56 protein-coding genes and 1 pseudogene (1 of these 57 only partly in view) are annotated in these 55,770 nt (G+C 71.2%); 43 read left to right on the top strand and 14 right to left on the bottom strand.

From position 1 onward, the window contains the following. Positions 1-31, top strand: partial view of a tRNA (adenosine(37)-N6)-dimethylallyltransferase MiaA gene (gene miaA / locus ACSGDB_RS02790; protein ID WP_434992674.1) — the end only. It extends 890 nt beyond the left edge of the window; 31 of the gene's 921 nt are visible here — the last part of the coding sequence; its start codon lies off the left edge, out of view; the stop codon is at positions 29-31. Then, the gene (gene dapF / locus ACSGDB_RS02785) at positions 28-972 is read left to right on the top strand and encodes a diaminopimelate epimerase (protein WP_434992672.1); all 945 of its coding nucleotides are present in this window, start codon (positions 28-30) and stop codon (positions 970-972) included. Before miaA ends, dapF begins: the two co-directional genes overlap by 4 nt. 29 nt (positions 973-1,001) lie before the next feature. Here the strand turns inward: dapF and ACSGDB_RS02780 are convergent, their stop codons facing one another. After that, positions 1,002-1,610, bottom strand: coding sequence for a class I SAM-dependent methyltransferase (locus ACSGDB_RS02780; protein ID WP_434992671.1), 609 nt, complete (start codon positions 1,608-1,610; stop codon positions 1,002-1,004). A 122-nt stretch (positions 1,611-1,732) separates the two neighbouring features. On the opposite strand from ACSGDB_RS02780, the gene hflX reads away from it, so the two are divergent. Together hflX and ACSGDB_RS02770 are read left to right on the top strand one after the other, a co-directional pair. Then, entirely contained in the window at positions 1,733-3,316 is a 1,584-nt protein-coding gene (hflX, locus tag ACSGDB_RS02775) for a GTPase HflX (RefSeq protein WP_434992669.1), read from the top strand. Next, entirely contained in the window at positions 3,309-5,381 is a 2,073-nt protein-coding gene (locus ACSGDB_RS02770; protein ID WP_434992668.1) for an ATP-dependent DNA helicase, read from the top strand. The genes hflX and ACSGDB_RS02770 overlap by 8 nt, the downstream gene beginning before the upstream one ends. Positions 5,382-5,408: 27 nt before the next feature. Here ACSGDB_RS02770 and lexA read toward each other — a convergent pair whose 3' ends face one another. Then, positions 5,409-6,119: a transcriptional repressor LexA gene (lexA, locus tag ACSGDB_RS02765; RefSeq protein WP_434992937.1), complete on the bottom strand. Its 711-nt coding sequence runs from the start codon at positions 6,117-6,119 to the stop codon at positions 5,409-5,411. A 385-nt stretch (positions 6,120-6,504) separates the two neighbouring features. Between lexA and ACSGDB_RS02760 the strand changes: the two genes are divergently transcribed. The 9 genes from ACSGDB_RS02760 (at position 6,505) to ACSGDB_RS02720 (ending at position 13,473) form a co-directional block, all read left to right on the top strand. Next, a complete protein-coding gene (locus ACSGDB_RS02760) occupies positions 6,505-6,972 on the top strand; it encodes a LysM peptidoglycan-binding domain-containing protein (protein ID WP_434992666.1) in 468 nt (155 codons plus the stop codon). A 71-nt stretch (positions 6,973-7,043) separates the two neighbouring features. Next, positions 7,044-8,138, top strand: coding sequence for a histidinol-phosphate transaminase (locus ACSGDB_RS02755; RefSeq protein ID WP_434992665.1), 1,095 nt, complete (start codon positions 7,044-7,046; stop codon positions 8,136-8,138). An 84-nt stretch (positions 8,139-8,222) separates the two neighbouring features. After that, on the top strand, positions 8,223-8,912 hold the full coding sequence (locus ACSGDB_RS02750; RefSeq protein WP_434992662.1) for a DUF2461 family protein: 690 nt from the start codon (positions 8,223-8,225) through the stop codon (positions 8,910-8,912). Between the two features lie 121 nt (positions 8,913-9,033). Then, entirely contained in the window at positions 9,034-9,651 is a 618-nt protein-coding gene (gene hisB / locus ACSGDB_RS02745; RefSeq protein ID WP_434992661.1) for an imidazoleglycerol-phosphate dehydratase HisB, read from the top strand. Beyond that, positions 9,648-10,286, top strand: coding sequence for an imidazole glycerol phosphate synthase subunit HisH (gene hisH, locus ACSGDB_RS02740; protein WP_434992659.1), 639 nt, complete (start codon positions 9,648-9,650; stop codon positions 10,284-10,286). The genes hisB and hisH overlap by 4 nt, the downstream gene beginning before the upstream one ends. A 16-nt stretch (positions 10,287-10,302) precedes the next feature. Further along, a complete protein-coding gene (locus ACSGDB_RS02735) occupies positions 10,303-10,461 on the top strand; it encodes a hypothetical protein (RefSeq protein ID WP_434992657.1) in 159 nt (52 codons plus the stop codon). A gap of 64 nt (positions 10,462-10,525) precedes the next feature. Next, positions 10,526-11,284 carry a bifunctional 1-(5-phosphoribosyl)-5-((5-phosphoribosylamino)methylideneamino)imidazole-4-carboxamide isomerase/phosphoribosylanthranilate isomerase PriA gene (gene priA / locus ACSGDB_RS02730; protein ID WP_434992656.1) on the top strand — a complete coding sequence of 253 codons (759 nt, stop codon included), beginning with the start codon at positions 10,526-10,528 and terminating at the stop codon, positions 11,282-11,284. After that, complete coding sequence (locus tag ACSGDB_RS02725) at positions 11,281-12,135, top strand: SseB family protein (protein ID WP_434992655.1); 855 nt, start codon at positions 11,281-11,283, stop codon at positions 12,133-12,135. The genes priA and ACSGDB_RS02725 overlap by 4 nt, the downstream gene beginning before the upstream one ends. Before the next feature lie 27 nt (positions 12,136-12,162). After that, the gene (locus ACSGDB_RS02720) at positions 12,163-13,473 is read left to right on the top strand and encodes an MFS transporter (protein ID WP_434992653.1); all 1,311 of its coding nucleotides are present in this window, start codon (positions 12,163-12,165) and stop codon (positions 13,471-13,473) included. A gap of 41 nt (positions 13,474-13,514) precedes the next feature. On the opposite strand, the gene ACSGDB_RS02715 is transcribed toward ACSGDB_RS02720, so the two are convergent. Beyond that, positions 13,515-13,832 (bottom strand): DUF1844 domain-containing protein, encoded by a 318-nt coding sequence (locus ACSGDB_RS02715; protein ID WP_434992936.1) that lies wholly within the window; start codon positions 13,830-13,832, stop codon positions 13,515-13,517. Between the two features lie 470 nt (positions 13,833-14,302). On the opposite strand from ACSGDB_RS02715, the gene infC reads away from it, so the two are divergent. The 4 genes from infC to ACSGDB_RS02695 all read left to right on the top strand — a co-directional run bounded on the left by infC (position 14,303) and on the right by ACSGDB_RS02695 (position 17,153). Then, entirely contained in the window at positions 14,303-15,373 is a 1,071-nt protein-coding gene (infC, locus tag ACSGDB_RS02710) for a translation initiation factor IF-3 (RefSeq protein WP_434992652.1), read from the top strand. A 102-nt stretch (positions 15,374-15,475) separates the two neighbouring features. After that, entirely contained in the window at positions 15,476-15,670 is a 195-nt protein-coding gene (rpmI, locus tag ACSGDB_RS02705) for a 50S ribosomal protein L35 (RefSeq protein ID WP_434992650.1), read from the top strand. Positions 15,671-15,764: 94 nt separating this feature from the next. Next, positions 15,765-16,154, top strand: coding sequence for a 50S ribosomal protein L20 (gene rplT, locus ACSGDB_RS02700; RefSeq protein WP_043447574.1), 390 nt, complete (start codon positions 15,765-15,767; stop codon positions 16,152-16,154). Positions 16,155-16,196: 42 nt separating this feature from the next. Beyond that, positions 16,197-17,153: a TrmH family RNA methyltransferase gene (locus ACSGDB_RS02695; RefSeq protein WP_434992647.1), complete on the top strand. Its 957-nt coding sequence runs from the start codon at positions 16,197-16,199 to the stop codon at positions 17,151-17,153. Here the strand turns inward: ACSGDB_RS02695 and ACSGDB_RS02690 are convergent. Further along, a complete protein-coding gene (locus tag ACSGDB_RS02690; protein ID WP_434992645.1) occupies positions 17,127-18,392 on the bottom strand; it encodes an MFS transporter in 1,266 nt (421 codons plus the stop codon). The genes ACSGDB_RS02695 and ACSGDB_RS02690 overlap by 27 nt on opposite strands. Positions 18,393-18,637: 245 nt before the next feature. Here ACSGDB_RS02690 and ACSGDB_RS02685 point away from each other — a divergent pair, with 245 nt between their 5' ends. Both ACSGDB_RS02685 and ACSGDB_RS02680 read left to right on the top strand, forming a co-directional pair. Continuing rightward, the gene (locus ACSGDB_RS02685) at positions 18,638-18,883 is read left to right on the top strand and encodes a hypothetical protein (RefSeq protein ID WP_434992644.1); all 246 of its coding nucleotides are present in this window, start codon (positions 18,638-18,640) and stop codon (positions 18,881-18,883) included. Positions 18,884-18,944: 61 nt separating this feature from the next. Further along, complete coding sequence (locus ACSGDB_RS02680; RefSeq protein ID WP_434992643.1) at positions 18,945-19,400, top strand: NUDIX domain-containing protein; 456 nt, start codon at positions 18,945-18,947, stop codon at positions 19,398-19,400. 12 nt (positions 19,401-19,412) lie between these two features. Here the strand turns inward: ACSGDB_RS02680 and ACSGDB_RS02675 are convergent, their stop codons facing one another. Next, positions 19,413-20,459, bottom strand: a complete 1,047-nt coding sequence (locus tag ACSGDB_RS02675) for an Rv2578c family radical SAM protein (protein ID WP_434992641.1) — start codon at positions 20,457-20,459, stop codon at positions 19,413-19,415. A gap of 65 nt (positions 20,460-20,524) precedes the next feature. Between ACSGDB_RS02675 and pcp the strand changes: the two genes are divergently transcribed. Then, the gene (pcp, locus tag ACSGDB_RS02670; RefSeq protein ID WP_434992639.1) at positions 20,525-21,163 is read left to right on the top strand and encodes a pyroglutamyl-peptidase I; all 639 of its coding nucleotides are present in this window, start codon (positions 20,525-20,527) and stop codon (positions 21,161-21,163) included. A gap of 6 nt (positions 21,164-21,169) precedes the next feature. On the opposite strand, the gene ACSGDB_RS02665 is transcribed toward pcp, so the two are convergent. Further along, on the bottom strand, positions 21,170-21,688 hold the full coding sequence (locus tag ACSGDB_RS02665; RefSeq protein ID WP_434992638.1) for a hypothetical protein: 519 nt from the start codon (positions 21,686-21,688) through the stop codon (positions 21,170-21,172). Positions 21,689-21,847: 159 nt separating this feature from the next. Between ACSGDB_RS02665 and pheS the strand changes: the two genes are divergently transcribed. From pheS to ACSGDB_RS02645, 4 genes are all read left to right on the top strand, one after another. Then, positions 21,848-22,930 (top strand): phenylalanine--tRNA ligase subunit alpha, encoded by a 1,083-nt coding sequence (gene pheS, locus ACSGDB_RS02660; RefSeq protein WP_434992636.1) that lies wholly within the window; start codon positions 21,848-21,850, stop codon positions 22,928-22,930. After that, entirely contained in the window at positions 22,931-25,474 is a 2,544-nt protein-coding gene (gene pheT, locus ACSGDB_RS02655; RefSeq protein ID WP_434992634.1) for a phenylalanine--tRNA ligase subunit beta, read from the top strand. It abuts the gene before it with no gap. 472 nt (positions 25,475-25,946) lie between these two features. Then, a complete protein-coding gene (locus ACSGDB_RS02650; RefSeq protein ID WP_434992632.1) occupies positions 25,947-26,498 on the top strand; it encodes a hypothetical protein in 552 nt (183 codons plus the stop codon). Between the two features lie 139 nt (positions 26,499-26,637). Then, the gene (locus tag ACSGDB_RS02645; RefSeq protein WP_434992629.1) at positions 26,638-27,102 is read left to right on the top strand and encodes a nuclear transport factor 2 family protein; all 465 of its coding nucleotides are present in this window, start codon (positions 26,638-26,640) and stop codon (positions 27,100-27,102) included. An 83-nt stretch (positions 27,103-27,185) separates the two neighbouring features. On the opposite strand, the gene ACSGDB_RS02640 is transcribed toward ACSGDB_RS02645, so the two are convergent. Then, positions 27,186-28,178: a DMT family transporter gene (locus ACSGDB_RS02640; protein WP_434992627.1), complete on the bottom strand. Its 993-nt coding sequence runs from the start codon at positions 28,176-28,178 to the stop codon at positions 27,186-27,188. A gap of 72 nt (positions 28,179-28,250) precedes the next feature. Here ACSGDB_RS02640 and ACSGDB_RS02635 point away from each other — a divergent pair. The 3 genes and pseudogenes from ACSGDB_RS02635 to ACSGDB_RS02625 form a co-directional block, all read left to right on the top strand. Then, a pseudogene (locus tag ACSGDB_RS02635) lies at positions 28,251-28,424 on the top strand (LysR family transcriptional regulator); the annotation flags it as partial. A 48-nt stretch (positions 28,425-28,472) separates the two neighbouring features. Then, on the top strand, positions 28,473-29,153 hold the full coding sequence (locus ACSGDB_RS02630; RefSeq protein ID WP_434992935.1) for a LysR family transcriptional regulator substrate-binding protein: 681 nt from the start codon (positions 28,473-28,475) through the stop codon (positions 29,151-29,153). 144 nt (positions 29,154-29,297) lie between these two features. Beyond that, on the top strand, positions 29,298-30,758 hold the full coding sequence (locus ACSGDB_RS02625; protein WP_434992625.1) for an HNH endonuclease: 1,461 nt from the start codon (positions 29,298-29,300) through the stop codon (positions 30,756-30,758). A gap of 138 nt (positions 30,759-30,896) precedes the next feature. On the opposite strand, the gene ACSGDB_RS02620 is transcribed toward ACSGDB_RS02625, so the two are convergent. Beyond that, positions 30,897-31,862: a quinone oxidoreductase family protein gene (locus ACSGDB_RS02620; protein WP_434992623.1), complete on the bottom strand. Its 966-nt coding sequence runs from the start codon at positions 31,860-31,862 to the stop codon at positions 30,897-30,899. A 124-nt stretch (positions 31,863-31,986) separates the two neighbouring features. On the opposite strand from ACSGDB_RS02620, the gene argC reads away from it, so the two are divergent. The 8 genes from argC (at position 31,987) to argH (ending at position 40,681) form a co-directional block, all read left to right on the top strand. Next, positions 31,987-33,018, top strand: coding sequence for an N-acetyl-gamma-glutamyl-phosphate reductase (gene argC, locus ACSGDB_RS02615; RefSeq protein WP_434992621.1), 1,032 nt, complete (start codon positions 31,987-31,989; stop codon positions 33,016-33,018). After that, entirely contained in the window at positions 33,015-34,184 is a 1,170-nt protein-coding gene (argJ, locus tag ACSGDB_RS02610) for a bifunctional glutamate N-acetyltransferase/amino-acid acetyltransferase ArgJ (RefSeq protein ID WP_434992620.1), read from the top strand. The genes argC and argJ overlap by 4 nt, the downstream gene beginning before the upstream one ends. A gap of 11 nt (positions 34,185-34,195) precedes the next feature. Continuing rightward, a complete protein-coding gene (gene argB / locus ACSGDB_RS02605) occupies positions 34,196-35,170 on the top strand; it encodes an acetylglutamate kinase (RefSeq protein ID WP_434992619.1) in 975 nt (324 codons plus the stop codon). Next, a complete protein-coding gene (locus tag ACSGDB_RS02600) occupies positions 35,167-36,435 on the top strand; it encodes an acetylornithine transaminase (protein ID WP_434992617.1) in 1,269 nt (422 codons plus the stop codon). The genes argB and ACSGDB_RS02600 overlap by 4 nt, the downstream gene beginning before the upstream one ends. Further along, positions 36,432-37,397 carry an ornithine carbamoyltransferase gene (gene argF / locus ACSGDB_RS02595; protein WP_434992616.1) on the top strand — a complete coding sequence of 322 codons (966 nt, stop codon included), beginning with the start codon at positions 36,432-36,434 and terminating at the stop codon, positions 37,395-37,397. Before ACSGDB_RS02600 ends, argF begins: the two co-directional genes overlap by 4 nt. Then, positions 37,394-37,933, top strand: coding sequence for an arginine repressor (locus tag ACSGDB_RS02590; RefSeq protein ID WP_434992614.1), 540 nt, complete (start codon positions 37,394-37,396; stop codon positions 37,931-37,933). The genes argF and ACSGDB_RS02590 overlap by 4 nt, the downstream gene beginning before the upstream one ends. Positions 37,934-38,036: 103 nt before the next feature. After that, positions 38,037-39,239 carry an argininosuccinate synthase gene (locus ACSGDB_RS02585; protein ID WP_434992613.1) on the top strand — a complete coding sequence of 401 codons (1,203 nt, stop codon included), beginning with the start codon at positions 38,037-38,039 and terminating at the stop codon, positions 39,237-39,239. After that, positions 39,239-40,681, top strand: a complete 1,443-nt coding sequence (gene argH, locus ACSGDB_RS02580) for an argininosuccinate lyase (RefSeq protein ID WP_434992612.1) — start codon at positions 39,239-39,241, stop codon at positions 40,679-40,681. Before ACSGDB_RS02585 ends, argH begins: the two co-directional genes overlap by 1 nt. Positions 40,682-40,727: 46 nt before the next feature. Here the strand turns inward: argH and ACSGDB_RS02575 are convergent, their stop codons facing one another. Beyond that, complete coding sequence (locus ACSGDB_RS02575; RefSeq protein WP_434992610.1) at positions 40,728-41,726, bottom strand: zinc-binding dehydrogenase; 999 nt, start codon at positions 41,724-41,726, stop codon at positions 40,728-40,730. A 207-nt stretch (positions 41,727-41,933) separates the two neighbouring features. Between ACSGDB_RS02575 and ACSGDB_RS02570 the strand changes: the two genes are divergently transcribed. Further along, entirely contained in the window at positions 41,934-42,605 is a 672-nt protein-coding gene (locus ACSGDB_RS02570) for an NADPH-dependent F420 reductase (RefSeq protein WP_434992609.1), read from the top strand. A gap of 101 nt (positions 42,606-42,706) precedes the next feature. Here the strand turns inward: ACSGDB_RS02570 and ACSGDB_RS02565 are convergent, their stop codons facing one another. Both ACSGDB_RS02565 and ACSGDB_RS02560 read right to left on the bottom strand, forming a co-directional pair. After that, positions 42,707-43,681 (bottom strand): excalibur calcium-binding domain-containing protein, encoded by a 975-nt coding sequence (locus ACSGDB_RS02565; RefSeq protein ID WP_434992934.1) that lies wholly within the window; start codon positions 43,679-43,681, stop codon positions 42,707-42,709. Positions 43,682-44,020: 339 nt separating this feature from the next. Then, complete coding sequence (locus tag ACSGDB_RS02560) at positions 44,021-44,569, bottom strand: TetR/AcrR family transcriptional regulator (RefSeq protein WP_434992608.1); 549 nt, start codon at positions 44,567-44,569, stop codon at positions 44,021-44,023. Between the two features lie 53 nt (positions 44,570-44,622). On the opposite strand from ACSGDB_RS02560, the gene ACSGDB_RS02555 reads away from it, so the two are divergent. The 3 genes from ACSGDB_RS02555 to ACSGDB_RS02545 all read left to right on the top strand — a co-directional run bounded on the left by ACSGDB_RS02555 (position 44,623) and on the right by ACSGDB_RS02545 (position 48,193). Continuing rightward, positions 44,623-45,657 carry an FAD-dependent monooxygenase gene (locus tag ACSGDB_RS02555; protein ID WP_434992606.1) on the top strand — a complete coding sequence of 345 codons (1,035 nt, stop codon included), beginning with the start codon at positions 44,623-44,625 and terminating at the stop codon, positions 45,655-45,657. Between the two features lie 62 nt (positions 45,658-45,719). Next, complete coding sequence (locus tag ACSGDB_RS02550; RefSeq protein ID WP_434992604.1) at positions 45,720-46,223, top strand: hypothetical protein; 504 nt, start codon at positions 45,720-45,722, stop codon at positions 46,221-46,223. A 65-nt stretch (positions 46,224-46,288) separates the two neighbouring features. Then, the gene (locus ACSGDB_RS02545; RefSeq protein ID WP_434992603.1) at positions 46,289-48,193 is read left to right on the top strand and encodes an ABC transporter ATP-binding protein; all 1,905 of its coding nucleotides are present in this window, start codon (positions 46,289-46,291) and stop codon (positions 48,191-48,193) included. Positions 48,194-48,203: 10 nt separating this feature from the next. Here the strand turns inward: ACSGDB_RS02545 and ACSGDB_RS02540 are convergent, their stop codons facing one another. Together ACSGDB_RS02540 and ACSGDB_RS02535 are read right to left on the bottom strand one after the other, a co-directional pair. After that, a complete protein-coding gene (locus tag ACSGDB_RS02540) occupies positions 48,204-48,755 on the bottom strand; it encodes a methylated-DNA--[protein]-cysteine S-methyltransferase (protein WP_434992601.1) in 552 nt (183 codons plus the stop codon). A gap of 49 nt (positions 48,756-48,804) precedes the next feature. Then, positions 48,805-50,328, bottom strand: a complete 1,524-nt coding sequence (locus ACSGDB_RS02535; protein ID WP_434992598.1) for a DNA-3-methyladenine glycosylase 2 family protein — start codon at positions 50,326-50,328, stop codon at positions 48,805-48,807. 95 nt (positions 50,329-50,423) lie between these two features. On the opposite strand from ACSGDB_RS02535, the gene ACSGDB_RS02530 reads away from it, so the two are divergent. Genes ACSGDB_RS02530 through tyrS form a run of 4 tightly spaced genes read left to right on the top strand, consistent with a single transcriptional unit; the run spans position 50,424 to position 55,281 of the window. After that, positions 50,424-51,065, top strand: coding sequence for a DNA-3-methyladenine glycosylase (locus ACSGDB_RS02530; RefSeq protein ID WP_434992933.1), 642 nt, complete (start codon positions 50,424-50,426; stop codon positions 51,063-51,065). Then, positions 51,065-51,643, top strand: coding sequence for an adenine phosphoribosyltransferase (locus ACSGDB_RS02525; RefSeq protein WP_434992931.1), 579 nt, complete (start codon positions 51,065-51,067; stop codon positions 51,641-51,643). The genes ACSGDB_RS02530 and ACSGDB_RS02525 overlap by 1 nt, the downstream gene beginning before the upstream one ends. A 50-nt stretch (positions 51,644-51,693) precedes the next feature. Beyond that, entirely contained in the window at positions 51,694-53,946 is a 2,253-nt protein-coding gene (locus tag ACSGDB_RS02520) for a HelD family protein (protein ID WP_434992597.1), read from the top strand. Positions 53,947-53,958: 12 nt separating this feature from the next. After that, a complete protein-coding gene (gene tyrS / locus ACSGDB_RS02515) occupies positions 53,959-55,281 on the top strand; it encodes a tyrosine--tRNA ligase (RefSeq protein ID WP_434992595.1) in 1,323 nt (440 codons plus the stop codon). Between the two features lie 147 nt (positions 55,282-55,428). Here the strand turns inward: tyrS and ACSGDB_RS02510 are convergent. Beyond that, a partial coding sequence (locus ACSGDB_RS02510; RefSeq protein ID WP_434992594.1) for a hypothetical protein occupies positions 55,429-55,770 on the bottom strand: 342 nt, incomplete at its 5' end.

Below are 55,770 nucleotides of genomic sequence, written 5' to 3'. Positions count from 1 at the left end.
GCGGGCCGGGGACCTATCCTTGGAACTGTGACCGACACCCCCGCCCCCGCCCCCGGGCAGACCGCCGGCCTCTCCTTCACGAAGGGCCACGGCACCGGCAACGACTTCGTCCTGACCCTCGACCCCGACGGGACGGCCCCCGACGACGCCGCCTTCGTCGCCGCGCTCTGCGACCGCCATCGGGGCGTCGGTGCCGACGGCTACATCCGTGCGGTGCGATCGTCAGCGCTGCCCGAGGGGCGGGCGCTCCTGCAGACGGAGCCCGACGCCGGATGGTTCATGGACTACCGCAACGCCGACGGTTCGGTGTCCGAGATGTGCGGGAACGGCGTGCGCGTCTTCGCCCACTTCCTGCTCGCCTCGTCCGTCGCCGACCTGCCCGAGGGCGGCGAGCTCGCCATCGCCACCCGGGCGGGCGTCAAACGCGTGACCCGCTCGCACGACGGGTACGCCGTGGACATGGGTCCCTGGGAGTTCATCCACCCCGAAGCGGCCGTCGCCCGCGGCATGGACTCGCTCGTGCGGATCGGCGGGCTGGACGTCGACCGCCCGGCCCTGTCGATCAGCATGGGCAACCCGCACACCGTGGTGGCGCTGGCCGAGGCGGCCGAACTGCAGAGCACGGAACTGCACCGCGCGCCGGGCGTCCAGCCGGTACCGCCGGAGGGGACCAACGTGGAGCTCGTGGTGCCCTCGGATCCGCTGGTGGGCGACGACGGCGTGGGCCGGCTCAGCATGCGCGTCCACGAGCGGGGTGTCGGCGAGACGCAGTCGTGCGGCACGGGGGCCTGCGCCGCGGCGGCGGCCACGCGCTACTGGGCCGGCCAGGGCGCGCCGGCGCGGTGGCAGGTGACCGTCCCGGGCGGCGTCGTCGGGGTGACCTTCTTCGACGGCCCGGACGGCCGTGAGCACGTGCTGCTCAGCGGCCCGGCCGCCCTGGTGGCGGACGGCGTGCTCCGGCCCACCGCCTGAGCCCACCGGTCCGGCCGCCGGTGGGACGGTCAGTCCGCCCGGTGCACCTCGAGGATGCGGAAGGACTTCGACGTCTCCGCGCGCCGCACCAGGAAGCCTTCGGGTAGCTCCTCGGCCAGCCAGCGCTGCAGCGAGTCCGCGCCGAGGTTCTTCTGCACCACCAGCCACGCGCGGCCGCCCGGAGCGAGGCGCGGGAGCCAGCGCAGGAGCAGCGCGTGCAGCTCCTGCTTCCCGATCCGGATGGGCGGATTGGACCAGATGGTGTCGAAGGTGAGGGCGTCGTCCACCGCGTCGGGGGCGCAGGCCACCACGTTCCCCAGCCCGAGGCGGGCGGCGTTCTCCGCCGTCAGGGCGATGCACCGCTCGTTGACGTCCACGGCGTAGACGTCCGCGTCGGGCGCCTTCAGGGCGAGGGTGAGGGCGATCGGCCCCCAGCCGCTGCCGATGTCCAGCATGCGGCGCCCCTGCGGCTCGGGGACGGCGTCGAGCAGGATCGCGGTGCCCTTGTCGACGCCGTCGGGGCTGAACAGGCCGGACGAGGTCACGAGGTCCCTGCGTGCGCCACCGAGGACGACGGAGAGCGGTCGGCGCGTGTCCGGTCCCGCCGGTTGTGCGCTGAAATAGTGCTGAGACTCCATGCACAAGAGCCTAGCGGCACCCCGGAGGCGCGTCCGCGCGGGCCGGTTTCGCGCTGGGAGAATACGCTGGAGCGCGTCGGGCCGGCCGCCGTAGGATGGTCGGACATCCACCTAGGGAGACCATGACCGAGAACAACGGACATTCCACCGGCGCCGACATGGGCCCGGAGGAGATCCAGGCCGTCATCGACCGGATCCTCGCCAGCGACGAAGCTGCCGTGGCTAAGGCGACGAAGGGAACATCAGGGGCGGAGGAGACCCCCGCGCCGACCGGGAAGACCTGGCGGTCGCGGGCACAGGCCCTCTCGCAGGACGGGACGCCGTCGGACGCCGACGGGGACCAGGAGGACCTGGCCGAACGCCGGGCGCTCCGGCGCGTCGCGGGACTGTCCACCGAACTCGAGGACGTCACCGAGGTCGAGTACCGGCAGCTCAGGCTGGAGCGGGTCGTCCTCGCCGGCCTGTGGAGTGAGGGCACCGCCCAGGATGCCGAGAACTCGCTCCAGGAGCTCGCCGCACTCGCCGAGACCGCCGGCTCCGAGGTGCTCGACGGCATCGTGCAGCGACGCCTCAAGCCGGACCCGGGCACATTCCTCGGCTCGGGCAAGGCCCAGGAGCTGAAGGCGATCGTCCAGGCGACCGGTGCGGACACCGTGATCGTCGACAGCGAGCTGTCGCCGTCACAGCGCCGCGGGCTGGAGGACATCGTGAAGGTCAAGGTGATCGACCGGACCGCACTGATCCTCGACATCTTCGCCCAGCACGCGAAGAGCCGCGAGGGCAAGGCCCAGGTGGAACTCGCGCAGCTCGAGTACCTGCTGCCGCGCCTGCGCGGCTGGGGTGAGTCGATGTCCCGCCAGGCCGGTGGCCAGGTCGGCAGCGCGGGCGCCGGCATGGGCTCCCGCGGCCCCGGCGAGACGAAGATCGAACTCGACCGGCGCAAGATTCGCACGCGCATGGCGAAGCTCCGCCGCGAGATCGCCGGGATGAAGCCGGCGCGGGAGACCAAGCGCGCCAACCGCCGTCGGAACCAGGTGCCGTCCGTGGCCATCGCCGGCTACACCAACGCGGGGAAGTCCTCCCTCCTGAACCGGCTCACCGATGCCGGCGTCCTCGTCGAAAACGCCCTGTTCGCCACACTGGATCCCACGGTCCGCAAGGCCGAGACGCCCGACGGGATCGGCTACACGCTCGCCGACACCGTCGGGTTCGTCCGCTCGCTGCCCACCCAGCTGGTCGAGGCGTTCCGTTCGACCCTCGAGGAGGTCGCCGACTCGGACCTGATCCTGCACGTCGTCGACGCCTCCCACCCCGACCCCGAGGGGCAGATCGCGGCCGTCCGCGCCGTGCTCACGGAGGTGGACGCCCGCAGGGTGCCCGAGATCATCGTGCTGAACAAGGCCGACGCCGCCGATCCGTTCGTCATCGAGCGGCTGCGGCAGCGCGAACCGCGGTCCGTCGTCGTCTCCGCGCGGACGGGCGCGGGGCTCACCGAGCTGCGCCAGCTGATCAGCGCCGGCATCCCGCGGCCGGGTGTGAAGCTGGACCTCCTGGTGCCGTACGAGCACGGGGAGATCCTCAGCCGCCTCCACGACGAGGACGTCGAGATCCTCGGCCTGGAGCACGTCGGTGAGGGGACCCGCCTCGAAGTGATGGTCCGGGAGGGCCTGGCCTCCGAACTGGAGGCGTACGTCCGGCATGAGTGAGAGCACGCGGTCCGGCGCCGTGGCGGCGCCGGACGCGTCCCGCCACTCGGACGAAGCCCGGCAGGCCCTCGAACTGCTCGACGCCGCCGTGGGGGCCATGGGCGGCGAGATGCGCTCCGGCCAGCACGAGATGGTCCGCCAGGTCAGCGAGTCGATCCGCTCGGGGGAGCACCTGCTCGTCCAGGCCGGCACCGGCACCGGGAAGTCCCTCGCGTACCTGGTCCCGCTGATCGCCCACGCGATGGACAGCGACCGGCCCTCGGTCGTCTCGACGGCCACGCTCGCCCTTCAGGCGCAGATCGTCGGCAGGGACCTCCCGCGCCTGCTGGACGCGGTGGGCCCCGCGCTCACGCGCCCCGTCGACGTCGCCCTGCTCAAGGGCCGCTCCAACTACGTCTGCCGCCACAAGACCGGCGGCGGGTTCCCCGAGGAGGACGCGCCCGGCACGCTCTTCAGCCTGGGCGAGGACGCCGCCCCGCACCCGGCGCCGGCCACCGACGGCCCGTCCTCGGCGCTCGGCAGGGACGTCGTCCGGCTGCGCGAGTGGGCCGAGGAGACGACGACCGGCGATCGCGACGACCTCGTCCCCGGCGTGAGCGACCGCGCGTGGCGCCAGGTGTCCGTCTCCAGCATGGAGTGCCTCGGCTCAGCACGCTGTCCGGTGGCCTCCGAGTGCTTCAGCGAGAAGGCGCGCGCCGCGGCGGCGGATGCCGACATCATCATCACCAACCACGCGATGCTCGCGATCAGCGCCTTCGAGGGCCTCGCCGTCCTGCCGGAGTACGACGTCGTCGTCATCGACGAGGCGCACGAGCTCCACGACCGGGTCACCGGGGCCGTGTCCGGCCAGCTCTCAGCCTCGATGGTCAGCGCGGCGGCCGCGGCGCTCCGCCGCCACGCCTCCATCGCCACCGGCGCCCTCGACACGGCCGCCGACGCGTTCGAGGCGGCCGCCGAGCTCGTGCCCTCGGGCCTGCTGCCCGGAGGGCTCCCGGAGGATCTCGGCCAGGCCCTCGCCCAGGTGCGGGACGCGTCCCGGGCCGCGCTGTCGGACACGAAGACGGACGGCAAGTCCGAGTCCGACGCCGACGGCGGCCGGCAGGTCGCGCGGTCCCGCACCACGCTGGTCTTCGAGCTCGCCGAACGGATCCTCGCGGCGTCGGACCTGGGCGAGGTCGTGTGGGCGTCGCGTCCCAGCACCTTCACGCCGGGCGCGGGGTACGCCCAGCCCGACGAGAGCGCACCCGCCACGCTGAACGTCGCGCCGCTGTCCGTCGCCGGACGCCTCCGGGAGGGCCTGTTCGAGGACCACACCGTGATCCTGACCTCCGCGACCCTCGCGATCGGCTCCGAGTTCGGTCCCGTCGCCGGGTCGCTGGGACTCAGCGGTCCCGGAGCACCCGCCTGGACGGGGGTCGATGTCGGCAGTCCCTTCGACTACCCGCGGCAGGGCGTCCTCTACGTGGCGAAGGACCTCCCGAAGCCCGAGCGCGGCACCTCCGAGGCGCAGCTCGAGGAGCTGCTGGGACTGCTCACGGCGTCCCGGGGAGGAGCGCTGGGACTGTTCTCGTCGAAGCGTGCCGCCGAGGAGGCAGCGGAGGCGCTGCGACCGGAGGTGGACTTCGAGATCCTGTGCCAGGGGGAGTCCTCGCTCAACGCCCTGGTCACGCAGTTCGCGGACGAACCGGACACCTGCCTGTTCGGCACCATGTCCCTGTGGCAGGGCGTGGACGTGCCCGGGGCCTCGTGCCGGCTGGTCGTGATCGACCGCATCCCGTTCCCGCGCCCGGACGACCCGCTGATGACCGCCCGCACCCGGGCGGTGGCCAGGAACGGGGGCAACGGCTTCATGAGCGTCTCCGCCACGCACGCCGCCGTCCGGCTCGCGCAGGGCGCGGGACGCCTGATCAGGGCGGCGGGGGACAGGGGCGTGGTGGCCGTCCTGGACAGCCGCCTCGCCACGGCGCGGTACGGCGGCTTCCTGCGGGCAGCCCTCCCACCCTTCTGGGCGACGACGGACCGCGCGACCGTCACGGGCATCCTGGAGCGTCTCTCCGCCCGCTGACGCTCCGGCCCGCCCGCCGCACGACGGCTACAGGGCGCGCAGCACCGAGACGACCTTGCCCATGATGCTGGCGTGGTCGCCGAGGATGGGCTCGTAGCGCGTGTTCTGCGGGAGGAGCCAGGTATGGCCGTCCCGCTGGCGGAACGTCTTGACCGTGGCCTCCTCGTCGAGCAGCGCTGCCACGATGTCCCCGTTCTGCGCACTCTGCTGCCGCCGGACCACCACCCAGTCGCCGTCGCAGATGGCGGCATCCACCATCGAGTCCCCCGAGACCCTGAGCATGAACAGGTCCCCGTGGCCGACCAGCTGGCGGGGCAGCGGCATGACGTCCTCGACCATCTGGTCCGCGAGGATCGGCCCGCCGGCGGCGATACGCCCCACGAGCGGCACGAGGGCGGTGTCGACGGCGATCCCGTGCTCGACGGCGGGCCTGCCGTCCGCGGACGGGCCGGTCCGGGTGCCCGAGGTGTCCGGGGCCAGGGTCAGCGGGAGCAGGACCTCCATGGCGCGGGGACGCTTGGGGTCCCGGCGCACGTAGCCGAGCCGCTCGAGCTGCGACAGCTGGTGGGTCACGCTGGACAGGCTGGCGAGGCCCACCGTGTCACCGATCTCCCGCATGGACGGCGGATACCCCTTGTCGGCGATCGACCGCTGGATCGTCTCGAGGATCGTCAGCTGCCGGGCGGTCAGCCCCTTGGACACCGAGCGACCCCGCGGCCGGCCCCGGCCCGCGGAGATGGGTACCGCATCCGCCGGGACGTCGGCAGTGTTCGATTCCTGCCGGGCCGCGGCTGGTGATTCCGCCACTGGTGCGCCTTTCGCCTTGGATCACTGATCCGGTTGTCGCCGCCGGTCCGCTTCCGTGGTCGGGAAGCCGTTCTGTCAGAGGCGGCTGATTGTGTGGGACACATCGACCACGGAACCGCCCGTGGAGAGCGGCATCCGCCGACGATGTCCTGATCTCTCCACGCTAGGACAGTCGGGAGCAGTTTTCAAACATATGTTCGACCGAGTCTCGACATGGATCGTCCGTAGGTGCTAGAAATAGGCAGATACTCATTAGAACGTTTGTTCGAATCGGACGGTCGTCCGGCGCGGACATTCGAAGGAAAGAGGAACGGCAATGGTTACACCCGCACTGCATGGCAGCTCGCTGTGGACGCCCGCTCGGGCCGAGAACCATCTCAGGCTCCTCCCCACGCCCCTCCCCACCGTCCCCGTGCCCTCCGCGGCAGCCTCCGGTCCCGGCCCGGTTCGTACCTCCACGCAGCGGAGTGCGGACCGCCCCCTGACGCTGACCCGGCGGGGCCGCCTGCTGCTGGTCGGCCTGCCGATCGCCCTCGGCGTCGCGGCGCTGATTCTCCTCGCGGCGTTCCTGACCTCCGAGGCCAGGGCGGGGGAGTTGGCACCCACGTCCACGGCCACGGTCGATGTGAACGTCTCCACCGGGGAGACCCTGTGGGACCTCGCCGTGACCTACGCGCCGGACCGCGACCCCCGGGAGGTCGTCGCGGAGATCGTGGAGCTCAACGATCTGCACAGCTCCGTGGTGCAGGCCGGGCAGAGCATCGCGGTACCCGCTGCCGGGTGAACCGCACCCTACCGGGCCGCGGGCACGTGGATCATTCGTCCGTCGAAGACGGCATCCCTTAACCTGAAGTGGTGTCCTCCTCCGTCGAAGCCCTGGCCAACCTTCCCCTGCGTGACGACCTCGTCGGGCTGCACCCGTACGGCGCCCCGCAACTGGACGTCCCCATCCTGCTCAACGTCAACGAGAACACCTACGGCGTCCCGGCCGACGTCCACGCGGCGATCGTGGAGGCCGTCTCGGCGGCGACCCGGGGACTCAACCGGTACCCCGACCGCGAGTTCACGGAACTGCGGAAGAACCTCGCGGACTACCTCGGGCACGGACTGACGCCCGAGCAGCTGTGGGCGGCCAACGGCTCCAACGAGGTGCTCCAGCAGGTCCTCCAGGCCTTCGGAGGCCCCGGACGTACCGCGCTCGGCTTCCCTCCCACCTACTCGATGTACCCGCTGCTCGCGAGCGGGACGGGCACGCGCTACGTCACGGCCGCGCGCGGTGCCGCCTACACCATGACGCCGGAGGACACCGCGGCCGCGGTCCGCGCCTCGGGAGCGAACATCGTGTTCCTGTGCTCGCCGAACAACCCGACCGGCACGGCGCTGGGCCTCGACGTGGTCGAGGCCGCCTACGAGGCCGGCGAGGATGCGCGCGCCATCATCATCGTGGACGAGGCCTACGGCGAATTCGCGCAGGCCGGCACGGCGAGCGCCCTCACCCTTCTTCCCGGACGCCCGCGCCTGCTCGTGTCCCGGACCATGAGCAAGGCCTTCGCCCTCGCCGGGGCGAGGATCGGCTACCTCGCGGCCGCGCCGGAGGTCACCGACGCCCTGCGGCTCGTCCGGTTGCCGTACCACCTCTCCGCCATCACCCAGGCGGCCGCGAACGCCGCCCTCACCCACGCGGACACGCTCCTGGCGAACGTCGAGGCGATCAAGGTGCAGCGGGACCGCATCGTGCGGGAACTCGAGGCGCTCGGGCTCTCGCCGGCGCGGTCGGATTCGAACTTCGTCTTCTTCTCGGGCCTCGAGGATCCGCACCGCATCTGGCAGGGACTCCTGGAGGCGGGCGTCCTCATCCGGGATGTCGGTATCCCGGGCTCCCTGCGCGTCACGGCCGGCACGGAGGAGGAGACGACGGCTTTCCTGACGGCGCTGGCAGCGCTGCTCTGACGCGGATCCCGGGCCGGGCCCGGGGCACCTGCGTGGCCCGGGCGGCCCTTGCACCGGCCGGGCGCATCGCCCATCATGGCTCGCATGGATCGTCCGATCTTCGATGAGGCGCAGGCGTTCTTCGCGCGGCTGGAGGCGGACAACACCCCCGAGTTCTGGGCTCGACAGCGCAGGTTGTACGACGTGGGCGTCCGGCCGGTCTTCACCGCCGTGTGCGCGGCCCTGACGGTCTTCTCGGACTGGCGGATCCACCGCCCGTACAACGACGTCCGGTTCCGGGCGGACAGCCCGCCGTACAAGACCTTCATCGGCGCCGTCGCCGAACGGCCGGACGGGGTGGGTGCGTTCCTCCGCGTGAGCAGCCTCGGCCTACTGGTGGCCACCGGCCTGCCGTTCCCCGCAGCGGACCAGCTCGCCCACTTCCGCGCCGCGGTCGCCGACGACGTCTCGGGTCCGGCCCTGATCGCAGCGATCGGCGCTGTCGCGGGGCGGGGGATGATGATCCGTCCCGGTCGGGCGGAACCGCTGAAGCGCGTCCCACGGGGCTACGCGGCGGGCCATCCCCGCGCCGATCTGCTCCGGTGGAAGGGCCTCGAGGTCAACCACCGCGTGCGCAGGCCCGCCTGGGTGGACGTCGCCTCCGCCGCGGCAGCCATCGACGAGCTCCTGCGGGAACCGGCCGCGCTGCACGAGTGGCTGGCCCGCTTCGTGGGACCATCGACCCTTCCCGCGGAGCAGCGGTTCGGACCGCGCCGGAGCAGCGGGGTGCGCTGACGCGAACCCGGCGTGCGCGTACACCCTAGAATTGAAGGGCAGGACCGCCGGGTGGCTCGCGCCGCCCGTCCTGGCCCCACGTCGATCCGCGCCTGAATCACGCGCACAGAAGGAAGATGTTATGACTGTTGATGCCGCCCGCGGCCGTACGGCCCGTATCGAGCGCGTCACGAGCGAGTCCTCGGTCCTCGTGGAACTCGACCTCGACGGCACCGGGACCTCGTCGATCGACACCACGGTGCCGTTCTACGACCACATGCTCACCGCACTGTCGAAGCACTCGCTCATCGACCTGACCATCAGGTCTTCCGGCGACACCCACATCGACGTCCACCACACGGTGGAGGACACGGCCATCGCGATCGGCGAGGCCCTGCGCATCGCCCTCGGCACGAAGGCCGGGATCCGGCGCTTCGGCGAGGCGACCGTGCCTCTCGACGAGGCCCTCGCCAACGCCGTCGTCGACATCTCGGGGCGTCCCTTCCTCGTGCACGGCGGGGAACCGGCCGGCCAGGAGTACCACCTCATCGGCGGGCACTTCACCGGATCGCTGACGCGTCACGTGTTCGAGGCGCTCGCACTGCACGCCCAGATCTGCCTGCACGTCACCGTCATCGCCGGCCGCGATCCGCACCACATCGTGGAGGCGCAGTTCAAGGCCCTCGCCCGGGCACTCCGCGCGGCGGTCGAGCCGGATCCGCGGGTCGAGGGGATCCCCTCCACGAAGGGCGCGCTGTGAGCGCCCGCACCGTCACGGTCCTCGACTACGGGTCGGGCAACGTCCGCTCCGTGGTGCGCGCCCTCGAACACGTGGGTGCCGACGTCGTCCTCAGTTCCAAGCCCGACGACGTCCTGAACGCCGACGGGCTGCTCGTCCCCGGCGTCGGCGCCTTCGCCGCCGTCATGAAAGGTCTGAAGGACGTCGACGCCCTGCGGATGATCGGGCGCCGTGTCGCCGGCGGCCGTCCCGTGCTCGGGATCTGCGTGGGCCTCCAGGTGCTCTTCGACGAGGGCGTGGAGCACGGCGTGCGCACGCCCGGCATGGGCGAGTGGCCCGGCACCGTCGAACGCCTCAAGGCGGACGTGGTGCCGCACATGGGCTGGAACACCGTGGACCCGCCGGAGGACACCGTCCTGTTCGACGGCCTCGCGGACGAACGGTTCTACTTCGTGCACTCCTACGGCGTGCAGGACTGGTCCTTCGACGTCACCCAGCCCGCCATGAAGCCGCCCCAGGTCACCTGGTCGGACCACGGCGGACGGTTCATCGCCGCCGTCGAGAACGGCCCGCTCAGCGCCACCCAGTTCCACCCCGAGAAGTCCGGTGAGGCCGGGGCCCAGCTCCTGCGCAACTGGATCGACGGACTGCGCTGATCCCGGTGGGAACCCGATGCTGAGCCTCCTGCTCATGGGCGTCGCCGGCCTCCTCATCGGCGGCGCCTTCTCCCTGCGCGGCCAGGAGTTCCCGCGCGGGGTCTGGATCGCCTTCCTCGCCCTCGCCGGCATGGCGCTCCTGGCCGCCTACCTGTTCACGCCGCCCGGCGACTGACCCGCCCGGCACCGCCCCGACCCGCTCCTCCACCGCGGCCCCGCCGCCCGTACGAAAGCAGACCATGAGCCCCTTCACCGAATCGCCCCTCCTCGAGCTCCTTCCCGCCGTCGACGTCGCCGACGGCCAGGCCGTCCGCCTGGTCCAGGGCGAGGCGGGAAGCGAGACCGGCTACGGCGATCCGGTGGACGCCGCCCGCGCCTGGCAGGACGCCGGCGCCGAGTGGGTGCACCTCGTGGACCTCGACGCCGCCTTCGGCCGCGGCTCCAACAAGGAACTGCTCGAGCGCGTCGTCCGGCACCTCGACATCAAGGTGGAGCTCTCGGGGGGTATCCGCGACGACGCGTCGCTGGAGGCCGCCCTCGAACTGGGGGCCACGCGCGTCAATCTCGGCACGGCGGCGCTGGAGGACCCCCAGTGGACGGAGCGGGCGATCGCCCGGTACGGGGACGCCATCGCCGTCGGGCTCGACGTCCGGGGGACCACCCTCGCGGCGCGCGGCTGGACCCAGGAGGGTGGCGACCTGTGGGAGGTCCTCCAGCGCCTCGAGGATGCCGGCTGCGCACGCTACGTGGTGACGGACGTGACGAAGGACGGCACGCTCAAGGGCCCGAACCTCGCCCTCCTGAGGGACGTGCTCGCGAAGACCACGCGTCCGGTCGTCGCCTCGGGCGGTATCTCCAGCCTCGATGACATCGCCGCCCTCCGCGAGCTCGTGCCCCTCGGGCTCGAGGGCGCGATCGTCGGCAAGGCCCTCTACGCCGGGGCCTTCACCCTGCCGCAGGCCCTGGACGTGGCAGGGCTGCCCGCCTCGGACGCGTGAGCGGCCGGCAGCTTCCCGCCCATATCGCCGCGGCCCTCGCGGGCAACACGACCGATTCCGCCGGACAGCCGTGGGCGGGTCGGGACCTGTCCGGTCCGGAGAACCCGCTGCACGCCTTCGACGACGACGACGGCACGGCCGATCCCGGGCTCACTGCGGCGCTGACCGGGCTCCTGAGCTCCGAGGGCCGACCGGGGGACGCCGAGCGGGCCGTGTTCGGGGCCCTCACCACGGCCAGGGTGTTCATCCCCATCGTCGCCCGGCTCAGCGAGCAGGCCGAGGCCGCCACCGGGCTGCACGCCGACAAGGAGGCCGAGATGGCGCTCGTCACCCTCGCGGCGCCGGACGGCCGGAAGGCCCTCCCGGTCTTCTCCTCGACCGCCGCGCTGGCCCGCTGGCACCGCGAGGCCCGGCCCGTCGCCGCCTACGCGTCCCGGGCCGCCCTCGCGGCCGCCGCCGAGGACGCGCAGCTGATGGTGCTCGACCCGGGCGCCGACCTCACCTTCGTGCTGCGGCGACCGGCCGTGTGGTCCCTCGCCCAGCAGGTCCCGTGGACGCCGTCGTACGAGGATCCTGCGCTGGCGTCGCTCGTCGAGGAGGCGGCCCGCCACGAGGAGGACATCCTCACGGTCGGCCTGCGCCCGGCGGGCGGGGTGCTGACGCGGACGGCCGGAGGTAGCATTGCCTCCGGTGGGGGGCCGGGCCCGGAACTCCGGATGGATCTCCAGCTCCGCCCGGGGCTGTCGCCCGAGGGGGTGCGCGACGCCGTCGCCTCCTTCCGCGGGAGGCTCCTGGGGCTCACCGGTTTCGTGGACCGCGTCGACTCGCTCGACATCAAACTCACCCGCTGACGGGGTCGTCGGCCAGAAAGACGCAACGTGAACTTCGCCGTATACCGGGACCTGCTGCGCATCCGCTCCGTCCGGAGGCTGCTCCTCGTCGGGATGATCGCGCGCTTCCCGCACTCGGCCGCCGGGGTGCTGCTCACGCTGCACGTCGTCCAGACCCTCGACCGGGGGTACGCGGAAGCGGGGGCCGTCGCCGCCGTCGTCACCATCGGCATCGCCGTCGGCGCGCCGTGGCGCGGCCGGCGGATCGACAGCGCGGGACTGCGCCGCGCGCTCGTCCCGTCCGTCGTCGCGGAAGCCGTGATCTGGTCCGTGGCTCCGCACCTGTCCTACCAGTGGCTGCTCGTCGCGGCGCTGGTCGGCGGTCTCTTCACCCTGCCCGCCTTCTCGGTGATCCGCCAGGCGCTCGGCGTCCTCGTGGACGGGAACCGGCGGCGCACCGCCTTCACGCTCGACGCGATCACCACCGAGGTCGTCTTCATGGCCGGCCCCGCGGTGGGCGTGGTCCTGGCGACCCAGGTGTCCACCGTGCTCGGCCTGACACTGGTGGGGATCGCCACCGCCTCGGCGGGCCTGTTCCTCATGTGGTTCAATCCCCCTACGCGGTCGGAGCAGCTGCCCGACGCCGTCACGGTCGCGGCCGTCACGGTCGCCGCCTCCGCGCCGGCAGGGCTCAACGAGGCCGCGGCCGACCTCATCGGTGCCGGGGACGCCGGCCCGCAGGAGCGCCGCTCCGGCTCGCCGCTGCGCAGGGGAGTGCTGAGGGTGCTGCCCTGGCTCACCGTGCCGCTCGTCATGGTCATGGTCACCGCCGCCGGTGCAGGGCTCCTCCTCTCGGGATCCGAGGTGGGCATCGTGGCCGCGCTCGAGCAGACCGGGAACGAGAGCCAGCTCGGTCTCGTCTTCGTCGCCTGGTGCGCCGCGTCGGTGGTCGGCGGACTCGTCTACGGTGCCCTGCACCGGCCGGTCCCTCCGTCGCTCCTCCTGCTCGGCATGGCCGTGCTGACCCTTCCCATGGGGTTCGCCGAGACCACCCTGTCGCTGGCCCTGCTGTCCATCCCGGCGGGTCTGCTCTGCGCGCCCGTCCTCTCCGCCGCCTCCGAGAAGGTCGCCGACCTCGTGGCCGAGGACCGGCGCGGAGAGGCGATGGGCTGGTACGGCTCCGCGCTGACCTCGGGCGTCGCCCTCGGGGCGCCGATCGCCGGTCTCGTCATCGACGCCGTCGGCCCGTGGGGGGGCTTCACCGTGGTGGGCGTCGTGGGGGCGCTGATCGGCGTCGCCGGTTTCCTGGCGCGCGACCTGGGCCGCCGGGCGCCGGACACCGCCGGCGCCTCCCGCTAACCCTCCCTGGGCCCGGCGGCGCGGTCGGGTCCAGGGACGGGTCAGTTGACGGGGCCCGTGTACTTCTCGCCGGGACCCTGCCCGGGCGCGTCCGGGATGATCGACGCCTCGCGGAAGGCGAGCTGCAGCGAGCGGAGCCCGTCACGCAACGGCCCCGCGTGCTGGGAGCCGATCTCGGGTGCTGCCGCCGTGACGAAGCCGGCCAGCGCCGTGATCAGCTTCCTGGCCTCGTCGAGGTCCTTGAGCTGCTCGGCGTTCTCCTCGTGCCCCAGGCCGCACTTCACGGCGGCGGCACTCATGAGATGGACCGCCGAGGTCACGATGACTTCCACGGCCGCCACCTCCGAGATGTCCCGCATCTGCTGCCGGACGCCCTGCTCGGCCTCGGCCGCCGTACCGGAGCTGTGGTCCTGCTCCTCGGAGAAGCTGCGGCGGGAGGTGGTGGCGGGTCCTTCGGAGGGCGGGCGCTGCGGGTTGTCGTGTGGCGTGTTCATACTGGTAAGCTTGGCATAGACCAACCGGTCGCTGTTAGCCGCTGTGCTCTTCGCACGGGCCCATGCACCGGTATGCAAGCGGAGTCCTCTCCCACCCGCGTTTGCCTGGTGCGACCTCGAGTCGCATTGCAGGTAGCCGGGTTCCTGGTCGGTCCTGCCGGTGATCGTGCAGGAAGCTCACGCTTCCACCGATCGCCGATGACCGGTCGTCGAGGCCTCCGATTGCGCATGCAATGGGAGGCCTTCTTTCGTCTGCAGGCGGTTTTCAGCTCGAGAATCCACAGGAGTCACACATTAGCGAGCCAAGAATCAATGATCGTATCCGCGTTCCCGAGGTGCGGTTGGTCGGACCTGCCGGCGAACAGGTAGGAATCGTCCGTATCGAGGACGCGCTCCGACTTGCCGCCGAGTCCGACCTGGATCTTGTCGAGGTGGCACCGCAGGCGAAGCCTCCGGTGGCCAAGCTCATGGATTTTGGTAAGTACAAGTACGAAGCGGCCGTCAAGGCGCGCGAGGCGCGGAAGAACCAGACCAACACGGTGCTGAAGGAAATCCGTTTCCGCCTCAAGATCGATACGCACGACTACGAGACCAAGCGTGGGCACGCCATGCGCTTCCTCGGTGCCGGCGACAAGGTCAAGGCCATGATCCAGTTCCGCGGACGTGAGCAGCAGCGGCCCGAGATGGGCATCCGCCTGCTGCAGAAGTTCGCGGACGACGTGGCCGAGGTCGGCATCGTCGAGTCGTCGCCGCGCATCGACGGACGCAACATGGTCATGGTGATCGGCCCGACGAAGAACAAGGCCGAGGCCAAGGCGGAAGCGCGCCGGGAGACCCAGCGTGCCGAGGCGAAGGCCGCCAACGAGGTCGCGAAGGCCGGGGGCGAGTCCAAGCGGGTCGACACCTCCGGCTCCAGCGGAGCGCCGCTCACGCAGTCCCTCGCGGACCTGCTGCCCGAGGGCTACGAGATCAGGAGCGCGCCGGAGCCCGCGAAGGCTCCCGTGCAGGAAGCCCCCGAGGCTCCCGTCCAGGAGGCTGCTCCGGCACCCACGGAGGCTCCGGTGGCACCGGCCCAGGCGGCACCTGCGCGCCATGCCCCGGCGCGCCAGGCACCGCGCTCGACGTCGTCGGCCCCTCGCTCGACGGCACCGCGCTCGACGTCGTCGAGGCCTGCGGCGGAGCGTCCTGCGCCGAGCCGTTCCTCCGCCCCGGCCGCCAGGAGCGGGGACGCCGCGCCCACCACGTCACCGGAGGCGGCGCCCGCGCCGAAGCCGGCCGTGGCAGCAAAGCCCATGGCCATGCCGAAGCCCGGAGCGCCCAGGCCACCGGCAACCCCCAAGCCCGCCGGACGAACGGCTCCTTCCAAGAGCCCGACCAGCCGGCCCAAGCCCGGAAGCACGGACTAGGGCCCCGGCCCTGGCCCCTCCGGGCACGAACAACCAGCAGGCACCCTCGGGTGCCGAACTCCGGGTGCACCCGCCCCGGCTATCCAAAGGAGATCGGTCCCCATGCCGAAGATGAAGACCCACAGTGGCGCCAAGAAGCGCTTCAAGCTCACCGGTAGCGGCAAGCTCAAGCGCCAGCAGGCCAACCGCCGCCACTACCTCGAGCACAAGTCCTCGACCGTGACGCGCCGCCTCGCGGGCGACAAGATCGTCGCGAAGGCCGACAGCAAGGTCATCAAGAAGATGCTGGGCGTCTAACCACCAATCCACCCCCTCCCGGGAAAGCGGCTGCGCTACGGTGCGGCGCTCACGGCTGAAGCCGTGACCGGAGAAGAACTGAAGGAGTACGCACGTGGCACGTGTGAAGCGGGCAGTCAATGCCCACAAGAAGCGTCGGGTCATCCTCGAGCGCGCCAAGGGTTACCGCGGCCAGCGCTCGCGCCTGTACCGCAAGGCGAAGGAGCAGCTGCTCCACTCGTTCGTCTACAGCTACGGCGACCGCCGCAAGCGCAAGGGTGACTTCCGTCGCCTCTGGATCCAGCGCATCAACGCTGCCTCCCGCGCGAACGGTCTGACCTACAACCGCCTGATCCAGGGCCTCAAGGCCGCCGAGATCCAGGTCGACCGCCGGATGCTCGCCGACCTCGCCGTCACCGACGGCGCAGCCTTCGCAGCCCTCGTGCAGATCGCCAAGGACGCCCTCCCGGCGGACACCTCGGCACCGCTCAAGGCCTCGGCCTAGGCTCATCGGCTGCCGCGGGCCGCGCCCGCGCACCGGATGACGATGACTGTGAACGGACGCCCCCAGGCGCCACTGATGACCAACACCCAGGCAGACCGGGTGAAGGAGGTGGCACGTCTGGCCGGGCGTCCGTCGCGTTTAAGGCGGCGGGAGTTCCTGGCCGAAGGCCCCCAGGCGGTCCGTGAGGCGCTCCGCCTGCACCTCGGCCGTCACGCGGCAGGGCAGGACGGCGTCGTCGTCGACGTGTACGCGACGGCCGACGCGCTCGAGCGCCACGGCGACATCGCGGACCTCACCGGGCAGGACGGCGCGCCCGCGGTGCGCCTCGTGACCGCCGACGTCCTCGCCGCCATATCGTCGACCGTCACGCCCCAGGGGTTCGTCGCGGTGTGCCGGTTCGTCGACGTCCCGCTCGCCGAGGTGCTCTCCGCCGCGCCTCGCCTCGTGGCCGTCCTCGTGGAGGTACGGGACCCGGGGAACGCCGGGACCATCATCCGGGCAGCGGACTCCGCGGGCGCCGACGCGGTCATCCTGACCGGCGCCAGCGTGGACCCCTACAACCCGAAGACCGTGAGATCCACCGTGGGCTCCCTCTTCCACCTCCCGCTGGTGCTCGGCGTCGACCTCGAGGAGCTCCTGGGCGGACTGCGCGACGCCGGCATGACCGTCCTCGCCGCCGACGGCTACGGCAGCACCAGCCTCGACGACCTGCAGGACGCCAGCGCCCGGCGCAGGTTCGCCACGGTGGGGACCGCGCAGGGTCCGGCCCGGGACGAGGCACCGTCCCGCACCGACGCGGCCGACGACTCCCGGGTGCGCCTGGAGGACGCCGGTGCCTGGCTGTTCGGCAACGAGGCGCAGGGCCTGCCGCCCGCGGCCACAGCAGCCGCCGACGCGCGGGTCGCCGTGCCCATCTACGGCAGTGCGGAGTCCCTCAACGTCGGGACCGCCGCCACCGTCTGCCTGTACGCCTCAGCCCGCGCTCAGCGCCTCCGCTGAGTCGGCCGGCCCTGCCGCTCCGGGCGTCGGGCGTCCCGGGCGGTCGTCCGTCCGGCGCCTGTCCATCCTCCCGCTGGCCAGCGCGACGCCGAGCCCCAGGACCGCGAGCACCGCACCCACGAGGGCGGGTGCCGTGAAGCCCCATCCGGCCGCGATGACGGCGCCGCCCAGCGCCGCACCGAGCGCGTTGGCGGTGTTCAACGACGAATGGTTCATCGAGGAGGCCAGCGACGGCGCCCCCGGAGAGACATCGAGCAGGCGGGCCGTGAGCGGCGGGATCAGCGCCGATCCGCTCGTGCCGACCAGGAAGACGAACAGGCAGGCCGTCCACGGGATGGTCGCCGCCAGGGGGAACACCAGGAGGACCACCGCGATGGCCACCATCACGCCGTAGATGCTGCCCATGATGGACCGGTCCGCGAGGCGTCCGCCCACGATGTTGCCGGCCACCATCCCCATGCCGTACAGCGCGACGACGAGGGGCAGCACCGAGGCGTCGAGGCCTGCCACCTCGGTCATGGTCGGGGAGATGTAGGAGTAGACGGCGAAGAACCCGCCGAACCCGACGATGCCGATGAGGAGGGTCAGCCAGAGTTGCGGACGGCGGAGGGCCCCCAGTTCCTGGCGGATGCTCGCCCCCGGCCGGACGGGGACGTCCGGGACGAAGACACGGATGAGCACCAGCGTCGCCGCCCCGATCAGTGCGACCAGCAGGAACATGGAACGCCAGCCGAACTGCTGTCCGAGCCAGGTGGCGAACGGCACGCCCACCACGTTGGCGATGCTGAGTCCCAGCATCACCATCGCGATGGCACGTCCCCGCCGCGCAGGATCGGCGAGCGATGCGGCGATGACGGCGGCGACGCCGAAGTACGCCCCGTGCGGCAGGCCCGACAGGAACCGTGACGCCAGCATCCAGCCGAAGCCGGACGCGAAGAAGGACGAGAGGTTGGCCAGGGTGATGAGGACCATGAGCCACAGGGCGACGGCGCGCTGGGGCCTCTTCGCCCCGAGGGTGGCGAGGACCGGAGCGCCCACCACGACGCCGAGCGCGTAGGCCGAGATGACGTGCCCGCCCTGCGCGTAGTCCACCCCGAGGTCCGCACGCATCTCCTCCAGCAGTCCCATGATGGTGAACTCGGTGGTGCCGATCGCGAAGCCGCCCACCGCGAGTGCGCCGATGGCGAGGAGGAGCGGCCGGCCGGTGAGGCGGCTCGTAGGGGGAGCGGAAGCGGTCATGGGTGTCCTTGCGGCTGGATCTCGGGAACGGAGGATCGGCCGCCGGGGCTGCCCGGGGTGGGGAGCGGGACGGCGGCGCGGACGCCGTCGTCCGTCCCAGCCTAGGTGACGACGCGGCGCCGCCCCGAAACGCAACCGGGCCGAGCTGCGCGAGGGGATTTGTGCTGCGGTCGTCGTCGGGTTCATGGTGATGAGGAGATCGTCCACGTGAACGACGCGTGAAGACCGACTGATGGGAGCACACCATGGGCTGGACGCCGTCCCCCGACCACCTGCCGCAGAGCGAGCATCTGCGCGAGGACATCAACCTGCCGGAGGAGCCGGGAGCCGAGAGCGCGGCGGAGTTCTCCGAGGAGGCCTACACGTCCACCGAGCTCAACGCCGGACAGCAGGTGCCCGGCGTGAGTCCGCACGGCGAGTACCGCCGCGGCGACAATCCCGAGCACCGCACGGAACCGGGAGGAGGGCTCGCGTCCCCGGAGGAGAGCTGAGCCCGCCGCCCGGGCGGCTGCGACGGCCCGGGGTGCCGGGCGTCGTCGATAGACTCGGCGGGTGACCCAGCAACCTCCGCACCAGCTCCTCCAGATCGTGGGAGCGGCCGTCGTCGACTCCCTCGGCCACCCGACGCGTCTGCTCGTCGCCCGGCGGTCGGCGCCGCCGCAGTTCGCCGGGATGTGGGAATTCCCCGGAGGGAAGGTGGAGGCGGGGGAGCGCTGCGAGGCCGCGCTGCTGCGGGAGCTCGAGGAGGAGCTCGGCGTCACCGCGCGGCTCGGCACGGAGATCACCGGGCCCGGCCCCCAGGGCTGGCCGCTCAACGAGCGGGCCGCCATGCGTGTCTGGCTCGCCGAGGTCACGAGCGGCGAGGCGCAGCCGCTGCAGGACCACGACGCCCTGCGCTGGCTGCCGCTCCACCCGGGCGAGGAGCTCGACGAGCTGCCGTGGATCCCCGCCGACCGACCCATCCTCGCGGCGCTGCGTGCGGCCACCGCTCCCCGCGCGGTCTCCTGACGGGCACGCCCTTCAGAACAGCGACGCCTGCACGGGGTCCGGCGTGCGGGCGGCCGGAACGACGGCGCCCGCCGGTCCCTCCGCCGACAGGTTGCGGAAGAACCCGGCGCCCGCCGCGAGGCCGTGCCTGCGGCGGAAGAAGCGGATCCTCCCGGAGAGCCACTCCCGGTACTCCTTCGACGCGTAGCTGCCGCCGCGGTAGAGCTCCTCGTACCGCGGGACGAGCCGCGGGTGGTGTGCGGCGAGCCACTGCAGGAACCACTCCCGGGAGCCGGGCCGGAGGTGCAGCGGTCCGGCGGTCACGCCCGTGGCCCCGGCGCCGGCCAGGGCCCCGAACAGCTGGTCGAGCGAGTCGTCGCCGTCGGTGAGCCAGGGGAGGATCGGCATGGCCATGACCCCGCACGGCAGCCCGGCGTCGCGAAGCCGGGAGATGAGCGCCAGCCGTGCCTTCGGGGCGGGCGTTCCGGGTTCGATAGCCTCGGCGAGCACCGGGTCCACCAGCGCGAGGGAGATCCCCATGCCGACGCCGACCGACCTCGATGCCGCCGTCAGGAGCGGGATGTCGCGGGCGAGCAGGGTGCCCTTGGTCAGGATGGAGAAGGGCGTTCCCGAGTCCGCGAGCGCGGAGATGATGCCCGGCATGAGCCGGTAGCGTCCCTCGGCCCGCTGGTACGGATCGGTGTTGGTGCCGAGGGCCACGTGCTCGCGCGTCCACGAGGGCCGGCCCAGCTCGCGGGCGAGCACCTCGGCGGCGTTGATCTTGACCACGAGCTGCGCATCGAAATCGAGTCCCGTGTCCAGGTTCAGATAGCTGTGCGTCTTGCGGGCGAAGCAGTACACGCAGGCGTGGGAGCAGCCGCGGAACGGGTTGATGGTCCAGGAGAAGGGCATCGACGACGTCGGCGGGACCCTGTTGAGGACGGACTTCGCGGCTACCTCGTGGAAGGTGATACCGGCGAAATCGGGCGTCCGCACCGTCCGGACGAGCCCGGCGAGCGGCAGCAGCGACGGGGCCTGGGGCGCCTCGTCGTCCGTGATCTTCTGACCTTCCCATCGCATGGATCAATTAGAACACGCGTACTAATATCCGTCACGGGGGCCGGGGCGGCGTCTAGGCTGGGGGCATGATCCTGCTGACAGGCTTCGAACCCTTCGGGGGAGAATCGACCAACCCCTCCTGGGCGGCCGCCCAGCGCGCGGCGGAACTGCTGGCGGCGCAGGGGAGGGAGGCGGTCGCCGTCGAGGTGCCGTGCGTGTTCGGGCGGAGCATCGAGGTGCTGGACGCCGCCCTCGCGCAGTTCGAGCCCTCGATCGTCGTGTGCGTCGGGCAGGCCGGCGGGCGGGGAAGCGTCTCGCTGGAACGCGTGGCCATCAACGTCGACGACGCCCGCATCCCCGACAACGCCGGCAACCGGCCCATCGACGACCCCGTGGTCGTCTCCGGCCCCGCCGCGTACTTCAGCACCCTGCCCGTCAAGGCGTGCCGGGAGGCCGTCGCCGCACTGGGCATCCCGGTCGAGGTCTCGCAGACCGCGGGCACCTACGTGTGCAACCACCTCTTCTACGGGCTCATGCACCTGCTGGCGGACCGGCCGGGCATCCGCGGCGGGTTCGTCCACGTGCCCTTCTCCTCCGACCAGGGTGCCGCCCACGGGCAGCCGGGCCTCGCCGTCGAGGCGATGGGGGAGGCCCTCGCGGTGGTCGCGACGACGACGGCGGAGACCGCAGTGGACGCCCGCGTCACCGCGGGCGCGGAGCACTGACGGGCGTCACCGCGAGTCGGGGCGGGTGTCGACGACCCGGCCCGCCCTGGCGGCCGCGGCCCCGACCGATGTCCTGACCGACGTCCTGACCGCCGTTCCGACCGATGCGGCGAGCGGTCGGGTCGGCCGCTCCCGGTAGCCGCCGTCGGAGAGCCCTGCCCCGCGCTCGAAGAAATTGCGTGAGGCGGGATCCCCCGTGCGCAGGAGCGAGTAGCCCGCCGCGACGAGATACGCCGGGAGGAAGGGCAGGCCGAGGCACGCCGCGTACTGGCGGGCGTGGCGCCCCTCGTGCTCCAGGAGCCGGAGGAACGCCGGCGACGGGGTGTGGGGCGCGGTACCCCGCAGCAGCACCACGCTGCCCACCGTGAAGGCCCGGGCCTTCGGCAGGCGACGGCGGTAGCCCTCTGCGAGCAGGATGCCGTACGGCCCGGGCGAGACGCGGCAGCCGGACAGTGCCGCGACGGCGAGGCCGCACGGCGTCGACAGGTTGATCCAGTTGAGGAGCGGCACGAGCCTGCGGTTCATGCCGCCATCGTAGAGGCTGTTGCCGCGCCGCCGAACGGGTCGCCTAGACTTGAGACGCCGGTGCGCTTCGTTGCGTCCCGGCGTTTTCCTGTCCACGGCGCGGCCCGCACCAGCGAACGGCCCGCCGCACGCTTCGAGAGTGCAAGGTACGAGAACCCCATGGCCGAAACCCCAGAGCACGCCGGGCCCTCCGGCCGCGATGCCCAGGTCCCCGATCCGCTGGACGCCGCGTCGGTGGCCTCCGCCGTCGACGCCGCGCTCGCCGACATCGCGGCCGCCGCCGACCTCGACGGCCTGAAAGCGGTCCGGATCGCCCACACCGGCGAGAAGTCGCCCCTCAGCCTCGCCAACCGGGGCATCGGCGCCCTGCCCAAGGAGCAGAAGTCGGCGGCCGGCAAGAACATCGGCCCCGCCCGCGGACGGATCAACCAGGCGCTCGCCGCCCGCACGGTCGAGCTCGAGGCCGAGCGTGACGCGCGGATCCTCGTCGAGGAGGCCGTGGACGTCACCGCCGCCCCGCGCCGCCGTCGGACCGGTGCCCGGCACCCGCTATCCACGCTGCAGGAGCGGGTCATCGACGTCTTCGTGGGCATGGGGTGGGAGATCGCGGAAGGACCGGAACTCGAATCCGAGTGGTTCAACTTCGACGCCCTGAACTTCAAGCCCGACCACCCGGCGCGCGAGATGCAGGACACGTTCTTCGTCGAGCCGCCCGAGGCGCACCTCGTGCTGCGCACCCATACCTCGCCGGTCCAGGTCCGCTCGATGCTCGAGCGCGACCTGCCGATCTACGTCCTGTGCCCGGGCAAGGTGTTCCGCACCGACGAGCTCGACGCCACCCACACGCCGGTCTTCCACCAGTTCGAGGGCCTCGCCATCGACAAGGGGCTCACCATGGCGGACCTCGTGGGCACGCTCGAGCACTTCACCCGGCAGCTCTTCGGCGACGACGCCAAGGTGCGCCTGCGCCCCAACTTCTTCCCCTTCACGGAGCCGAGCGCGGAGCTCGACATCTGGCACCCGGGCGCCAAGGGCGGCCCGCGGTGGATCGAGTGGGGCGGCTGCGGCATGGTCAACCCCAACGTGCTGCGCGCCACCGGCATAGACCCGGAGGTCTACTCCGGGTTCGCCTTCGGCATGGGGATCGAGCGGGCACTCATGTTCCGCAACGAGGTCATCGACATGCGGGACATGATCGAGGGCGACGTACGTTTCAGCGAACACTTCGGGATGGAGATCTAGGTGAGAATCCCACTGTCCTGGCTGCGCGAGTACGCAGCCGTGCCTGCGGACGCGACCGCGGAAGACGTGATGGCCGAGCTGGTGAAGGTGGGCCTGGAGGAAGAGGACGTCCACCGTCCCACCGACGAGCTGACCGGCCCGGTCGTCGTCGGGCAGGTCCTCAGCATCGTCAAGGAGCCGCAGTCCAACGGCAAGACCATCAACTGGTGCGAGGTCCGGGTGGCGCCCGAGGGCGCCGGGCAACCCCTGACGGGCGACGGCATCGACCCCTCCGGCGTGCAGGGCATCGTGTGCGGCGCCCACAATTTCGTCGAGGGTGACAAGGTGGTGGTCACCCTGCCCGGTGCGGTGCTCCCGGGCGACTTCCGCATCAGCCCCCGCAAGACCTACGGCCACGTGTCCGCGGGCATGATCGCCTCCGTCCGCGAACTGGGCATCGGCGAGGACCACGACGGCATCCTCGTGCTGTCGACCCTCGGCCTCGACCCCGAGGTGGGCACCGATGCCCTCGAGCTCCTCGGGCTGTACGACCAGGCGGCGGAGATCAACGTGACCCCCGACCGCGGGTACTGCTTCTCCATCCGCGGCGCCGCCCGCGAGTACGCGCACGCCACCGGGACGGCCTTCACCGACCCGGCGGCCGCCGTCGTCGTCCCGCCCGCCGCACCCGGTGGATACCCCGTGCGGCTGGAGGACGCCGCCCCCGTCTACGGCACGCCCGGCTGCGACCGGTTCGTGGCGCGGACGGTCCGCGGCGTCGACCCCACCCGTCCCACGCCGCCGTGGATGGCCGCCCGGCTGCGCCTCGCCGGGATCCGCTCCATCTCGCTCGTCGTCGACATCTCCAACTACGTGATGCTCGAGCTCGGCCAGCCCCTGCACTTCTACGACCTCGACACGCTCTCGGGCGACATCGTGGTCCGTCGGGCCGCAGCGGGGGAGACGCTGCGGACGCTCGACGATCGGGAGCGCACGCTCGACGCCGAGGACCTCCTCATCACGGACGACTCGGGCCCCATTGGTATCGCCGGTGTCATGGGCGGTGCCGCCACGGAGGTCTCGGCGGACACGGACAGCGTGCTCATCGAGGCCGCCCACTTCGACGCCGTCAGCATCGGCCGGTCCCGGCGCCGTCACCGGCTGCCGTCCGAGGCGTCCAAGCGCTTCGAGCGGGGGGTGGACTGGAACGTCGCGGACATCGCCGCGCAGCGCGCCGTCGACCTCCTCCTCGAGCTCGCCGGCGGGACCGTCGACGACGCCGTCACCGACGTCGGACAGGCGCCTGAACCCCGGGTCATCGACCTTGCCGCCGACTTCCCGGCCCGCCTGATCGGGCGTGAGTTCACCGACGCGCAGATCCGCGGCACGCTCACGGACCTCGGCGCGACGGTCGAGGAGACCGTCGGCGGATACCGCGTCACCGCCCCGAGCTGGCGCACCGACCTCGAGACGCGCGAGGACCTGACCGAGGAGATCATCCGGCTCGTCGGCTACGAGACCATCCCCTCGTCGCTGCCCGTCGCGCCCCCCGGCCGCGGCCTGACACGTGTGCAGCAGCAGCGGCGCCGGCTCCTGAACGCCCTCGCGGCGGCAGGGCTCACGGAGGTGCTCTCCTACCCTTTCGTCAGCGAGGCATCGAACACGGTGTTCGGCACACCCGACGAGGGCACGGTGCCTTCCTCGGTGAAGCTTGCGAACCCGCTCAGCGCCGAACTGGGCTTCCTCCGCCGGTCGATCCTGCCCGGCCTCGTGGAGCTGGCGAAGCGGAACCACTCGCGCGGTTTCCGGGACCTGGCGCTGTTCGAGGCCGGGTCGGTCTTCCTGCCCGACGGCGCCCTCGGCTCCGAGTCGATCCCGCCTCTGGGCATCAGGCCCGACGACGCCGTCCTCGACGGACTGTATGCGGGGATCCCGGACCAGCCGCTGGTCGTCGCAGCGCTGTTCACGGGCCACGAGACCGCGCCGTCGGCCGGTGTCGTCCCGCGCGCCTGGGACTGGGCGGACGCCGTCGACGTCGTGCAGCTGATGGCGGAGGTCACCGGTGTCGACGTCGTCGTCCGGCAGGGCAGCCACCAGGCGTTCCACCCCGGACGGACGGCGGAGTTCTCGCTGCGCAGCGGCGAGGTGCTGGGCTACGCGGGGGAGCTGCACCCGAAGCTGATCGCCGCGCAGGACCTCCCTGCACGCACCGTGGCGCTGGAGATCACCGCGGACCTGCTCTTCGAGGCCGCCGCCGACGTGATCGTCGCCCGCTCGCTGTCCACCTACCCGCCGGCCACCCAGGACGTCGCGCTGGTCGTCGAGTCCTCGGTGGTCGCGGGCGACGTGCTCGACACCCTGCGCGAGGGTGCGGGGGAGCTGCTCGAGGACGTCGGCCTGTTCGACGTCTACACCGGGCAGGGCATCCCCGAGGGGCGGAAGTCCCTCGCCTTCGCGCTGCGCTTCCGGGCTCCGGACCGCACGCTGACGGCGGACGAGGCCAGTGCGGCGCGCGACGCGGCGGTGGCCCTGGCAGCAGAGCGGTACGGCGCCGTGCAGCGCTGATCAGCGTGCATGTCGACAGGCGGAAGGCCCGTTCCCGGCGCGGGGGCGGGCCTTCTCCTGTCCGACGGACGGATCCCGGTCGGCGACGCCCCTGCCGGTGGGTTCCACGGCGGGCAGCGAGGGTGTCGCGTCGTCTTCGGGCACTTCCGTCGAGGGATGCGAGGATTCGGATTCCGGTGCGTCGGGCTGTCAGGTCTTGTTCGGGGGTCCGGCTCGGGGACCCGGTGAGTAGGCCCGCGGTGTAACGCTCAGTGCAGATCGGCGAGGCGATTCCGGCGGGCGACCGGCTTACCGGCAGCCCTTGACAGCCAAGTTCCACGACGACGGCCGTGAGATTTCACCGTCTGATCGCTGAATTCGCTGAAGGGAAAACTCACGAAGTCGTGCGTCGACTTGGCATCGAACCTCGAGTGGGTTGCTTTGCTGGATTCGGCGTATGGTCGGTCCATCCAGGCCGAAATGGGGACGAACGATGAAGAGTAATTCGCGTGTGGTGGCTGCGCTTGTCGCCATTGGGGCATTGCTGACAAGTGCTTGCGGCACTGAACCGTCAGCGCTCCAGACAATACCGAGCGAGCAGGCGATACCAAGCGAGCTGGCGACGACCGACCCCACGATTCAGCGTGCCACGGCCGCGTTCCCTGAGGCCCTGCCTGAAGGGGTTCAGTGGCCTCGTACCGGAATCGATCTTTCCGACCCCGCTGTCAATCCAGGCCAAGGACGCATTGTGGGCTATCCCGAGATGCAGGATGACTTCATTGCCGGGTACTGGTTGTGTTCCTGGATGGACGTCTACCTCGAGGCCGTCGACGAGCAGGACCTGGAAAAGCGGAATGAAGCAGTGACGAACATCGGTAGGTACACGTCGCTACCGGTGTCGCAGAAGTACCTCAGCAACCCGGAGGACTTCGACTCGAGCATCACGACTCCAGCCCAAAACGGTGATATCGCCCTGTTGAGCGAGTTCTACGACTCAAGCTGCAGTGTCTATAGAAGCAACCAGCCCGCGGAGTCCACCGGTTAACTGCCAGTAGTCTGCGGCCAAGACCTGCACACTCTCGTTGTGGCGGCCCGCGTGGCGAACGGGGCGTGTTGCGAAATGGCCTCCTTGTCACCGGCTCGCGGGCGGGCTTCGATGTCGACTTCCTAGCGACGATCAGACAATGAAGAGCTTGCTGGAGCAACCCAACTGGCACACCACCCCAATGCCACAGGTGCCGGTGACGAGGGCCGCGGCGCAGAAGTGGCTTGATGCCTATGTAACGGCGTGGAAGAGCTATGACGAACGAGCGATCGCCGATTTATGGTCGGAGGCTGCTGTGTGGCATTACCCCTTCCAGACGCGAGCTCTGGGACGCGAGGAGATCGTTGCTGAGTGGATGAGTGAGCGCGACGCTTTCGTCGGCGAGTCCTTCGACGCCAAGTACTACCCGGTCGTCGTTGAGGGCGAACGAGTCGTCGCTCATGGCCGGACGATCTTCTACGAGCCGGGTACTGATCGTGTGGTCACGGCATACGACAACATCTGGTTTCTGCGCTTTGATGACTTGGGCCGATGTTCCGAGTTCCATGAGTGGTATCCGGGGCGCCCGGAGGATGAACCAGACCGAGCAGTCCCTGAGCGCTGAATCAGCTGCTGGAACCTCATCGATCATCCGACATGAATGCCCCTAGGAGGATCCGTCGGTGGGAACGCGCGCTAGATCATCCCTTAGCGGATTGGGGTCGGGGTTGTGATTATCGGGGTGGGTGGTGTTCGGGTGCGTGTTTCGGCTCGTAGTCCGAGATAGGTTCCGGTGATGATGAGGCCCGCTCCGATGATGCCAAGAAGGTGGAGTGTTTCCTGGCCTATGCTCAGTCCGATGAGGACTGCCCAGATAGGTTCGGTGCCCATGAGGAGGCTGGCCCTGGACGCTGAGGTTTGTTGGATGGCCCAGGTCTGTACGAGGAACGCGAAGACACTGCACGCGAGACCCAGGTAGAGGACACCGATCCATTCACCGGCGTCGAATCCCCGTACCGCGTGGAGTACGCCCTGGTAGTCGGCGAGGGTATAGATGATCGCGCAGACCGCGCTCTGGGTCAGGGTCAGCGTGAGCGCACTGAACCCGCGTCCTCGGGTGAGGGCTGAGACCGCGGTGACGTGAACGGCTCGGACCAGTGCCGCGGCGAGCACGAGCGTATCCCCGACGGTGGGTGCCGCAAATCCGTCCCCGGAGACGAGCAGGCACACGCCGACGACCGCGACGATCCCGGCGATGAACACCATCCGCGGCAGCGGGGTCCGGAAGGCGATGCTCTCGGTGACGGGGGTGAACACGATGACGAGACTGATGATCAGTCCTGCGTTCGTGGCGCTGGTACCGGCGATCCCGTGCGTTTCCAGGATGAGCACCGCGGCCTGCGTGAACCCCAGAAGTACCCCGACCAGCGTCTCGCGGCGTGTGGTCCGGTGACGGTTCCACATCGACCAGATGACCACCAGAGCCACCGTGGTGATCAGGAACCGCAGGGAAAGGATGACCGTGACACCGACGGTGTCGGTCAGGGTTTTCGCCGCCAGGTAGCTGCTGCCCCAGACGAGGGCGACCAGCAGCAGGAGCAGATCCACCCTGCGCGCGACCACAAACCCGCCGAGGGCGCTGCGGTATCGGACGGAGGAGGGATTCGGGGTCCGGGACGGCGACGAGCAAAGGGAAGGCACTCCTTGAGTGTGTGTGTTGTTTTCCAGTAAGACGAGAGGGCACTTGATGAACTAATGGTTTAGCTTCTACTTATGGATCTTCACCAGTTGCGCCTGCTTCGTGAATTGGGTGAGCGGGGCAGCCTCGCAGCCGTGGCACGATCCCAGCACGTCTCGGCGTCCGCTGTGTCCCAGCAGCTCACAGCGTTGCAGCGCACGGTCGAGGTTCCCCTGACCGAGCGGCGGGGCCGGAATCTCGTCTTGACCGGTGCTGGACAGGCCCTGGCGTCGGCGGCGGTGGACATCAGTGTCGCGATGAGCTCCGCGGAGCAGGCCGTCAGCCGGTACGTGCAGGACCCGACAGCCACGGTGAGCGTCTCGGCGTTCACCAGTGCCGGTCTGACCTGGTTCGGACCCCTCCTACGCGCCCTCTCGAGGAAAGGAGACCCGCGGCTGGTCTTCCACGACCGGGATGTGGGACAGAACGCTTTCCCTGCCCTGACCGCCGACTACGACCTGGTCATCGCGCACCGCCTCGCACACAGCAACCCCTGGCCGGACACGATCACCGCCCTGCCCCTGGTGTGTGAACCCTTGGATGTCGCTATGTCGGAACGGCACCGGCTCGCTGTAGCGCCGAGCGTCGGTGCTGCTGACCTTCGTGGGGAGGAATGGGTATCCGTCCAGGAAAGCTTCCCGCTCGAATCTGCCCTGCAAGCCATCGCCGTGCACGCCGGTGAACCCCTGAACATCACCCACCGCATCAACGAGTTCTTCATCGCGGCCGCGATCGTCGCCGCCGGTTCGGCCATCACGCTCATGCCCCGCCACACCGCACCCCCACTATCCGGCAGCGGGATGGTGCTTAAACCGCTCCACGACCTACCGCTTGCCAGACACGTCGACATACTCTGCCGGCCCGAAGCCCTCCACCGCACCGCCGTTCACAAGGTCGCCATCACGCTCCAACACCACGCAACCACCAAAGAACGCTGAAGGATCCTCCTACTGGCGGTGGCCGGAGGAGCGATTCCTGGTCCCACCGAGTCCGTCGACAGGCCGTTGTCATCTTGATGAGCGCTCACAGACGGTGACTCGTAGCGGCCCTCAAAATGTCGGTGGTGGTTGGGAGAATTCGGTATGGACAGCAGCCGGAATGCTCCTCCCGTCACCGCCGACAGCGCTGGTGCTTCGCGGGTGGCCCGGGTGCGGAAGTTGGTCGACGCAATGGCCTCCCTCCCTTTGAGTGCGGACGGTGCTGAGCTGATCGATGAGGTGCGGGTCCTGGAGGATCTGAAGTCGGCGATCGCGGGCCGGCAGGCGCGGGCCGCGGTCGCGTTCGATCTCGCCCAGCGCCAATCCCAGGCCGCCGCTGGTGTCCCGGTCGGGGAGCGGGGTCAGGGGGTGGGCGCGCAGCTCGCCCTGGCCCGGCGGGAGTCCCCGGCCCGCGGCGGACGGCTGCTCGGGTTGGCGCGGGCCCTGGTGACGGAGATGCCCCACACCCTCACCGCCCTCGAGAAGGGTCGGCTGAATGAGTGGCGGGCGACGCTGCTGGTGCGCGAGACGGCCTGCCTGTCCGCGGCGGACCGGTGCGCGGTCGACGAGGAGCTCAGCCCGGACGGGGGAACGTTCGACGGCGCCGGGGACCGGGCGATCATTGCTGCGGCGCGAGCGGCGGCGTACCGGCGTGACCCCCGCTCAGTGACCCAGCGGGCGAGCCACGCTGCGAAGGACCGGCATGTGAGTCTGCGCCCGGCCCCGGACACCATGACGTACCTGACAGCCCTCCTCCCGGTCGCCGAGGGGGTGGCGGTGCATGCGGAGCTGACCCGCCACGCCGACACCCAACGGGCGGCAGGGGACCCGCGGAGCCGCGGCCAGCTGATGGCCGACGCCCTCGTCGAGCGGACCACGGGCACACCGGGTGGGTTCTCCCGGGTCGAGGTGCAACTGATCATGACCGACCGCACCCTGTTCCAGGGCGACAGCGAACCGGCACGGCTGCCCGGGTACGGGATCGTTCCCGCCGGCTGGGCACGCGACCTCCTCACCCAGGACAAGGCAAAGCAACAGGTCTGGCTCCGGCGCCTCTACACCGCCCCCGGTACCGGGGACCTGATCGCCGCCGATTCCCGGGCCCGACTGTTCACGCCCGGGCAGCGCCGCTTCCTTCAGGCCCGCGACCATCTCTGCCGGACCCTGTACTGCGACGCACCGATCCGCCACTACGACCACATCATCCCCTGGCACACCAACGGACCAACGAGCCTCGCCAACGGGGCAGGGCTTTGCGAAGCCTGCAACCACACCAAGGAACTCCCCGGCTGGAAGGCCACAGCACCACCCGGCCCCAGGCCCGACCGAGGATCCAGTGCCCGGCACGCCATCACGATCAGCACGCCCACCGGCCACACCTACTCCTCCACCGCACCACCCCTCCCCGGCAGCAGACCGAACAGGACGGACCACGAACGGGGAGCCGGGACGCGCGACCGTTCGCCGACACCGACCCTCGTGCCGGGCCACGCACCCCACGATCCCAGGGCTCCATCCTTTCCGCAGGCGCGGCGGAGCCTTTCCATCGACATGGTCTACGCGTGACCCACCCTGATGGTTCTCGGGATTCACCGACACACGGCCACTTCCTCACCTGCCGCCAGTCCGTGCATCTTGCAGGGCTCAGGGGAGGGTCGGCAACTTGATCGTCGATCGTCGTCACCCAAGGATGTGCGCCCCGCTTCAGGGAACGAGCAACACCTTGCCCGTGGTGCGCCGGGCCTGCAGGTCCTCGTGTGCGCGGGCCGCGTCGGCGAGCGCGTACCGGGCACCGATGCGGACGTCGAGCTGGCCCGCCGCGACAGCGCCGAAAAGCTCCTCCGACCGCCAGCGCCGCTCCTCGGGGGAGAGCAGGTAGTTCGCGAGCGTGGGACGGGTGACGAAGAGGGAGCCGCCACTGTTGAGGCGCTGCAGGTCCAGCGGGGGCACCGCACCGGACGCCGCACCGAACAGCACCATGGTGCCGCGGATCCGCAGCGAGCGCAGCGAGTCGTCGAACGTCGCCCGGCCCACGCCGTCGAACACGACGTCCACCCCCACCCCCTCGGTCAGGGTCCTCGCGGCATCGGCGAATCCTTCGTAACGGAGCACCTCGTCGGCGCCGGCGGCGCGCGCGAGCTTCTCCTTCTCCGGCGTCGACACCGTGGTGATCACACGGGCACCCCTGGCTTCGAGCAGCTGGATGAGCAGCAGGCCCACACCGCCCGCCCCGGCGTGGACCAGCACCGTGTGCTCGGGCCGGACGGGGAACGTAGAGTTGATCAGGTAATGGGCGGTCATGCCCTGCAGGGGGAGGGCCGCGGCCGTCTCCAGGTCCACGCCCTCGGGGACGGGCAGCGCCCGGTCCGCAGCCACGACGGCGTACTCCGCATATGTCCCGGAGCCTTCCGCGAACGCGACGCGGTCACCGACGGCGAAGTCCGTGACGCCCTCGCCGAGCGCCTCCACGGTCCCGGCGGCCTCGGCGCCGGGGGTGAAGGGGAAGTCGACGGCGTAGGCGCCGCTGCGCTGATAGGTCTCGATGAAATTGACCCCGGCGGCGGCGACCTTCACCAGCAGCTGGCCCGGCCCGGGCTCGGGGCGGTCGACGGTCGCGAGGGTGAGTACGTCCGGACCGCCCGGTGCGGTGACGACGATGGCTGACGGCATGGTGGTTCCTTTCGGTGGCGTCCCCTCATGCTATTCGCGGAGCGCGCCCTGCCAATCCGGCACGAGGGCCACCAGAGTGCATAACTATGTGTTGCCTTGCATACCCTTGCTGTAGGCTGACGTCATGACGTTCACCGCAGCCGTGTCCGGCGCCAGTGGGTATGCCGGGGGAGAGCTCCTCCGCCTCCTCGCCAACCACCCCGACATCGAGATCGGGGCGATCACGGCCCACAGCAACGCCGGCGCACGACTCGGCGACGTCCAGCCCCACCTGCATTCCCTCGCCGACCGGGTCCTGCAGGAGACGACCCCCGACGTGCTCACGGGGCACGACGTCGTCTTCCTCGCCCTGCCGCACGGCGCCAGCGCCGAGGTCGCCGCCCAACTCCCGGCGGACACGCTCGTGATCGACGCCGGAGCGGACCACCGCCTCGAGGACCCGGCCGCGTGGACGAAGTTCTACGGGTCGGCCCATGCGGGCACCTGGCCGTACGGGCTACCCGAACTCCCCGGCCACCGGGCCGGTCTCGCCGGAGCCCGCCGCATCGCCGTCCCGGGCTGCTACCCCACGAGCGTCCTCCTCGCCCTCTGCCCGGGGTTCGTGGCGGGGCTCCTCGAGTCCGACGACGTCGTCGTCGTCTCCGCGTCCGGCACCTCCGGGGCGGGCAAGGCCGTCAAGCCCCACCTGCTCGGGTCCGAGGTGATGGGCGGCATGAGCCCCTACGGCGTCGGCGGCGGGCACCGCCACACCCCCGAGATGGAGCAGGGCCTGAGCCGTGCGGCCGGCAAGCGCGTCTCGCTGTCCTTCACGCCCACCCTCGCCCCCATGGCGCGAGGGATCCTGACCACCGCGACCGCCCGGGTCACACCCGGCACCGGGTACGCCCGGCTGCGGCAGGCGTGGGAGGACGCCTATGCGGCCGAGCCGTTCGTGCGGATGCTGCCGGAGGGTCAGTGGCCCACCACCAAGGCGGTCCTGGGCTCGAACCACGCGAACCTCCAGCTCGCCTTCGACGACCATGCCGGCCGCGTGATCGTCAGCTGTGTCATCGACAACCTCACCAAGGGGACCGCCGGCGGTGCCGTGCAGTCCATGAACATCGCCCTCGGACTCGATGAGACCGCGGGCCTGACCATCCAGGGGATCGCACCGTGAGCATCACCTACCCGGGCGGGTTCCGCGCTGCGGGCGTCGCCGCCGGCCTCAAGAGCACCGGCAAGCCCGACGTCGCCCTCGTCACCAACGACGGACCGCTGCACAACGCGGCCGCCGTGTTCACCTCCAACCGCGTGGCGGCCGCGCCCGTGCTCTGGTCGCGGCAGGTCGTCGCGGACGGCCGGGTCGACGCCGTCGTCCTGAACTCCGGTGGCGCCAACGCCTGCACCGGTCCCGAGGGCTTCCAGAACACGCACCGCACCGCCGAGGTCACCGCCGAACTGCTCGGGTTCTCCGCGACGGACGTCTTCGTCTGTTCCACCGGCCTGATCGGTGAGCAGCTCCCGATGGACCGGCTGCTCGCCGGGGTCACGGACGCCGCCGGCTCGCTGGGCAGGGGCGGCGGGCCGGCCGCTGCCGAGGCGATCATGACCACCGACACCGTGGCCAAGGAGGCCCGCTACCCGGAGACGGCCGACGCCGCGAGCGAGGGCTACGCGATCGGCGGGATGGCCAAGGGCGCCGGGATGCTGGCCCCGGGCCTCGCCACGATGCTCGTGGTCCTCACCACGGACGCCGCCCTGGACGCCGACGCCCTGGACGCCGCCCTGCGGGAGGCCACCCGCGTGAGCTTCGACCGCACCGATGCGGACGGTTGCATGTCCACCAACGACACCGTGGTCCTGCTGGCCTCCGGAGCGGCCGGTGTCGCACCGGACCCGGCGCAGTTCACCGCGGCCCTGACGCGGGTCTGCCTCGACCTCGCCGCTCAGCTCATCGAGGACGCCGAAGGCGCGAGCCACACCATCGCCGTCACCACGGTGAACGCCGCCACCGAGCGCGACGCCGAGGTGGTCAGCCGTGCCGTCGCCCGCTCCAACCTGTTCAAGACCGCCGTCTTCGGCAACGACCCCAACTGGGGCCGCGTCCTGGCAGCCGTCGGCACGACCGACGCCGTCTTCGAGCCGGACGCCCTGAACGTCGCGATGAACGGCGTGCAGATCTGCCGGAACGGCGGGATCGGGGACCCCCGCGACCTCGTGGACCTCACGGGTCGGGATGTGACCGTCGAGATCGACCTCGCCGCCGGCTCCGCGAGCGCCACCATCTGGACCAACGACCTCACGCACGAGTACGTGCACGAGAACTCCGCCTACTCGAGCTGACGGGAGACGCCATGACGAAGAGCACCACCCCGACCGCGACGCCGTCGGCCTCGACCCTGAGGGCCCAGGACAAGGCCGCCACGCTGGTGGAGGCGCTGCCCTGGATCCAGCGCTTCGCGGGCACCACCATGGTCATCAAGTACGGCGGCAATGCCATGGTGAACGAGGAGATGCGTCGGGCCTTCGCCGAGGACGTCGTCTTCCTGCACCACGTGGGCATCCGGCCCGTCGTCGTGCACGGCGGCGGCCCCCAGATCAACGCGATGCTCGCCAGGCTCGGTATCGAGTCCGAGTTCAGGGGGGGCCTCCGCGTGACGACCCCGGAGGCCATGGACGTGGTGCGGATGGTCCTCACGGGCCAGGTGGGCCGTGAGCTCGTGGGCCTCATCAACTCCCACGGCCCCTACGCCGTGGGCCTGTCCGGCGAGGACGGCGGGCTCCTCCGCGCGGTGCGCACCGGGACCGTCGTCGACGGCGAGAACGTCGACCTCGGCCTCGTCGGGGACGTGACCGCCGTCCACCCCGGCGCCATCCTCGACCTCCTCCAGGCCGGGCGCATCCCCGTGATCTCCACCGTCGCGCCGGAGTACGACGCCGACGGCAAGGCCGTGCAGCAGGTGCTCAACGTGAACGCGGACTCCGCCGCCGCGGCGCTGGCCGCCGCCCTGGGGGCCTCGAAGCTCGTGATCCTGACCGACGTCGAGGGCCTGTACGCGGCCTGGCCGGACCGCGGCTCCCTCATCTCCTCCCTGACCGTGAGCGAGCTCCGCGAGCTCCTGCCCGGTCTCGAGTCCGGCATGATCCCGAAGATGGCCGCGTGCCTGCAGGCCGTGGAGGCGGGCGTGGAACGCGCACACATCGTCGACGGACGGCTGGCCCACTCCATGCTGCTCGAGACGTTCACCACCGCGGGCATCGGCACGCAGGTGGTCCCCGACGACGCCACGGGCAGCGCGGCGCCCACGACCCCGGGAGGGACGGCATGAACGCCACCGTGACCAACGAGACCGCGGACCTGCTGACGGGCGCTGCGTCCGGCGCCGACTGGCTCGCCCGCTACAACGGCTCGCTGATGGGGGTCTTCGGCACACCGCAGCGCGTGCTGGTGCGCGGCTCCGGCTGCGTGGTGTGGGACGCCGACGGCGGGCAGTACCTCGACCTCCTCGGCGGCATCGCAGTCAACGCCCTCGGCCACGCGCACCCCTTCGTCGCCTCCGTCGTCTCCAGCCAGCTGGCGACCCTCGGCCACATCTCCAACTTCTTCACGAGCCCCACACAGGTAGCGCTCGCGGAGAAGCTGCTGGCCCTCGCCGCCGCGCCCGCCGGGTCCCGCGTGTTCTTCACCAACTCCGGCGCCGAGGCCCTCGAAGCAGCGGTCAAACTCGCGCGCCGCAACAGCACGCCGGAGCGGCAACGCATCCTCGCCCTCGACGGCGCCTTCCACGGCCGCACCATGGGCGCCCTCGCGCTGACCTCCAAGAAGGCCTACCGCGAGCCGTTCGAGCCACTGCCCGGCGGCGTCGAGCACATCCCCTTCGACGACATCGAGGCCCTCCGCGCCGCCATGGACTCCTCCGTGGCCGCACTGGTCATCGAGCCGATCCAGGGTGAGGCCGGCGTCCGGCCGCTCTCACCCGAATACCTCCGCGCCGCCCGGGAGCTCACCCGCGAGCACGGCGCCCTGCTCATCCTCGACGAGGTCCAGTCCGGCGTCGCCCGGACGGGCCGCTGGTTCGCCCACCAGTGGGTCGACGGCGTCCTCCCCGACGCCATGACGCTCGCCAAGGGACTCGGCGGCGGCTTCCCGATCGGCGCACTCGTCACCTTCGGCGAGGACGTCTCCGCCCTCATCGGCGCGGGACAGCACGGCACCACCTTCGGCGGGAATCCCGTGGCCACCGCGGCGGGCCTCGCCACCCTGCACGTCCTCGAGTCGACGGGCGCCCTGGACCACGCGTCCGACGTCGGCGGCCTCCTCGCCGACCGCCTCGCCGCCACCGAGGGCGTCACTGCCGTGCGGGGGCAGGGCCTGCTCATCGGGTTCGACGTCGACGGCGCCTACGCCCCGGCCGCGGTCCAGGCGGCGCTCGCCGCGGGATTCATCATCAACGCGACCGGGCCCTCGACCCTCCGGCTCGCGCCGCCGCTCATCCTCACCCCGGAGCAGGCCGCGACGTTCCTGGACGCCCTGCCCGCCATCCTCACCACAGCCCGCACCGCCCACGCCGACAGCCGGGAGGCAACCCCATGACGCGCCACTTCCTCGTCGACACGGATCTCTCACCCGCCGAGCAGGCCGAGGTCCTGGACCTCGCCGCCGAACTCAAGGCGAAGCCCTACGCCCACGCGCCGTTCGCGGGGGAGGGGGCCGGCCGCAAGACCGTCGCCGTCATCTTCGACAAGACCTCCACCCGCACCCGGGTGTCCTTCGCCGCCGGGATCGCGGACCTCGGCGGTGTGCCGCTGATCATCGGGGCAGGGGATTCGCAGCTGGGGCACAAGGAGTCGATCACCGACACCGCCAGGGTCCTCGACCGCATGGTCGCGACGATCGTCTGGCGCACCTACGCCCAGGCCGGCCTCGAGGAGATGGCCGCGGCGTCGAGCGTCCCGGTCATCAACGCCCTCTCGGACGACTACCACCCGTGCCAGCTGCTCGCGGACCTGCTCACCATCCGGGAGCACAAGGGCACGCTTGCCGGCCTCACCCTCACCTACCTGGGGGACAGCGCCAACAACATGGCCAACTCCTACCTCCTCGCGGGGGTGACCGCCGGCATGCACGTCCGGATCGCCGGGCCCGAGGGCTACCTCCCCGACCCGGCCGTCGTCGCCGCCGCCGAGGAGCGGGCCGCCGACACCGGCGGGTCCGTCCTCGTCACCACGGACGCGGCCGCCGCGCTCGCAGGAGCCGACGTCGTCGCCACCGACACCTGGGTGTCCATGGGCCAGGAGGACGAGAAGTCGGCCCGGCAGGCGCTGTTCCGCTCCTACGCCGTGGACGCCGCGGCCATGGCACAGGCCGCGCCGGACGCCGTCGTGCTCCACTGCCTTCCCGCCTACCGCGGCTACGAGATCGCGGCCGAGGTCCTCGACGGCCCGCAGTCGCTCGTCTGGGACGAGGCCGAGAACCGGCTGCATGCCCAGAAGGCCCTCATGACGTGGCTCGTGCGGCAGTCCGCCCGGCCCGACGGTCAGGGAGGCGGCTCATGACCGTGCAGCGCGACTCCGCACGCCCCACCACGAAGACCGCGCGGCAGGCCCGCATCACCGACCTCCTGACCGCCCAGTCCGTCCGCTCCCAGGTGGAGCTGGCCACCCTGCTCGCCGCCGACGGCGTGCAGGTCAACCAGGGCACGCTGTCGCGCGACCTCGTGGAGCTCGGCGTCGTGCGCGTCCGCGGGGCCGACGGCGCGCTGATCTACGCGGTACCGGTGGAGGGCGGCGGCCGGCACGCCCGCAGCGGCGTGTCCCAGGAGATCCTCGACGCGCGGCTCGCGAAGCTGTGCAACGAACTGCTGGTCACCGCCGAGGCGTCGGGGAACATCGTGATCCTCCGCACGCCGCCCGGGGCCGCGAACTTCCTCGCCCTGGCGATCGACCACTCGGTGATGCCCTCGATCCTCGGCACCATCGCGGGGGACGACACCGTGATGCTCGTCAGCCGCGACCCCGACGGCGGAGCGGCCGTCGCGGACCGCTTCCTCGGACTCGCCCGCGAGCCGCAGGGACCCACCGACCCGTCCTGACCCGCCGTCGCCGCTGGACATCCGCCGGCCGCATGACACCCTGACCATCAACACACCTGACACCCCCGGGCGCACCGCCCGGACAATCGAAGGAGCACCTCCCGTGACCGAACGCATCGTCCTCGCCTACTCCGGCGGACTCGACACCTCCGTCGCCATCGGCTGGATCGCCGAAGCCACCGGGGCCGAGGTGATCGCCGTGGCCGTCGACGTCGGACAGGGCGGCGAGTCCCTCGAGACCATCCGCCAGCGGGCCCTCGGCTGCGGCGCCGTCGAGGCCTACGTGGCCGACGCCCGCGAGGAGTTCGCGACCGAGTACTGCATGCCCGCCCTGAAGACGAACGCGCTCTACATGGACGCCTACCCCCTCGTCTCCGCGCTCTCCCGCCCCGTGATCGTCAAGCACCTCGTCGCCGCCGCCCGCGAGTTCGGTGCGACCACCGTGTCCCACGGCTGCACCGGCAAGGGCAACGACCAGGTGCGCTTCGAGGTGGGCATCCAGACCCTCGGCCCCGACCTGAAGTGCATCGCTCCGGTCCGCGACCTCGCCCTCACGCGGGACAAGGCCATCGCCTTCGCCGAGGAGAAGGGCCTGCCGATCGAGACCACCAAGAAGAACCCGTTCTCCATCGACCAGAACGTCTGGGGACGCGCCGTCGAGACCGGATTCCTCGAGGACATCTGGAACGGCCCCACCAAGGACGTGTACGACTACACGGCGTCGCCCGAGTTCCCGCCCGCCGCCGACGAGGTGGTCATCTCCTTCAAGGAAGGCATCCCCGTGGCCATCGACGGCAACGCCGTCACGCCGCTGCAGGCCATCGAGGAGCTCAACCGCCGCGCCGGCGCGCAGGGGATCGGCCGCATCGACATCGTCGAGGACCGCCTGGTCGGCATCAAGAGCCGCGAAATCTACGAGGCTCCCGGCGCCATGGCGCTCATCGCCGCGCACCGCGAGCTCGAGAACGTCACCATCGAGCGCGAGCAGGCCCGCTTCAAGAAGACCGTCGACCAGCGCTGGACCGAGCTGGTGTACGACGGCCAGTGGTTCTCCCCGCTGAAGCGCTCGCTGGACACCTTCGTCGACGACACGCAGAAGTACGTCACGGGCGACATCCGCATGGACCTGCACGGTGGCCGCGCGACCGTCACCGGCCGCCGCTCCGACGTCGCGCTCTACGACTTCAACCTCGCGACCTACGATTCCGGCGACACCTTCGACCAGTCGATGGCCCGCGGCTTCATCGAGATCTTCGGCCTGTCGTCCAAGGTGGCCTCGAGCCGGGACCAGCGGGCGGGCGCCTGATGGCTCCAGAGCACCAGGTCCCCGGTCGGAAGGGGACGAACGAGGGCTCGCTGTGGGGTGGCCGGTTCGCCGGCGGCCCCGCCGACGCCCTCGCCGCGCTCAGCAAGTCGACGCACTTCGACTGGCGGCTCGCGGTCTACGACATCGAGGGCTCCCGCGCCCACGCCCGTGTGCTCCACCGCGCGGGCCTGCTCGACGACGGCGAGCTCGCCGGGATGATCGACGCCCTCGACCGCCTCGACGCCGACGTGCGCTCCGGCGCCTACACGCCGGCGCAGAGCGACGAGGACGTGCACGGGTCGCTGGAACGCGGCCTCATCGAGCGCGCCGGACCGGCGCTCGGCGGCAAGCTGCGCGCCGGCCGGTCCCGCAACGACCAGGTGGCGACGCTCGGCCGCATGTACCTGCGGGCCCACGCCCGGATCATCGCCCGGGGAGTCCTCGCGACGATCGGCGCCCTGGTGGACCAGGCCGAGGCGCACCTCGAGGTGCCCATGCCGGGACGGACGCACCTGCAGCATGCGCAGCCGGTCCTGCTGAGCCACCATCTGCTGGCTCACGCGTGGGCACTGCTGCGGGACGTGCAGCGCCTGCAGGACTGGGATCGCCGCGCCGGGATCTCACCCTACGGATCGGGTGCCCTCGCGGGGTCGTCCCTGGGCCTCGACCCGGAATCGGTCGCCGCGGACCTGGGCTTCTTCTCCGCGACGCACAACTCGATCGACGGGACGGCGGCGCGGGACGTGTACGCGGAGTTCGCCTGGGTCGCGGCGATGATCGGGGTGGACCTCTCCCGCGTGAGCGAGGAGATCATCATCTGGGCCACGAAGGAGTTCTCCTTCGTCACGCTCGACGACGCCTTCTCCACCGGCTCGTCGATCATGCCGCAGAAGAAGAACCCGGACGTCGCCGAGCTCGCCCGCGGCAAGGCCGGGCGCCTGATCGGCGACCTGACCGGCCTGCTCGCCACGCTCAAAGGACTGCCCCTGGCCTACAACCGCGACCTGCAGGAGGACAAGGAGCCGGTGTTCGACGCCGTCGACACCCTCGAGGTCCTGCTGCCCGCGGTGTCCGGCATGATCGCGACCCTCGTCTTCGACACGGAGCGCCTGGCGTCCCTCGCGCCCCAGGGATTCGCGCTGGCGACCGACATCGCCGAATGGCTCGTCCGGCAGGGTGTGCCGTTCCGGGAGGCGCACGAGCTCTCCGGTGCCGCCGTCCGCATCGCCGAGCAGCGCGGCGTCGAGCTGTGGGATCTGACGGACGACGAGTTCGTCGGGATCTCCGCGCACCTCACTCCGGCGGTGCGGGAGGTCCTCACGGTCGAGGGGTCGCTGGCCAGCCGCGACGCGCAGGGCGGGACGGCTCCGGCCGCCGTCCGGCGCCAGCTCAGCGCACTCCGGGCCGAGCTCGACGGCGTCGAGGCCTACGCCGCGGGCTGACCGTCGACCGCGGCGCGGCTCCTGACCGGGGCCGCGCCGCCGTCCCTCACTCCCGGGACTGCCCCATCCGTACGACGATCTTCCCCCGCACATGGCGTCCGGCCAGGCGGGCGAGGGAATCGGGCGCGTCCGCCAGGCGGACGGTCTCGATCGGCAGCGGGTTCAGCGTGCCCTCGTCGACGAGCCGCAGCAGCTCCGTGAGCATGCCGGCCAGGTCGGCCCGGTCCCCGTCGTCACCGTGCGTGTACGCCGCCCCGAGGGCGATCTCGTGCAGGCTCGGGGCGATGCCGAACGGCTCGACGGCATCCAGCGACGCGCGCCCCGCAACCGATGCCAGTCCGCCCCCGTGATGGAGGAGCAGCAGCCCCTGGGCCGCGGACGCGGGCGACACCGCGTCCACTACGGCGTCGAACCCCCGCCCTGCCGTGGCAGCCCGGAGGGCGGCGTCCAGGTCCGCCCGACGGTAGTCCAGCACCGTCGTGGCGCCGAGGCCGCCGACGTAGGCATGGTTGGACGGCGAGGCGGTGGCCGTCACCCTGGCCCCGGCTGCCGTCAGGAGCTGGACCGCGAACCCCCCGACGCCGCCCGCGGCGCCCTGGACCAGGGCGGACTGGCCGCGCCTGACCCGGAGCCTGCGCACCACGGCCTGGTAGGCCGTCATGCCGGCGCACGGAAGGCTCGCTGCGACGGTCATGCCGATCCGTGGCGGCACCACCGCCAGGACGTCGGCCGGAGCAGTGACGAAGTCTGCCAGCCCGCCGGGTCGCCGCAGGTCCTGGTGCCACACCACCCGGGTGCCCGCCGGCATGCGGGCGTCCGGCCCGTCTCCCGTGCCCTGGACCACACCGGCGATGTCCAGGCCGGGAATGTGCGGGTAGGTCCAGGACGGGTGCCCGCCCGAGGCGATCTGGTAGTCGACCGGGTTGAGGCCGACGGCGTCGACGCGCACGAGGACCTCCCCGATGCCGGGCTCCGGCCGGGGTACCTCGCCCAGGTGCAGGGACGACGGCGGGCCGGGCCGGTCGAGGAGGAGTGCCCGCATCATCCGAACGATCCTCGGGGTGCAAGCGTCCACGCGATGGTCATGGTGCCAGCGTACGGCGACTGCGGGCACACCGGCGGGAGTCCCGACCTCGTCACCCGAGGGCCGGTCGTCGTGCCTCGACAGACGGATCGATCCGGCACAGACTGTCGGGGACGATGCGTCACTCCGGGCCACAACCCGGCTCGGACAGATGGAGGAGACCACGCCATGAAGATCGCCATCCTCGGAACCGGCTCCGTAGGGCGCACTCTCGCCGCGCGGCTCGCCGGACTGGGCCACGATGTCACCATCGGCACACGCGACACAGAAGCGACACTGGCGCGTACGGAGGGCATGAGCCACGAGTCCTTCGCGGCCTGGGCCGGTGAGCATCCCGCAGTGGCCCTAGCCGGCTTCGCCGACGCCGCAGCGGGGGCAGACCTCGTCATCAACGCCACGAACGGCGGAGCATCGCTGGACGTCCTGACCCGGGTCGGGGAGCAGATCCTCGCCGGCAGGACCATCCTGGACCTCGCCAACCCCCTCGATTTCAGCGGCGGCATGCCGCCGACCCTGCTCGTCAAGGACACCGACTCCCTCGGCGAGCAGATCCAGCGCGCCTTCCCCACCGCCCACGTCGTGAAGTCCCTCAATACCCTCACCGCAGAGCTGATGGCGTACCCCGGGAACCTGCCCGAGGCCGGCACCGTCTTCGTCTCCGGGAACGACGCCGACGCCAAGCGCACCGTCACAGCGCTGCTGACCGACCTCGGTCACCAGGACGTCATCGACCTCGGCGACATCACCACGGCCCGGGGCCCCGAGATGCTGCTGCCCGTCTGGCTCCGCCTCTGGGGTGCCCTCGGTACCCCGCTCTTCAACGTCAAGGTCGTTCGCTGAGGCTCACCGGTCTGCCGTCCGGAACCGCAGGGGCTCGAGCGACGCACGCGTAGGGGCCGGTTCGTCAGAACCGGCCCCTACGCGTCTGCTACTCGATCGTGCTACGCGTCGACCGCGCGGTGACGGCCACGGCCTGCGAGGACCACACCGGCACCGAGGGCCAGGAGGCCGGCGCCGATGCCGCCGGCGAGCTTCACGCTGTCGTCGGTGCCCGTGTAGGCGAGCTGCCCCGTGCGGGGAGCACCCTCGAGAACGGCACGACTGCCGGTGGTGCTTCCGGTGGTCCGGTCGCCGACGGTCTCGAGCTCACAGCCGACACCGTCGCCGTCCCGGTCGAGACCGGCGCGGAAGCCCTCCTCACCCAGGAGGATGGACCGGCCCAGGACGTCCCGGACCTCCGCGCAGTTCTCGTACCGGACACCCGCTGCTGCGTGGTCGAGCACCGGGAGAACGTTGTCGGGGGTGTCCGTGACGACAACGGGCGTGAGGGGCACTTCCACCGTCACGGGGACCTCGGCAGGCGCCTCGGCAACAGGGGCACCCTCGGCGGGAGCCTCGCTGACGGGGGTCTCCTCTTCGGGGACCTCGACGGGCGGCTCCTCGGCGGGGGTCTCCTCCACGGGAAGCTCGGGCGTCGGCTCCTGGGGGACCTCAGGAGTTTCCGGGACGGGTACCGCAGGGGTTTCCGGGACCTCGGGGGTCGGGGTCTCCGGGACCTCCGGGGTGACGACGACAGGCGCGGGAACCAGGGTGTAGGAGTAGTGGGAGATGTCCTTGCCGCTGGCGTGGCTGATCGTCACCTGGGACACGGGGGGGACCAGTTCGACGTTCTGGGGACCTTCGCCCTGCTTCGAGGAGCCGGCCTTGACGCAGTAGCTCGCGATGAGCTGTCCCTCCGGCGCCGTGACGACGATCGCCGTCTGTCCTCCGGAAACGTCGATCTTGCCGCTCGTACCTTCGCCGCAGACCTGCCGGTCCGGACCGGTCATGGGGCCTGTTGCGAGCGCCGGTGCGATGGAGAACGTGCTGAGACCGGCAGTGACGGCGAGGGCGAGTAGCCCGGTGCGCTTGTTCATGTTCACCTGTTGTTCCTGTTGATGGAGTTCGGGTATGGACGTGCGCGTGGGTCGCCCCCAGCGAGAGCGTCGTCAGAGGCCGTGGATGCTGCGTCGACTTCCCGGAAGAATGCAGAAGGCGCGGTCCCCTCGCGCGAAGTGTCCGGTGGTACGACACTCAATTTATGAAGCGGCGGAAGGGGAATCACGAGCAGCGACTACGCGAGAATTGACGGGCTGGGCTGAGAAAACAGGTAGTTTCTACGAGCAATGCGCGAGGCAACTACTCGAAAAACTACTTATCAGGGGACTGTCTATCGTCCGGCCGGGACCAGTGCGGGTCGCCGGCCGATCACGGCCTCAGGTATCGGTGATGATGGCATCGATGGCGGAGGCCAGCGCCTGTTCCCGGATCGGGAGGTCCAGAAAGACCGTTGCGCTGATCAACCCGTCGACCATCCCGACGATCAGGGCGGACTTCTCCTCCGGGCGGGTGGCGCCGATGGATCTCAGGGCGTCCGAACCCCACGCGATAAGTCGCTGCCGGCCCTCGGCGAGGGCCGCCCCGGACGACGGTGCGTCCGAGGCGTGGACCAGAAGCGCCTGCCGCGCCCGCGCGTACTCCCGCCCCGTAGTCCGGGATGCCGAGACGAAACGGGCGAGGACCGTCGCCAGATCCTTCGCATTCTCCGGACTCTCGCCCTGGAGGCGCGCCAGTCCGCGATAGTCCGCCTGCACCAGGAAATCGACCACAGCGCCCACCAGTGCTTCCTGGGTCCTGAAGAGGTTCGACGTCGAGCCGAGAGGCACCCCCGCCGTGCGGTCCACGGCACGGTGCGTCAGCGCCCGTGGCCCGCCCGCGGCGAGCAGGGATACCGCGGCGGAGCAGAGCAGTTCTCGACGTTCCACCCGACGAAACTACATCTGTTGTGGCTGAACTACAAACGTAGTACGGTCGCGGCATGACGACAGCGACAGTTGTGGGCGCGGGGATCGCAGGACTTGCCGTAGCGGTCGGTCTGCACCGTGCAGGATGGTCGGTGCGGGTCCTGGAGCAGGAGGCGGAGGTGCGCACCTCCGGAACGGCCGTCCTGTTGCACGGGGCGACAGTGCGCGAGCTCCGATCCCTCGGGTTCGGCCCCGGTATCGATGCTCGGTCAGCTCCACTCACCGGTCTTCGGCTACGCACGCGGAGGGGTCTGCCGCTGACGCCGTCGTTGCCCGCCGCCGGCTCCGTCATGATCGAGCGCTCGGACCTCATCGGTCTTCTGCGGGACTCGCTGCCGGACACCGCGCTCGCTCTCGGCCGCCCCCTGGCGGTTCACGACCTTCCAGGTGTCTGCGTCGAGGCCGATCTCGTCGTAGGAGCCGACGGCGTCCACAGCGCCCTGCGCCGTCAGCTGTTCGGTCCGGCCTACCGGGCAACCGCTACGGGAACCACCGTGTGGCGGGGAACGGCGGAGGTGACGACGTCGGGCCTGACCGAGTACTGGGGGTGGCGACGCCGCTTCGGTATCAGTAGCCGACCGGGCGGAGGGGCGAACTGGTATGCGACGGCAACACTGCCGCCGACCCGGCCCGCGTCGGCGGGACCGCAGCTCGAGGAGCTTCGGCGGTTGTTCGGGCACTGGAACGGGGAGGTGGCCGCGACGGTCAGACGCATCACCGAGGGGAGCATCCTGCGGCACGAGATCCATCATCTGGCGCGGAGGCTGCCGCTCTACTACAAGGGCAATGTGGCCCTCATCGGTGATGCGGCCCATGCGATGACGCCCGACCTCGGGCGCGGCGCCAATGAAGCGATCCTCGACGCGATGTCCCTGGTGCGGAATCTCGGGACCCACGACAGCATGGACCGCGCACTGGCTGCCTACGACACGTCCCGGCGGCGGGTCACCCAACGGATCGCGACCGGATCCGCAGCTGTGCACACGGTTCTTCACGGCCGGCCACGACCGCAGGTCGCCGCCGCGGGCCTCGATCACGCCCGTTGGTGAGCCGGTGAGCCGGTGCGCCGTGAAGGCCTTCCCCGTCCGGACAGCAACCACATGGAGGAACGATGCGTAATATTCAACGACGTCAGATAGAGGCGTCCGCAGCGGACGTCGGTGTACTGCTCGACGGCCTGGCCGGCCCCGACGACCGGGTCTGGCCCGCGGGCTGGCCGGCGATCGAGCTCGACGCCGGTCTCCGCATCGGTTCGACGGGCGGCCACGGGCCCATCAGGTACAGCGTCGTCGACTACGAGCCGGGTACGCGCATCCGCCTGGAGTTCCGTCCGGGCCTCGGCATCGGCGGCTATCACGAGTTCCTCCTCGAACCGCTCGGAGCCGCGCGGTGTCTCGCCACGCACATCCTCCACGGGCGATTGAGCGGGCGGATGCTCCTCCTCTGGCCCCTCATGATCCGCTGGGTGCACGAGGCGCTCCTCCAGGATCTGTTCGACAACCTCGAACGTGGGTCCACCGGGCAGCTGCGCGACGGTCCCGCACGATGGTCACCCTGGGTGCGGTTCCTCCGCCGCATCAACGGGGTGCCTCCGATCCACAGCGCGGCCGGCTGAGCCGCCCTGCTACGCCCGTCGCGAAGTACTTTGACAGCGGTCACCTCCCGGCGCATCGTGTGAGCATGCAGCCCATCGTCCCGCGCGCCACGCTCCGGGAATTCTTCCCCTACCTGCGGGGGCACGTGCGCGTCCTCGTCCTGGTCGCCGTCGTCTCCCTCGTCTCGACGGGCCTCTCGATCGCCCAGCCGCTCATGGTGCAGCAACTCGTCAACGCCGTATCCGCGAGCCGTCCTGCCACCGTCTTCGTCTGGCTCCTCGTCGCCGTCACCCTCTTCGGGGCCGTCTTCGGGGCAGCGCAGTCCTACCTCCTCCAGAGGACCGCGGAATCCGTGGTCCTCGGCGTACGGCGGTCCCTCGTGGGGCAGCTGCTCGCACTGCCCGTGCGCGAGTTCGACCGCCGGCGGGTCGGCGACCTCATGTCGCGGGTCGGCTCCGACACGACACTGATGCGCAGCGTCATCACGTCCGGCCTGTTCGAGATCGTCTCGTCCGTCCTCATGTTCTGCGCGGCCGTCGTCCTCATGGTCCTCATCGACCCCCTGCTCTTCGGGATCACCCTGTCCGCCGTCCTGGTGGGCGCCGGCGGTGTCGTCTTCCTCGGACGCCTCATCCGCACCCGCAGCCGCGACGTCCAGGACGCCGTCGGCTCCATGACCGCCGCCGTCGAGCGGGGACTCTCCGGCATCCGCACCATCAAGGCGTCCGTCGCCGAGGAGCGCGAGGCCGCGGTGATCGACGTGGAGGCGACGACGGCGTACAACGCCGGCATCGCCATGGCCCGGTTGCAGGCCGCTGTCCAGCCGATCATGTCCATCTGCGTCCAGGGCGCGTTCATCGTGGTCCTGGCCGTCGGCGGCATCCGGGTGGCCGCGGGCGCCCTGCTGCTCGGCGACCTCATCGCCTTCATCCTGTACCTGTTCCTGCTCGTGATGCCCATCGGCTCGGCCATGAGCGCGTTCGTGCAGATCCAGTCCGGCCTCGCGGCGCTGGACCGCATCCAGGAGATCGCGCGGCTGGAGCCGGAACGCGCGGACGAGGACAGCCGGGAACGGCCCATGCCCCGAGCGACAGGGTCCACGGGTCGGGCATCCCGCGGCGGCAGCATCGAGCTGCGCGACGTCAGCTTCCGCTACGGCGACGACGACGGCGTGACACCGGCGGACGGCGCGGCGGCCGCCGACGGATCACGGACGCCGGCCGACGACCCGGGGTCGCCCGTGTCGCCCGTCTCACCGGACGTGGGCTCCCCGGCGGGGCACGGGACGGACGCTGCGGGGCGGCCGGTGCTCGACGGCGTCAGCTTCACCGTCCCCGCGGGCAGCAGGACGGCCCTCGTGGGCCCCTCGGGCGCCGGCAAGTCCACCGTGCTGGCCCTGCTGGAGCGGTTCTACGAACCGACGGCGGGCGGCATCCTGCTCGACGGCGTCCCCCTGCCCGGGATCCGGCGCTCCGAACTGCGCTCGCGCATCGGCCTCGTGGAGCAGGAGGCCCCCGTGCTCAGCGGCACCCTGGCCGACAACCTCCGGCTGGCCGCGCCGCACGCCACCGACGACCAGCTGCGCCGCGTCCTCGCGGCGGTCGGCCTCGACGCGCTGGGCGATCGGTCGGAGGACGGCCTGGAGCTCAATCTGGGGGAGGACGGGATCCGGCTCTCGGGCGGCCAGCGACAGCGGCTGGCGTGGGCCCGGGTGATCCTCGCCGACCGTCCCCTCCTGCTGATGGACGAGCCGACGTCGGCCGTCGATTCGCGGACCGAGCAGCTGCTCCAGCAGACCCTGGGAGAGGCCTCGCGCGACCGCACGGTCGTCGTCGTCGCCCACCGCCTCTCCACCGTGGCGGACTTCGACCAGATCGTGGTGCTCGACCAGGGGAGGGTCGCCGCCGTCGGCACGCACGACGAGCTCCTCGGGACGAGTGATCTCTACCGCGACATGGCGGCCCGGCAGCGGCTGGTCGCCCACGCCTGAGACGGACGGCTCACGCGGCGGGCATCCGGCCTGCCTCCCGGTCGAGGAGCCGCTGCTTGAGCGGCAGCCCCCAGCGGAACCCACCCAGCGAGCCGTCCGTCCTGATGACCCGGTGGCAGGGGACGAAGAGCGCAGCCGCGTTCCTGGCACACGCCCCCGCCGCGGCCCGGACCGCCGTCGGGTTGCCTGCCCGGGCCGCGTACTCGAGGTAGGTGACCGGCGCGCCGGGGCCGATGGTGCGCAGGACGTCCCACGCGTGCGCGCGGAACGGTCCCGAGGCCTGGCGCACCCGCACCGCCGCGACGGCGTCGACGTCGCCGTCGTAGTAGCGGGCCACGGCGTCGAGGGCGGGCCGGAGGGCGGAGGCCGCCGGGTCGAAGCGGGCCGCCAGGAGACTCGGGTGGATCTGCCCGGTCAGCTCCTCGGGGAGGGCGGTCCATCCCGAGGAGAGGACCGCTCCTTCCGCCTCGATGATCGTGAAGAAGCCGTCGGGCGTCTCGACGGTCTCCAGGGTGGCGCCGCGGGGGACGGCGGGGGTGAGGGTGGTGAGGGTCGGGCTCATGGCGGGGACATCCGTTCGGTGGGTCGGTCCAGGGTGCGTGGGGAGGTACTCAGGCGGCGTCATCGACGGCTCCTTCGGCTCCGGTCGGTGGGGCAGCGGCCCGCCACAGATGGAGGGTGGCGTAGGAGCGCCAGGGCCGGACGCCGGTCATCGCCGCCTCGAGGGTGGTGGGGGAGCCGAGCGCGGACCGCTGCGTGGACCGGGCCCAGCCGTTGCGGACGGCGGCGTCCCCGGCCGGCTGGATGTCGGGCTGGCCGAGCACACGCATGGCGACGTAGTCCGCCGTCCAGGGTCCCACGCCGTCCAGCCGCAACAGGTCCTCCCGCAGTTCGGCGGGGGCGGACCCGACTCCCAGCGCGAGGGTTCCGGCGGCGAGTTTCCCGGCCGTCGCACGCAGCGCAGCGTCCCGGCGGCGCGGTCCCCGCAGCAGCCGCCCGGGTGCTGCGGCGAGGTCCTCGGCGGAGGGGAAGTACCGGTCCAGCCCGGTGCCCGGCATCCTGACGGCGGGGCCCGCCGCGGCGAGCCGGCCGAGGGCCGTCGTCGCCGAGGCCACCGTGACCTGCTGCCCGGCGATCGCGCGGATCAGCGTCTCGTGAGGATCCAGCGACCCGGGCAGGCGCAGGCCCGGACTCTCGGCGACCAGCGCCGCGAAGCGGGCGTCGCGGGACAGTGCGGCGTCGACCGCCACGGGGTCGGCGTCGAGATCGAACAGCCGCCGGATGCGGCTGAGCAGGGGCGGGAGGTCCGCGAGCCCCGTGAGCGAGACGGTGACGGGCAGGGCGGCCCTCCCGTTCCCCTGCGGTCTGACGGCCTCCGCCCTGAACCAGGCGGGGCCGGCCGGCAGGCGGAGCAGGCGCTCGTAGCTCGTCGCCGTGGCGATCTCCGGCCCCGGCACGGCGCGGGCGGCGAGGAAGCGGAAGATGCCGTTGTCGTACGGCAACCGCGCGGGCAGGGACAGCGAGAGCCGCAGCGGCCCGCCGGGGTCGGCCCCGGGCGGACCGGTGGTCCCGCGCCGCCGCGGGGCGGCCTCCCGCAGCTGCCCCGGCGTGAGATCGAAGACCTGCTGGATGGTGTCGTTGAACTGGCGGATGCTCCCGAAGCCCGCGGCGAAGGCCACGTCGGCGAAGCGGAGCGTCGTGGCGGTGAGGAGGGTCCGGGCGGTCTGGGCACGGTGGGCGCGGGCCAGTGCGAGCGCTCCGGCCCCGAGTTCGTCCCTCAGGATCCGGTTGAGCTGTCTCGGGGAGTAGCCGAGACGCGCCGCCAGACCGGGCACGCCCGACCGGTCCACCTCCCCGTCGGCGATGAGGCGCATGGCCCGGGCCGCGGCGTCCGTGCGCAGATTCCACTCCGGGTCCCCGGGCACGGCCTCGGGGAGGCACCGCCTGCACGCGCGGTACCCGGCGTCGTGCGCGGCGGCCGAGGTGCGGTAGAAGGTGACGTTGGCGGGCTTCGGTGTCCGCGCCGGGCAGGAGGGGCGGCAGTAGATGCCCGTGCTCGAGACAGCGGTCACGAACTGCCCGTCGAAGCGGGCGTCCCGGGCGTCGATCGCCCGGTACTGCTGCCAGAAGTCCATGCCGTCATCCTGCCACCCCGCCGATGACCCGACTAGCGGGATTCGGACACGGTGGTCGGAGGGGCGGGGGAGGCCTTTGCTACGGTCGAAGCGTGATCGACGAGAGCGGGACGGACCCGGACACCCGTGCACGGCTGGGCGGCAGCGCCCTCGAGGTCGCCCCCTCACTGCTGGGCGCGCACCTGACCCACGGCACCGACGACGGCGACGTCACCGTCCGCATCACGGAGGTCGAGGCCTACCTCGGCCCGGACGACCCCGGCTCCCACGCGTTCCGGGGCCGGACCGCGCGGAACGCGACGATGTTCGGGCCCGCGGGGCACCTGTACGTCTACTTCACCTACGGCATGCACTACTGCGCCAACATCGTGTGCGGCGAGGAGGGGTGGGCCACGGGCCTGCTCCTGCGGGCAGGGGAGATCGTCGACGGCGCGGACCTCGCCCGCGAACGGCGGTCGCGGCCGGCGAAGGATCTCGATCTCGCCCGGGGACCCGCACGCCTCGCCCAGGCGCTGGGCCTCGACCGCCGGAACGACGGCGCGGACGTGCTGGCACACCCGTTCCGGCTGGTCCTGCCGGAGCAGCCCGCGACGGCGGTCCTGAGCGGACCGCGCGTGGGCGTCAGCGGCATCGCCGGCACGGGGGAGTACCCGTGGCGTTTCTGGCTCCCGGAGGAACCGACGGTCTCCCGCTACCGTCCGGGGAAACTCCCCGCGGCCCGTAGGGTTGATCCGTGATGATCAGCCGGACGGACCTCCTTCCCACGCACACCGCAGGCGCAACGGCGCTCGCCGCGCATGCCCGGGAGGCCGTCGATCGCCTGTGCGCGGTGGTCCCCGACTTTCCCGCGCCCGGCATCGTGTTCAGGGACCTCACGCCGGTGTTCTCCGACGCGCGGGGCTTCCGCGCGGTCGTCGACGCGCTCGCCGAACACTTCGCGGGCCAGTTCGACGCCGTCGCCGGGGTGGAGGCCCGCGGCTTCCTCCTGGCCGCCGCCGTCGGGTACGCGACCGGCACCGGCGTCGTCACCGTCCGCAAGGCGGGCAAGCTGCCCCGTGCCGTGTACCGGGAGTCCTACGCCCTCGAATACGGTGAGGCCACTCTCGAGATCCATCAGGCGGACCTTCCCGCCGGGACACGCGTCCTCCTGCTCGACGACGTCCTCGCCACGGGGGGAACACTCGTCGCGGCGGGCGCGTTGCTCGAACAGGCCGGCGCCGTCGTCGTCGGCTGCGGCGTGGTCCTGGAGCTCGCGGACCTCGCCGGACGCGACGCCCTGGCGGGCCGACGGGTGCACGCGATCGAAACCGTGTAGCGTCCACTCCGCTAGGATTGACGGTCCGCCTTGATGGAAGGAAATGTCCGATGCACGAGACCTCCCAGGCCAGGGCCGAGCTGGAGCACGAGCGCGGCTACGTCGATGGCCTGTACCACCGTCTCGACGAACTGCGTGCGGAGAAGGCCCGGCAGCTCGCCGAGGTCCGGCGCACGCAGGCGGCCGGATCCCACCAGAACCGCTCCGAGCGGGACGCCTTCGCGACCATGTACGAGGACCGCCTCGCGCAACTCAACGCCGTCGACGACCGCCTCGTGTTCGGGCGCCTGGACCTCGACGACGGCGACCAGCGGTACATCGGCCGCATCGGGCTCTCCGACGAGGACCTCCGGCAGCTCATGGTCGACTGGCGGGCCCCCGAGGCCGGCACGTTCTACCAGGCGACGGCCTTCGAGCGCATGGGGGTGCGACGTCGCCGGCACCTGATCCTCTCGCGGCGCGACGTCGTCGCCATCGAGGACGACGTCCTCGACGCCGACCTCCTCGGTGACGACGACTCGCTGCAGGGCGAGGGTGCCCTGCTCGCGGCGCTGAACACGCGGCGCACCGGCCAGATGTCGGACATCGTGGGGACCATCCAGGCGGAGCAGGACCGCATCATCCGGGCACCGCTGCCCGGCGTCACCGTGGTGCAGGGCGGGCCGGGCACGGGCAAGACGGCCGTCGCGCTCCACCGTGCCGCCTACCTCCTCTACACGCACCGCGACCGGCTGAAGTCCGCCGGTGTGCTGCTGGTCGGTCCCACCGACGCCTTCATGAAGTACATCGAGCGCGTCCTGCCGTCCCTCGGCGAGACCGGCGTCGTCATGGCGGGGATCGGCACCCTCATGCCCGGTGTCAGCACGGTGCAGGAGGCCGACGAGACGGCCGCGGCCCTCAAGGGCCGGCTGGAGATGGCCGAGGTCATCCGCAACGCCGTCGCGAACCGGGAGCGCGTGCCGTCGGAGAACAAGCGCCTCAACGTCGAGGGCACCATGCTCACCCTCACCCCCCGCCAGGTCTCCCGGGCGCGGGAGCGTGCCCGGGCCACCGGCAAGCCCCACAACGAAGCGCGGGTCACCTTCGTCAAGATCCTCCTCCGCGAGCTCACCGAGCAGCTGCTGGACAAGCTCGAGGAATCCTCGGGTGGCGGCAACAACGCCGACCGCTCCTACCTCGCCGAGGACGTCCGCAGCTCCCGCGACGTGAGGATCGCCCTCAACCTCGCGTGGATGCCGCTCACGCCGCAGAAGCTGGTGTCCGAGCTGTTCGCCCGACCGGAGCTGCTGCGTGCCGCGGCGCCCCACCTGGGCGAGGACGAGCTGGCGGCCCTCACCCGGCCCGCCGGCGCGCCCTGGACGGAGGCGGACGTGCCGCTGCTCGACGAGGCGGCGGAGCTGCTCGGTGAGCTCGACCCCTCGGCCGGACGGGACACCGCGGCCCGCGAGCAGGAGCAGAAGCGGGACCTCGCCAACGCGGAGCGTGCCCTCGAGAACGTCAACGCCTCCCTGGAGGATTCCGGGGTGGACGGCGTGCTGACCGCCGAGGATCTCGCGCAGCACAACGCCGTGACCGCCACGAGGCTGTCGGCCGCGGAGCGCGCCTCCGTCGACCGCACCTGGGCGTACGGGCACATCGTGGTCGACGAGGCCCAGGAGCTCTCCCCGATGCAGTGGCGCCTCCTGATGCGGCGCTGCCCGCTGAAGTCCTTCACGATCGTCGGGGACATCGCGCAGACCAGTTCCGCGGCCGGGTCGAGGTCCTGGCAGCAGGCTCTCGAGCCCTTCGTGGGCGACCGCTGGCAGCTCGAGGAACTGACCGTCAATTACCGGACACCCGCGCAGATCGCCGAGGCCGCAGTGCGCATGGCGAACGCGGCAGGGCTCGTCGTGTCCGCCCCGAAGGCCGTGCGGGAGGGGCGGTTCGCGCCGGTCCTCGACACGGCAGCCGACGCCGTGGCCGGCCTGGTGCAGGCCATGCCCGAGGAACTCGCGGCCATCGACGGCGGGCTGCTCGCCGTCATCGCGCCGGAACACCTGCTGCCCGCGGTGCGGGAGTCCCTCGCCCCCGCGTACCGGGAGCGCGTCGGTTCCGGAGCGGGCGGGCCCGGCCAGGACATCGTCGTGATCAGTCCGCGCGAGTCGAAGGGCCTGGAGTTCGACGGCGTCGTGATCCTCGAGCCCCAGGAGATGCTCGACTCCGCGACGGCCAGGGTGGGCGACCTGTACGTGGCGATGACCCGCCCCACGCAGCGCCTCCGCGTCATCTCGAGCGGCCGGATTCCTGCCGGTATCGCCGACTGATAATTTGGACTCGTGTCCCAGCAAACAGAGATCCCGGTCAGTGGCCTCGCAGGCCAGCGCAACGACCCGTCCTTCGACGGCATCTACGACGAGCTCGTGTGGCGTGGCCTGGTCCATGTCTCCACCGACGAGGGGGAGCTGAAGGAACTGCTGGGCGGGCCGCCCATCACCTTCTACTGCGGGTTCGACCCCACGGCGGCGAGCCTCCACCTGGGCAACCTGGTGCAGCTCCTGACGATGCGACGCCTCCAGCTCGCCGGCCACCGTCCCCTCGGCCTCGTCGGCGGGTCGACGGGCCTCGTCGGTGATCCGCGGCCGACGGCGGAGCGCACCATGAACACGAAGGAGACCGTCGCCGAGTGGGTCGGTGCCCTCGAGGCCCAGGTGCGCCGCTTCCTCGACTTCGAGGGACCGAGCGCCGCGCGGATGGTGAACAACCTCGACTGGACCGGTCCCATGAACGTCATCGACTTCCTGCGCGACATCGGGAAGTATTTCCGTGTCGGCACGATGATCAAGAAGGAGACGGTGGCCAAGCGGCTCCACTCCGACGAGGGCATCAGCTACGCCGAGTTCAGCTACCAGATCCTGCAGGGCATGGATTACCTGCAGCTGTTCCGCGACTACGGCTGCGTCCTCCAGACGGGAGGCTCGGACCAGTGGGGCAACCTCACGAGCGGGACGGACCTCGTCCGGAAGGTGGAGGGCACGAGCGTCCACGCCATCGGGACGCCCCTGATCACCAACTCGGACGGCACGAAGTTCGGCAAGAGCGAGGGCAATGCCATCTGGCTCGACGCCGCCATGACCAGCCCCTACGCGATGTTCCAGTTCTGGCTCAACACCTCCGACGCGGACGTGGCGGAGCGCCTGCGCATCTTCACCTTCCGCAGCCGTGCGGAGATCGAGGCGCTCGAGCATGCGACCACCGACCGGCCGCACGAGCGGGCAGCGCAACGCGCACTGGCCTACGACGTCACCGCCCTGGTCCACGGCGTCGAGGCCACCGAGAAGGTCATCGCGGCCTCCGCGGCCCTCTTCGGGCAGGGCGATCTCGGGTCCCTCGATCTCGCGACCCTCGAGGCGGCGACGGCTGAACTGCATTCCGTCGCGATCTCCCGCGACGGACTGGGCATCGTGGAGCTGCTGGTCGCGTCCGGGCTGTCGGCCAGTAACTCGGCGGCCCGGCGCACCATCGGGGAAGGCGGTGCCTACGTGAACAACGTCAAGATCACCGACGCCGACCACATCGTCCGCGAGGACGATCTGCTGCACGGCCGCTACCTCCTCGTCCGCCGCGGCAAGCGCAACCTCGCCATGGTCGACGTGGGCTGACGGCACGGGCGTCCTTGCCGGGAGCGCCGGCCCACCCGCACGGGTGGGCCGGCGCTCCTGTCGGATCCGGCACCCTCGCTGGTTTGCTCGGGGGGCGTGCGGGGTGTAGTGTTTTCTGAGTTGCCCCGGTGAGGGTGACCATCCCCTTCAAATTCCTGTGGTTGGTTCGTGCGCTGTTTTTTCGGTGGCGAATTCGGCTGTTATTTGTAGTGGGTTTGTTCTTTGTCGTATTTCTTTTGTTCGTGGTGTAGGCCACGGCGGGGGGATTTGACAGGGGAAAAGAAAGTGAAATAAGCTGTGAACACAACGGCGAGGGAAAGCGAAGCCGAGTGGCGCTGATGGTGCCGGGTTTCGTGAGTAATCGGTTGTTCCTGTTGTTTGAGAACTCAATAGTGTGCCAAGTTTGTTGATACCGATTGTTTTTTGATTGGTTGAATTTGCTGGTTGCCGCACCCCGTGTGGTGGCTGGTTTTTTTGGCTGGTTTCGAA

It is taken from the genome of Arthrobacter sp. Ld5, from assembly GCF_051172775.1.
Lineage (GTDB): Bacteria > Actinomycetota > Actinomycetes > Actinomycetales > Micrococcaceae > Arthrobacter_D.
The sequence above is the reverse complement of the archived record's forward strand: the minus strand, read 5'-3'. Positions and strand labels throughout refer to the sequence as shown.

Bases quoted from the DNA above. Each gene is read 5' to 3' on its own strand.
- ACSGDB_RS02780 (WP_434992671.1), bottom strand. From the start codon at position 1,610: ATGGAGTCTCAGCACTATTTCAGCGCACAACCGGCGGGACCGGACACG.
- hflX (WP_434992669.1), top strand. From the start codon at position 1,733: ATGACCGAGAACAACGGACATTCCACCGGCGCCGACATGGGCCCGGAG.
- ACSGDB_RS02770 (WP_434992668.1), top strand. From the start codon at position 3,309: ATGAGTGAGAGCACGCGGTCCGGCGCCGTGGCGGCGCCGGACGCGTCC.
- ACSGDB_RS02760 (WP_434992666.1), top strand. From the start codon at position 6,505: ATGGTTACACCCGCACTGCATGGCAGCTCGCTGTGGACGCCCGCTCGG.
- ACSGDB_RS02750 (WP_434992662.1), top strand. From the start codon at position 8,223: ATGGATCGTCCGATCTTCGATGAGGCGCAGGCGTTCTTCGCGCGGCTG.
- hisB (WP_434992661.1), top strand. From the start codon at position 9,034: ATGACTGTTGATGCCGCCCGCGGCCGTACGGCCCGTATCGAGCGCGTC.
- ACSGDB_RS02735 (WP_434992657.1), top strand. From the start codon at position 10,303: ATGCTGAGCCTCCTGCTCATGGGCGTCGCCGGCCTCCTCATCGGCGGC.
- priA (WP_434992656.1), top strand. From the start codon at position 10,526: ATGAGCCCCTTCACCGAATCGCCCCTCCTCGAGCTCCTTCCCGCCGTC.
- ACSGDB_RS02715 (WP_434992936.1), bottom strand. From the start codon at position 13,832: ATGCGGGACATCTCGGAGGTGGCGGCCGTGGAAGTCATCGTGACCTCG.
- rpmI (WP_434992650.1), top strand. From the start codon at position 15,476: ATGCCGAAGATGAAGACCCACAGTGGCGCCAAGAAGCGCTTCAAGCTC.
- ACSGDB_RS02695 (WP_434992647.1), top strand. From the start codon at position 16,197: ATGACTGTGAACGGACGCCCCCAGGCGCCACTGATGACCAACACCCAG.
- ACSGDB_RS02690 (WP_434992645.1), bottom strand. From the start codon at position 18,392: ATGACCGCTTCCGCTCCCCCTACGAGCCGCCTCACCGGCCGGCCGCTC.
- ACSGDB_RS02685 (WP_434992644.1), top strand. From the start codon at position 18,638: ATGGGCTGGACGCCGTCCCCCGACCACCTGCCGCAGAGCGAGCATCTG.
- ACSGDB_RS02675 (WP_434992641.1), bottom strand. From the start codon at position 20,459: ATGCGATGGGAAGGTCAGAAGATCACGGACGACGAGGCGCCCCAGGCC.
- pcp (WP_434992639.1), top strand. From the start codon at position 20,525: ATGATCCTGCTGACAGGCTTCGAACCCTTCGGGGGAGAATCGACCAAC.
- ACSGDB_RS02665 (WP_434992638.1), bottom strand. From the start codon at position 21,688: ATGAACCGCAGGCTCGTGCCGCTCCTCAACTGGATCAACCTGTCGACG.
- pheS (WP_434992636.1), top strand. From the start codon at position 21,848: ATGGCCGAAACCCCAGAGCACGCCGGGCCCTCCGGCCGCGATGCCCAG.
- ACSGDB_RS02650 (WP_434992632.1), top strand. From the start codon at position 25,947: ATGAAGAGTAATTCGCGTGTGGTGGCTGCGCTTGTCGCCATTGGGGCA.
- ACSGDB_RS02645 (WP_434992629.1), top strand. From the start codon at position 26,638: ATGAAGAGCTTGCTGGAGCAACCCAACTGGCACACCACCCCAATGCCA.
- ACSGDB_RS02630 (WP_434992935.1), top strand. From the start codon at position 28,473: ATGAGCTCCGCGGAGCAGGCCGTCAGCCGGTACGTGCAGGACCCGACA.
- ACSGDB_RS02625 (WP_434992625.1), top strand. From the start codon at position 29,298: ATGGACAGCAGCCGGAATGCTCCTCCCGTCACCGCCGACAGCGCTGGT.
- ACSGDB_RS02620 (WP_434992623.1), bottom strand. From the start codon at position 31,862: ATGCCGTCAGCCATCGTCGTCACCGCACCGGGCGGTCCGGACGTACTC.
- argC (WP_434992621.1), top strand. From the start codon at position 31,987: ATGACGTTCACCGCAGCCGTGTCCGGCGCCAGTGGGTATGCCGGGGGA.
- argB (WP_434992619.1), top strand. From the start codon at position 34,196: ATGACGAAGAGCACCACCCCGACCGCGACGCCGTCGGCCTCGACCCTG.
- ACSGDB_RS02600 (WP_434992617.1), top strand. From the start codon at position 35,167: ATGAACGCCACCGTGACCAACGAGACCGCGGACCTGCTGACGGGCGCT.
- argF (WP_434992616.1), top strand. From the start codon at position 36,432: ATGACGCGCCACTTCCTCGTCGACACGGATCTCTCACCCGCCGAGCAG.
- ACSGDB_RS02590 (WP_434992614.1), top strand. From the start codon at position 37,394: ATGACCGTGCAGCGCGACTCCGCACGCCCCACCACGAAGACCGCGCGG.
- argH (WP_434992612.1), top strand. From the start codon at position 39,239: ATGGCTCCAGAGCACCAGGTCCCCGGTCGGAAGGGGACGAACGAGGGC.
- ACSGDB_RS02575 (WP_434992610.1), bottom strand. From the start codon at position 41,726: ATGATGCGGGCACTCCTCCTCGACCGGCCCGGCCCGCCGTCGTCCCTG.
- ACSGDB_RS02570 (WP_434992609.1), top strand. From the start codon at position 41,934: ATGAAGATCGCCATCCTCGGAACCGGCTCCGTAGGGCGCACTCTCGCC.
- ACSGDB_RS02565 (WP_434992934.1), bottom strand. From the start codon at position 43,681: ATGAACAAGCGCACCGGGCTACTCGCCCTCGCCGTCACTGCCGGTCTC.
- ACSGDB_RS02555 (WP_434992606.1), top strand. From the start codon at position 44,623: ATGACGACAGCGACAGTTGTGGGCGCGGGGATCGCAGGACTTGCCGTA.
- ACSGDB_RS02550 (WP_434992604.1), top strand. From the start codon at position 45,720: ATGCGTAATATTCAACGACGTCAGATAGAGGCGTCCGCAGCGGACGTC.
- ACSGDB_RS02545 (WP_434992603.1), top strand. From the start codon at position 46,289: ATGCAGCCCATCGTCCCGCGCGCCACGCTCCGGGAATTCTTCCCCTAC.
- ACSGDB_RS02540 (WP_434992601.1), bottom strand. From the start codon at position 48,755: ATGAGCCCGACCCTCACCACCCTCACCCCCGCCGTCCCCCGCGGCGCC.
- ACSGDB_RS02535 (WP_434992598.1), bottom strand. From the start codon at position 50,328: ATGGACTTCTGGCAGCAGTACCGGGCGATCGACGCCCGGGACGCCCGC.
- ACSGDB_RS02525 (WP_434992931.1), top strand. From the start codon at position 51,065: ATGATCAGCCGGACGGACCTCCTTCCCACGCACACCGCAGGCGCAACG.
- ACSGDB_RS02520 (WP_434992597.1), top strand. From the start codon at position 51,694: ATGCACGAGACCTCCCAGGCCAGGGCCGAGCTGGAGCACGAGCGCGGC.